The following is a 44386-nucleotide window of genomic DNA, read 5'->3' on the forward strand; positions in this document are numbered from 1 at the left end:
GCCCGGTTACATTCCGAACCCGGAAGCTAAGCCTTACAGCGCCGATGGTACTGCAGGGGGGACCCTGTGGGAGAGTAGGACGCCGCCGAACAAATATTGAGAAAACCCCTGCCGGGAGACCGGCAGGGGTTTTCTGCGTTTTACGGGTTATTTAGGGTCCCCGGCCCCTCCCGGGGGTAATTGGACGGGATTCAGAGGCGTCCCGCTGCTTTCAGCGCCAGATAGGCGTCTGCCAGAGCCGGCGCCAGATTGTCCGGTGTGGCGTCGACGACCGTGACGCCGTGGCGACGAAGTTGATCGGCGGTGCGGTGGCGGTCCGCCTGGGCCTGGGCGGCCGCGGCGGCCTCGTAGACGGCCTCCGTGGTGCCCCGGGAGTTCGCCATGAGGGCGATGCGCGGATCGGCCACCGAGGCCACCAGGACCGTATGGCGCTGGGTGAGGCGGGACAGGACGGGGAGCAGACCCTGTTCGACCGGGGCCGCGTCGAGGGTGGTGAGGAGGACGATCAGGGCTCTGCGGGGTGCCGTACGGAGTGCGGTGGCGGTGAGGCCTCGGGCGTCCGTTTCGACGAGCTCAGGTTCGAGCAGGGCCATGGCGTTGACCAGGGACGGAAGAACGTCACCCGCTGTGCGGCCCTGGACGAGCGCTCGTACTCGGCGGTCGTAGGCCAGCAGGTCCACACGGTCGCCGGCGCGGGAGGCGAGGGCGGCCAGGAGGAGGGCCGCGTCCATGGAGGCGTCGAGCCGGGGCGCGTCGCCCACACGGCCCGCCGAGGTTCGGCCGGTGTCCAGGACAAGGAGGATGTGGCGGTCGCGTTCGGGGCGCCAGGTGCGTACGGCCACGGAGGACTGGCGGGCTGTGGCCCGCCAGTCGATGGAGCGGGTGTCGTCACCGGGGATGTACTCGCGAAGGCTGTCGAACTCTGTGCCCTCGCCTCGGGTCAGGACGCTGGTGCGGCCATCCAGTTCGCGCAGGCGGGCCAGTTTGGACGGCAGGTGCTTGCGGCTGGTGAACGGGGGGAGCACACGTACGGTCCAAGGGGCGCGGTGGCTGCCCTGGCGGGTGAAGAGGCCGAGGGGGCCGTACGAACGGATGGTGACTCTGTCCGCCTGGCGGTCCCCACGGCGGGTGGGGCGCAGGCGGGTGGTGAGGCGACGGCGCTCGCCTGCAGGGATCGTGAGGCGGTGGCGGGAGGCGGCCACTTCGGTGCCGGGGAGCCAGCTGCTGGGGGGCCAGGCGTCGCGAAGGTCGGCGCGCAGGGGGCGGTTGGAGGGGTTGGTGACCGTGAGAGTGACGTCCGCGGCGTCGCCCAGGCGTGCGGAGGTGTCGCCGGAGCGCAGGAGGCCCAGGCGGCGCACGGGTGCGGCGAGGGCGTAATCGCAGGCGCATGCCAGGGCCAGCGGAGCGTTCACGGCGAGGATGCCCGTCCAGCTGGGCTCCCAGATGCCGACGGGGAGGGTGCCGAGGGCCGCGAGGAGTGCGGCGCGTCCGGTGGGGGCCATCAGCGGGGCACGGGGACGTGGGCGAGGATCGCGTTGATGACCGAGTCGGCCGTCACGCCCTCCATTTCCGCCTCGGGGCGGAGCTGGACGCGGTGGCGGAGGGTCGGCAGCGCGAGCGCCTTCACGTCGTCGGGGATGACGTAGTCGCGGCCCGTCAGCCAGGCCCAGGCGCGGGAGGCCGCGAGGAGGGCCGTGGCGCCTCGGGGGGAGACGCCGAGGGTGAGGGACGGGGATTCGCGGGTGGCTCGGCAGATGTCCACCACGTAGGCGGTGATCTCGGGGGAGATCGTCGTCTTGGCGACGGCGGCGCGTGCGGCTTCGAGGTCGGCCGCGTTCGCGACGGGGCGTACGCCGGCGGCGCGCAGGTCGCGTGGGTTGAAGCCCTCGGAGTGACGGGTGAGGACGTCGATCTCGTCCTGCCGGGACGGGAGCGGGACCGTCAGTTTGAGGAGGAACCGGTCCAGTTGGGCTTCGGGGAGGGGGTAGGTGCCCTCGTACTCGACGGGGTTCTGGGTCGCGGCGACCAGGAACGGGTCCGGGAGCGGACGGGGGGTTCCGTCCACCGTGACCTGGCGTTCCTCCATGGCCTCCAGCAGGGAGGACTGGGTCTTCGGCGGGGTGCGGTTGATCTCGTCCGCGAGGAGGAGGTTGGTGAAGACCGGGCCGGGCTGGAAGGAGAACTCGGCGGAGCGGGTGTCGTAGACGAGGGAGCCGGTGACGTCGCTGGGCATCAGGTCAGGAGTGAACTGGACGCGCTTGGTGTCGAGATCGAGCGCGGATGCGAGGGCCCGCACGAGCAACGTTTTGGCCACCCCAGGGACTCCTTCTAGTAGGACGTGTCCGCGGCAGAGGAGGGCGACGACGAGGCCGGTCACGGCGGGGTCCTGGCCGACCACGGCTTTGGCGATCTCGGCGCGCAGGGCCTCCAGGGAGGCGCGGGCGGCGCCCGGGTCCCCGGTGGTCCCGGCGTTGTCAGTGGTCGGGTCCATCATGAACGGCGTACCTCTCTTTCGAGGGCGTCGAGTTGGTCGGTGAGTGCGATGAGGGCCTTGTCGTCGCCGGGCGGCGGGCCGAAGAGGAGGGCGTGCAGGGGCTGTCCGTCGCCGTGGAGGTGGGCGGACAGGGCGGGGAGCAGTGCCTCGGGCGTGTGGGCCCGGGAGACGGGAACACCTACGAGGGGGGCGAGGCGCGTGCGGGTGGTGGAGCGAAGAGCGGCGGCCGCGCGGTCGCGGGCGTTGGCCTTGCGGTAGAGGCGGGCGCGGCCTTCGACGGTCTCGGAGGCGCGGATCGCGACGGGGAGTTTCTCAGGCACCAGGGGGCCGAGTCGGCGTGCCCGCCACAGGGCGGCGAGGGCGCCGGCGACGAAGAGCTGCAGGGTGCCCCAGAACCAGCCCGAGGGGAGCAGGTCGAAGAAGCTGCGGTTGCCCGAGTCGGGGGCCGAGTCGTCGGAGAGCGAGGGGAGGTACCAGACCACATGAGGGCGCGAGCCGAGGAGTTGGAGGGCGAGGGAGGCGTTGCCCTGCTCGTCGAGGCTGCTGTTGAGGAGGATGTCGGGGGCGCCGAGGACGACGGTGTCGCCGTTCCCCTCGGCCGCCGGGACGCGTACCAGGGTGGGCAGGCCGTCCTCTGGGTAGCAGGTGTCGGCCGCGCGGGCGGTGACGTGGTAGCGGAGCCCGCCGGTGTCGGCGCTGCCCGCGCGGCGGGCGGCGGGCAGCTCGCAGCGGGGCGTGAGGGTGGAGTCGAGGCTGAGGGCCACGTCGGTGGTGACTCCGGGGGCGAGGGTGCTCACGGACGGGGGGCCGGGGGCGACGAGGATTGTGCGGCCGCCGGAGGTCTCGGTCGCCTCGTGGAGGCGGCTCTGCTGGGAGTCGGTGAGCAGATCGGGCACGGCGATCAGGAGGGTGGTGTCCGGGCCGGCGGCGGTGCGTGCCTCGTCGAGGGTGGTGACCACCCGGGTCGACACGCCGCGGTCGCCGAGGAGTTCGGCGACGGCGCGGCTGCCGTCGGTGTCGGCGGAGCGCGGGTCGAGGCGGCCGTGTTCGGCGCCGGAGCGGATCACGGCGATCACGGCGGCCGCCGCCAGGAGGATCACCGCCGCGAGTACGACACCGCGCGCGCGGGTCCACACCTGGCGGGCCGTGGGCGATACAGAGGTGGAGGGGAGCGTGGTCTCGGTGGTCATTCGGCGGCTCCCGGACGGGTGTGCCGGGCCGTGCTCGTCGTGCTGGGGGTGCTGCTCGCCAGCGCGGGCTTGGTGCGCTCCAGGTCGGTGTCGAGGGAGGCGAGGCGGCGGTACGTTCCTTCGTCGGCGGTGCGGCCGCCGTACGTGACGTCGTCGAAGTCACGGGCGGCGGTGTGCAGTCGGTCCGCGTGGGTGGGGAGCACCGAGCCTGCTTCGGAGGCCGCCTCGTCGGCGGTGCGGCCGGGACGTACGTCGAGGAGAGCGCGTTCCTCCAGGGAGCGGACGACGGCGCGCATGCGTTCCTGGACGGCCTGGTTCCAGTGGCCCCGGGCGGCCTGTGCCTCGGCGGCCGCGCGGTGTTCCGCAGCGCTGCGGGGGCGGTCGTCGAAGAGCACGGCGGAGGAGGCCGGGGCGCGGCGGGGTGTGCCGAGGCGCCACCACAGCGCGCCGAGGAGGGCGAGGACGGCCAGGACGATGATGACGAGGCCGAGTGTGCCGCCGGGGGTGGCGGTCGAGGCGGCGCCGAACACCTTGTCGAGCCAGTCCCAGAAGGCGTCCTGGGCGCGCTCGTACCAGCTGGGGTCGTTCTCGTGGTACATGCCCTTGGACAGCTCACGCCGGGCCGCCTCCCGCGCGGGATCGCGCGGGAGGGTGATGGGCGGCTCGTCCGCCGAGAGCCACGACGTCGGTACGGCTGTCAGTGCTCCCCCCGAGCGTGTCACCCCGTCAGCTCCCCGGGGTGGCGCCCGGGGCGTCGCCGTAGCCCTGGAGGCCTGCGGCGCGGCCCAGTTCGAGGTCGAGGGCCTCGCGGCGGATCCGCTGGTCGATGTAGAGGAGCACGGTGACACCGGCACTGATCGGGAAGGTGAGCGTGGATCCGATCACCGCGCCGACGCCGCTGATGACGAGGTAGGTCCAGCCCAGTGCGGTTCCGCCGGTGGCGAGGAGGCCGGAGATGCCGTCGCCGTCGAGGGCCGCGCCCGCGAAGGTGAAGGGGATCACGACGATCGACGCGACGACGTAGGCGATGATCGCGGCGAGGAGTTGGATGCCGAGGACCCTCCACCACGAGCCGCGTACGAGCTTGACGGAGCGGCTCAGCGACTTGCGGACTCCCTGCTTCTCCAGCATCAGGGCGGGAGAGGCGAGCGAGAAGCGGATCATCAGCCACACGGTGAGGACGAAGGCGCCGAGTCCGCCGAAGAGGGCGAGGAGTACGCCGCCTCCGGTGGAGCCCCCGGCCGCGAGCAGGATGCCGGGTGTGATGCCCACGCCCATGATCAGGCCGGCGATCAGGAGCAGCAGGACGGTCAGGCCGCCCAGGCGGAGGAGTTGCGGGCGGGCGTCTCGCCAGGCCTCGGCGGTGGTGACCGACTTGCCGAGGACGGCGCGGCTGGTCACGGTCGTGAGCAGGGCCGTCGCGATGATGGTGCCCAGCAGGGAGATCACCATGACGACGGACGTGCTCAGCAGGGTGTCGCCCAGGGCGCGGCCCAGTTCGCCGGGGGTGGCGGTCGGGTCGTTGAGGGCGTCCGTGCTCGCGGCGTCGTTGAGGACGAGGCCCTGGAGCAGGATGACCCCGATCTGGGTGACGACCGCGACGGCCAGCGAGATGCCGAGCACCGTGCGCCAGTGGGTGCGCATGGTGGAGACGGCGCCGTCGAGGATCTCGCCGATGCCGAGCGGGCGCAGCGGGATCACGCCGGGCTTCGCGGCGGGTGGGGGGCCTCCCCAGCCGCCGCCCCAGCCGGGAGTGCCGTAGCCCGGGCCGGGGGCGCCGTGGCCGGGGTGGCCGCCGGGGGCTCCGGGGCCGCCGGGAGGGCCGTAGGCGCCGGGGTGCTGGGGGCCGGGGTGGCCGCCCCAGCCAGGGCCGGGCGGCGGTGGTGGCGAGGTCTGGCCGGGGGCCTGCGGGGTCGGAGCGGACCACTGGGCGGGCGGCGGCTGGTCCTTGGACCACTTGGACGGCGGTTGCGCCTGGTCCGCGCCGGGCTGACCCGTCGGCTGCGGCTGGCCGGCGCCGGTCGGGTCCGTCGGCTGTGCGGCGCCCTGCTGGTCCGGCTGCGGGCCGCCCGAGGGGGCGGATCCGGGCGAGGCCCAGCCCGGAGTGTCCTTCATCGTCGCTCCTTCACGGTGCTCGTCCGCGGTCGCGGCAGCAGGTTGGCGCCCATCGTGCCACGCGGTGTCCGGGAAGTGACCGGGGGCCGTATGTGCTGCGCACCTTCAATTGTCCGACCGATACGGGGCAGACTGACCGCATGGCTGATCAGTACGCGCGATCCGGCGACGACATCCGGCCGACCGGGATACCGGCGATCCGTTGGGACGAGCCCCCCGAAGGCCCCGTTCTGGTCCTGCTCGACCAGACGAGACTGCCGGCCGAGGAGGTCGAGCTGGTGTGCACGGACGCGCCCGCTCTGGTGGAGGCGATCCGTTCGCTCGCCGTGCGCGGGGCGCCGCTGCTGGGGATCGCCGGGGCGTACGGCGTCGCGCTCGCCGCCGCGCGGGGGTTCGACGTGGAGGACGCCGCCGACGCGCTGGAGGGCGCCCGGCCCACCGCGGTGAACCTCGCGGTCGGTGTGCGCCGGGCGCGGGCCGCGCACCGGGCCGAGCTGGGCCGCTCGGGGGACCAGAAGCTGGCCGCGGAGGCGGCGCTCGCCGCGGCGCGGGCGCTGCACCGGGAGGACGCCGAGGCCAGTTCCCGCATGGCCGCGCACGGGCTGGCGCTGCTCGACGAGCTGCTGCCGGGCGGTGGGCACCGGGTGCTCACGCACTGCAACACCGGGTCGCTGGTGTCGGGTGGGGAGGGCACGGCGTTCGCGGTGGCGCTCGCGGCGCACCGGGTGGGACGGCTGCGGCGGCTGTGGGTGGACGAGACACGGCCGTTGCTGCAGGGCGCCCGGCTGACCGCTTATGAGGCGGCGCGCAGCGGAATGGCGTACACCTTGCTCACGGACAATGCCGCGGGCTCGTTGTTCGCCGCGGGTGAGGTGGACGCGGTGCTGGTGGGCGCCGACCGGATCGCCGCCGACGGTTCGGTGGCGAACAAGATCGGGACCTATCCGCTCGCGGTGCTGGCCCGGTACCACCATGTGCCGTTCATCGTGGTGGCGCCGGTGACGACGGTGGATCCGGGCACCCCGGACGGGGCGTCCATCGAGGTGGAGCAGCGCGCGGGTCATGAGGTGACGGAGATCACGGCGCCTCAGGTGCCGGTGGCGGGAGCGGAGGCGGGAGGTGGGATCGCGGTGGCACCCCTGGGGACCCAGGCGTACAACCCGGCCTTCGATGTGACGCCGCCCGAGTTGGTGACGGCGATCGTCACCGAGGAGGGGGTCGTGTCGCCCGTGACCGCTGATGCGCTTGTAGGGCTGTGTGACAGGTCACGCCAGGTAACGATTTAGTTAATGGGATGATGGCATTCATGAAGGGACGAGTCCTTGTCGTCGACGACGACACCGCACTGGCCGAGATGCTCGGCATTGTGTTGCGTGGTGAAGGTTTTGAGCCGTCTTTCGTAGCCGACGGCGACAAGGCGCTGGCCGCGTTCCGTGAGGCCAAACCGGATCTGGTGCTGCTGGATCTGATGCTGCCGGGCCGGGACGGGATCGAGGTGTGCCGTCTGATCAGGGCGGAGTCCGGGGTGCCGATCGTGATGCTCACGGCCAAGAGCGACACCGTCGATGTGGTGGTCGGCCTGGAGTCGGGCGCGGACGACTACATCGTGAAGCCGTTCAAGCCGAAGGAGCTGGTGGCTCGGATCCGGGCGCGGTTGCGGAGGTCGGAGGAGCCGGCGCCGGAGCAGCTCGCCATAGGTGACCTGGTCATCGATGTGGCCGGGCACTCCGTGAAGCGCGAGGGGCAGTCCATCGCGCTGACGCCGCTGGAGTTCGATCTGCTGGTCGCGCTGGCGCGGAAGCCGTGGCAGGTGTTCACTCGTGAGGTCCTGCTGGAGCAGGTCTGGGGGTACCGCCATGCGGCGGATACCCGTCTGGTGAACGTTCATGTGCAGCGGCTGCGTTCCAAGGTCGAGAAGGACCCGGAGCGGCCGGAGATCGTGGTGACCGTCCGTGGTGTCGGATACAAGGCAGGACCCAGCTGACATGTCCGGTGACAGTGCCGCTTCGGCGCCCGGCCAGCCGGGGACCCGCGCGGAGCGGCCTGTCGGCCGGAAGAAGTCGGGTTCTGGCTGGGGGCGTCTCCTCGAGGGCGGGTTGCTGCAGGGCGGGGTCCAGGGCAGCCCGGTCCTGAGGCTGTTCATGCGCTGGGTGCGTCGCCCGCTGCTGCCCGTGATGCGGCTGTGGCGGCGCAACATCCAACTCAGGATCGTGGTGACGACCCTGCTGATGTCGCTCAGCGTCGTGCTGCTGCTGGGCTTCGTCGTCATCGGGCAGGTCCGCAACGGACTGCTGGACGCCAAGGTCAAGGCCTCGCAGAGCCAGGCCACCGGCGGTTTCACCGTCGCCGAGCAGAAGGCGGACAGTGAGGCGAACGCCGCCGGGAACGACAGCACGGACCCGAACGGCGACCGGGTGCAGAACGTAGTCGAGTGGATGACCACCCTGGTCAATTCCCTCTCCAGCGGCGGTCAGGGCGCGTTCGACGTCGTGACGCTCAGCCCCGCCTCCGCCGACGGCGACACCGGGGGGCTCGGGCCGCGTGCCTCCGGTGACGTGCAGTGGGACCTCAGTGTGCCCGTGGAGCTGCGCGAGCGGGTCGACGACGGCACCAGCGCCGTGCAGAGCTATACGCGGATCCACTACGACAATGGCCAGGAGTCCCAGCCGGGGCTGATCATCGGCAAACAGGTCAGCGATCCCAACAGCCACCCGTACCAGCTGTACTACCTCTTCCCGCTCACCCAGGAGGAGAAGTCCCTGAGCCTGGTGAAGGGGACGCTGGCGACGGCCGGGCTGTTCGTCGTCGTGCTGCTCGGGGCCATCGCCTGGCTCGTGGTGCGGCAGGTGGTGACGCCCGTGCGGATGGCGGCGGGGATCGCCGAACGGCTGTCCGCGGGGCGTCTTCAGGAGCGGATGAAGGTCAGCGGTGAGGACGACATCGCGCGGCTCGGCGAGGCCTTCAACAAGATGGCGCAGAACCTTCAGCTGAAGATCCAGCAGCTGGAGGACCTGTCGCGGATGCAGCGGCGGTTCGTCTCCGACGTGTCGCACGAGCTGCGGACGCCGCTGACGACGGTACGGATGGCGGCGGACGTCATCCATGACGCGCGCGTGGACTTCGATCCCGTGACCGCGCGGTCGGCCGAGCTGCTCGCCGACCAGCTGGACCGGTTCGAGTCGCTCCTGGCGGACCTGCTGGAGATCAGCCGGTTCGACGCGGGTGCGGCGTCCCTGGAGGCCGAGCCGATAGATCTGCGTGAGGTCGTGCGGAAGGTCGTCAGCGGGGCCGAGCCGCTCGCCGAGCGCAAGGGGACGCGGATACGGGTGCTGGGGGACCAGCAGCCCGTCGTGGCCGAGGCCGACGCCCGACGGGTGGAGCGGGTGCTGCGCAACCTCGTGGTCAACGCCGTGGAGCACGGCGAGGGCAAGGACGTCGTGGTCAAGCTCGCGGCGGCCGGGGGCGCGGTGGCGGTCGCGGTGAGGGACTACGGAGTGGGACTCAAGCCGGGCGAGGCGACGCGGGTGTTCAGCCGCTTCTGGCGGGCGGATCCGGCACGCGCGCGTACCACCGGCGGTACGGGACTGGGGCTGTCGATCGCCCTGGAGGACGCCCGGCTGCACGGGGGCTGGCTGCAGGCGTGGGGCGAGCCGGGTGGCGGCTCACAGTTCCGGCTCACGCTGCCGAGGACGGCGGACGAGCCGCTGCGGGGATCCCCGATACCGCTGGAACCGAAGGACTCCCGACGTCACCGCGGACTCAACGACGCCGGTCGGCCGCTCGGCGGTGGCGGCAAGCTCGCCACGGTGCCGGTGCAGGCCGGTGAGCACGGTGGCGCGAGGGCGGCCATAGGGCCCCGCCCGGGCGCCGGGCAGGCTCCCACGGCGGACCCGACGGCGCTGCCGGGCAGCGGCGCGCGCGTGGTGCCCCGGCCCGCCACACCGTCCGCGACCCCGTCCCCGGCGGTGCCCGCGCGGCGGACCGAGGACGGCGAGCGACGCGAGGGACCGGCCGAGGAGAGGCCGGCCGGGAGCGACGCGGAGCGGCAGCATGAGCAGGGGGAGGCATTCCGTGGACGCTGACCGCGCGAAACGCGGCCGTGGGCGTCCGGTGCGGGCGACGGTGTACGTCGGCATCGGTGCCGTGCTGCTGGCGGGGTGCGCCTCGATGCCGGACAGCGGGGACATGCGTGATGTCGAGTCCACGCCCAGGCAGGACGCCCAGGTGCGGGTCTTCGCGCTGCCACCGGCGGAGGACGCCGAGCCGCAGGAGATCGTGCAGGGCTTTCTGGAGGCCCTGACCAGCGACGACCTGAACTACGAGACGGCACGCAAGTACCTCACCGGTGACGCGCTGAAGACCTGGAATCCGGGCGCGTCGACCACCGTTCTCGACGAGGCGCCCACCGCGTACACCCGAGTCACGGGGGAGCGGCCGGAGGCCGGCGAGTACGGGTTCGAGCTGTCCGGGAGGAACGTCGCCCGGGTCGACGGGCAGCACGCGTACACGCCCACTGGCGGTCAGTACCGCAAGCCCGTGCACCTCACGCGCGTGAAGCAGACCGGGCAGTGGCGCATCGACAAGCTGCCGCAGGGCGTGGTGCTCGGCAGGTCGGACTTCGAGCGCAACTACAAGTCCATCAACAAGTACTACTTCACCTCGGCCGCGCAGTCCGGTGAGCCGGGGACGGTCGCCGACCCGGTCTATGTGCGCAGCCAGGTCGACCCGGTGACCCAGGTGGTCCGGGATCTGCTGAAGGGCCCCACCAGCTGGCTCAACCCGGTGGCGAGGACGAGTTTCCCGTCCGGTACGACTCTGCTGAAGGGCACGAAGGCGTTGACGCCCGACGACCAGAACAGGCTGGTCGTGCCGCTGAACAAGAAGGCCGACCGCGTCTCGGCCAGCAGATGCAGGGAGATGGCGGCCCAACTCCTCTTCACGCTCCAGGACTACATGCCCACGGGTGTGGACGAGGTGGAGCTGCAGGGGTCCACCGGCGCCCAGCTCTGTGTGCTCAGCGAGACGGAGGCCGACGGCATGATCACCTCGCGCGGCCTCGACAGGAGCGCGGCGTACGAGTACCTCATCGACGGCGACCACAAGCTCGTACGGCTGTCCGAGCGGGACCCGGTGACGACACCGTCGCCCGTCCCCGGGGCGCTCGGGGAGGGTGAGAAGCAGTTGCGGTCCGCCGCGGTGTCGCGTGGCGAGGACCGGGCGGCCGGTGTGTCGGCCGACGGCAGCGAGCTGTATGTGACACCGCTGACGGCGGGCGGCACGCTCGGCGACCCCGCGCTGCGCAGCTCCGGTGCCACCGCGAAGGACCGGCTGACGACTCCCAGTTGGGATGGGCGGGGCGACCTGTGGGTGGCCGACCGTGATTCGGACAAGCCCCGGCTGCTGGTCCTGGCGGACGGCATGGGTGAGCCGCTGGAGGTCCGGACGCCCAACCTCGACGGGCGCATCGAGGCGGTGCGGGTGGCCGCCGACGGTGTGCGGATCGCGCTGATCCTGGAGAGCGAGGGCAAGCGGGCACTGTATATCGGGCGCATCGAGCGGGACGCCGACGCGGAGAGCACCACCGTCTCGATCGTCGAACTGCGGTCCGTGACGCCGGACCTGGAGGATGTCACCGCCATGTCGTGGGCCGGCGACAGCCAACTCGTGGTCGTGGGGCGCGAACCCGGTGGTGTGCAGCAGATGCGGTACGTCAGGGTGGACGGCTCCCCGATACCGGGCTCTGGGCCTTCCGCGCTCACCGGTGTGGAGGAGATCGCCGCGTCCGAGGACGAGAGCCAGCCGCTGGTCGCGCACTCGGCCGACGGGATCGTGCGGCTGTCGCCGGGGCAGCAGTGGCAGACGGTGGTCAAGGAAGGGTCGGCGCCGGTCTATCCGGGATGAGCCACGGGCTGCGGTGGGTGCGGCCTGGGGGCCGCGCGGCTTGGGGTGCCAGCGGGTTGCTCCGCCTCTGCGACGTGGGTGCGTGTGGCTTGGGGCGCGCGGCCTGAGTACGTGTGGCTTGGGGGTGTGGCCTGGGGTTTCTCGGTGTTGGGGCGCCCGGCCTGGGGTGTCTGCGGTTTGCTGTGCCTCTGCCGCCTGGGAGTGTGCGGTGTGGGGCCGGTTTTCTCGTGGGCAGGTTTGGCTGCCGCAGGTTTTTTTCAGGCTCCCGGTCCATTTGTGGTGGCGTTCGGTCTTCTTCGGGCACCCGTCATTCGTGTGGGTGACAACCCCTCTGTTGTTGCGGTGAGTTGTCCACAGGTGGTTTTCCACAGGGGTGGCAGGGGGCCGCATGCGTTGGCACAGTGGTGGGCATGCGGGGGTGGTGGCAGGACCTCTCGGATCTGGTGCTGCCGGCCGAGTGCGGAGGCTGCGGGAGGCCTCGCGCGGTGCTCTGCCCGGAGTGCCGCGCGGCTCTGACCGGGGCCGCGCCGTGTCGGGTGCGACCGGAGCCGGAGCCGTCGGGGCTTCCTGTGGTGCACGCCGCGGCGCCGTACGAGGACGCGGTGCGGGCCACGTTGATCGCGCACAAGGAACGGGGTGCGCTGGCGCTCGCCGGACCGCTCGGCACGGCCTTGGCGGGGGCCGTACGGGCGGGCGGCGGCGAGGGGCCGGTGTTGCTGGTTCCGGTGCCGTCCGCGCGCTGGGCGGTACGGGCGCGGGGGCACGACCCGGCGCGGCGGATCGCGCTCGCGGCGGCGGGGGTGCTGCGGCGCACCGGGACACCGGCCCGGGTGGTCGGGGTGCTGCGGCAGCGGCGTGCCGTGGCCGACCAGTCAGGGCTGGACTTCCGGCAGCGGCTGGACAACCTCGCGGGCGCTCTGGAGGTGGCCGCCGGGGGTGGCCGGCTGCTGGGCGACGGCGCGGTCGTGCTCGTGGACGACCTGATGACGACCGGTGCCTCGCTTGCGGAGGCGGCCCGGGCGGTGCGGGTGGCGAGAGATGGATCGGTGGCGGTGGCGGTGTCGGGGGAGTACGGAGGGGAACGGAGGACAAAGGAGGCGGTGCGAACACGAGGGGTGACGGGAAGGGCGAGCTCGGACGGCATCGACAACGCCGAGCACGGGCTCCGGGCGGCGGTGGTCGCCGCGCCTCCCGACTCTTTCCAAATAAACCGGAACTGACCGCTGACTTGCATCGTTGCAGGTAATGACAGGGTCAATTCACCTGAACGGAGGTACGTCTCGGTAGAGGGTGACGACATCCGTCCGAGCGAGATATGTTCGGTTGTGAGGGAATGGCCCCGGCCGTTCACCACATATCCGAATGCTGCGCTGCGGGTTTTCTGAATCACCCCGCGCCGGTGGGGTGGAGATCTTGCCCACGGGGGAGGAGGAGGTGGAAGTCACCGAGTCCGCGGTTCCGGGAGTCACCGGAACCTGGTGCACAAGGGAGATGCTCCGCCAGTGGAGCGGAGCGATCCGGGAACGGAGTTCTGCGTGGACATCGTCGTCAAGGGCCGCAAGACCGAGGTGCCCGAGCGGTTCCGCAAGCACGTGGCCGAGAAGCTGAAGCTGGAGAAGATCCAGAAGCTCGACGGCAAGGTGATCAGCCTCGACGTCGAGGTGTCCAAGGAGCCCAACCCCCGACAGGCCGACCGCAGTGACCGGGTGGAGATCACGCTCCACTCCCGCGGACCGGTGATTCGGGCGGAGGCAGCGGCCAGCGATCCGTATGCGGCGCTCGACCTGGCGGCGGACAAGCTCGAAGCCCGGCTGCGCAAGCAGCACGACAAGCGTTACACGCGCCGAGGCGCGCGCAGGCTCACGGCCGCGGAGGTCGCCGACCACGTCCCCGGCGTGGCGACCCTCAACGGCAACGGATACGTCGCCGACGAGGAGCAGCCGGACGGCGTGCCCACCAAGAAGATCGGCTCGCTGGAGGTCAAGGGTGAAGGCCCCCTCATCGTCCGCGAGAAGACCCACGTCGCTTCCCCGATGACCCTCGACCAGGCTCTCTACGAGATGGAGCTGGTCGGGCACGACTTCTACCTCTTCGTCGACTCCGAGACCAAGGAACCGAGTGTCGTCTACCGGCGGCACGCCTACGACTACGGCGTCATCCACCTCAGCACGGACCCGATGGTCGCCCAGGCGCATGCGGACGCCCCGGGCGGCGCGCTCGGCGGCTGACCGCGCCGGGTGACAGCTGAGCCGGTGCCCCTGGAGCGCGTGTGCGCCCCCAGGGGCACCGGTGTGCGACCCCTCGTGACCCGCTCTGTCACCGCGGTGACGGCGGGGCATGAAATCATGGCCGAACCGGCCCCAACCGGCGGGCCGTTGCCTTGGGTTGGCGATGGCACAGAAACACAGGCCACGGCCTTCAGGGGGAGGAACGATGGCGGACAGCAGTTTCGGACCGATGCGTGACGAGGATGCCGACGATGGCTCCGTCGGCATGGGATCCGCCGCGGGCTCCCCGCGCAAGGAACCGATCCGTGTCCTCGTGGTGGACGACCACGCGCTTTTCCGCCGCGGTCTGGAGATCGTGCTCGCCGCCGAGGAGGACATCCAGGTCGTCGGCGAGGCCGGTGACGGGGCGGAGGCGGTCGACAAGGCCGCGGATCTGCTGCCCGACATCGTGCTGATGGACGTACGGATGCCGAAGCGCGGCGGTATCGAGGCATGCACCTCCATCAAGGAGGTGGCCCCCAGCGCGAAGATCATCATGCTGACGATCAGCGACGAGGAGGCCGACCTCTACGACGCGATCAAGGCGGGGGCCACCGGCTATCTCCTCAAGGAGATCTCCACGGACGAGGTGGCCACGGCCATTCGCGCGGTGGCCGACGGGCAGTCCCAGATCAGCCCCTCGATGGCGTCGAAGCTGCTCACCGAGTTCAAGTCCATGATCCAGCGGACCGACGAGCGGCGCCTGGTGCCGGCACCGCGGCTGACCGACCGGGAACTGGAAGTGCTCAAGCTCGTGGCCACCGGGATGAACAACCGGGACATCGCCAAGGAGCTGTTCATCTCCGAGAACACCGTGAAGAACCATGTGCGCAACATCCTGGAGAAGCTGCAACTGCACTCCAGGATGGAGGCCGTGGTGTACGCGATGCGGGAGAAGATCCTGGAGATCCGCTAGGCCCTAGGCAAGTGCTCGCTGGAGGGGCTCGCGCAGTTCCGGGGCGTCCACTCGCTCGACCCGTACGTCGGTGCAGTCGACCCAGGTCGCTGCTTCCAGGAGGGCCTGGGCGACCGCCGGGACCGCCTTGGGGCCGTCGAGGGTGACCTGTTTGGCGACCAGGGTCCGGCCGTCACGCGCGGGGTCGACGCGGCCCACCAGGCGGCCGCCGGACAGGACCGGCATCGCGAAGTAGCCATGGATGCGCTTCTGTTTGGGGACGTAGGCCTCCAGGCGGTGGGTGAAGCCGAAGATCCGTTCTGTGCGGGCCCGTTCCCAGACGAGGGAGTCGAACGGGGACAGCAGGGTGGTGCGGTGGCGGCCGCGCGGGGGTGTGGCCAGGGCCGCGGGGTCGGCCCAGGCGGGCTTGGCCCAGCCCTGCACCGTCACCGGGACCAGGCCCGAGTCGGCGATCACCGCGTCGAACTGCTCGCCCTTGAGGCGGTGGTAGTCGGCGATGTCCGCGCGGGTGCCGACGCCGAGGGCCTCGCCCGCCAGGCGGACCAGGCGGCGTACGCACTCCGTGTCGTCCAGCTCGTCGTGGAGGAGGTCGGCGGGGATCGCGCGCTCGGCGAGGTCGTACACCCGCTTCCAGCCGCGGCGTTCCACGCAGACCACCTCGCCGTACATCAGGGCGCGTTCGACGGCGACCTTCTCGCCGGACCAGTCCCACCACTCGCTGGTGCGTTTGGCTCCGCCCAGTTCCGTGGCGGTCAGGGGGCCCTCGGCGCGGAGCTGTTTGACGACGCGGTCGTAGGCGCCGTCCGGGAGTTGGTGGCCCCAATGGGGGCGGGCGCGGTAGGCGCGGCGGCGGAAGGCGAAGTGGGGCCACTCCTCGATGGGGAGGATGCAGGCGGCGTGGGACCAGTACTCGAAGGCGTGTGTGTCCGTCCAGTAGGCCTTGTCGACCGTGGTTCGGCCTACCGCGCCGAGGCGGGCGTACGGGATGAGTTCGTGGGAGCGGGCCAGGACCGAGATGGTGTCGAGTTGGACCGCGCCCAGGTGCCGCAGGACGCCGCGGACGCCGGCTCTGCGGTCCGGGGCGCCGAGGAAGCCCTGTGCCCGCAGGGCGATGCGGCGGGCCTCGTCTGCGGTGAGTTCTGCGGTGGGGCGCGGGAGGGAGGTCATGCTTCGCAGGGTAGGGGAGGGGACTGACAGGCCGGGCTGAGCTGGGGGAACGGGGGGCGGGGCCGGGGGAGTGACGAGCGGGGCCTCGGGGGTGCGGTGCCCGGGAGCGGGGCCGGGCGGGGCTGGGTCCCGCTGCTCGGCGGTTACGAGGTGCCGCCTGCGCCCACCCGTGCCGCCCCAGCGGCACGATTGCCCGCAGGGGGAGGGGGAGGGGGAGAAGGAGGGGGGAGGGGGCGGTGCGAGGGGGCGGCGTGAGCGGGGAGGGGGCGGTGCGAGGGGGCGGCGTGAGCGGGGAGGGGGCGGTGCGAGGGGGCGGCCTGAGGCGGGAACTATGCGGCTTGTGGTCAGGGGCGGGACGGTAGGTAGGGGGCCGTGGACGGGAGGTTCAGGTCTGAGGGGAGTAGGGAGGCTATCCAGCAGTCGCGGCGGACTCCCTTGTTGTCGAGGGCGGAGCGGAGGGTGCCTTCGAGGGTGAAGCCGGTGTTCTCGGCGACCGCGCGGGAGGCGGTGTTGCCCACTTTGGCGCGCCATTCGAGGCGGTCGAGGGCGAGGACCGTGAAGGACCAGTGGGCGGCGGCGCGGGTGGCCTCCGTGATGTAACCGTGGCGCCGGTGTTCCTTGGTGGCCCAGAAGCCGATCTCGCCGGTGCCGAGGGCTCGCATGGTGATGGCGAGCATGCCCGCCAGTTCGCCCGAGGCAAGGAAGAGGCCGAAGGTGAACATCGTGCCGGTGGCCCAGCCCTCGGGGACGGCGTGTTCGACGAAACCCTCCGCGTGCGCACGGGAGTAGGGGGAGGGGATCGTGGTCCAGCGCTGGATGTCCGGGTCCTGCGCAGCCGCGTACACCGAGTCGGTGTCGCGCCGGTCCACGGTGCGCAGCAGCAGGCGCTCGGTGGTCAGGGTGACGGGGTCCATCGGGCGATTCTGCTCGGCGGAGCGGAAGGACGCCATGCCAATTGCGGCTGTTCCGTGGACGCAGGGAGCGGCACGGGGCGTGAAGGGGCGGTCACAATTCACGCATTTCGTGGGTGGAACGCGGCACCATCCGCGACGCCCGCCCGTTGTCCTGGTAGCTGTCACTGCCAGACCTCCCGGCACAGCGGGGTCCTCGCTTACGATGGCCGTTGCTCAAGCTGTGATTGAAAACTGCCAACTGTCATTGAAACCGACCGTCCCAGGCCCGACCGGCAAGGAGACAAGCCCCCGTGTCCGTCCTCTCGAAGATCATGCGTGCAGGCGAAGGCAAAATCCTGCGCAAGCTGCACCGCATCGCGGACCAGGTCAACTCCATCGAAGAGGACTTCGTCGACCTCTCCGACGCCGAGCTGCGCGCCCTCACCGAGGAGTACAAGCAGCGGTACGCCGACGGTGAGACCCTCGACGACCTGCTCCCCGAGGCGTTCGCCACCGTCCGCGAGGGCGCCAAGCGCGCTCTCGGCCAGCGCCACTACGACGTGCAGATCATGGGCGGCGCCGCCCTCCACCTCGGCTATGTCGCCGAGATGAAGACCGGTGAGGGCAAGACCCTCGTCGGCACCCTGCCCGCGTATCTGAACGCGCTGGCCGGCAAGGGCGTGCACCTGATCACGGTCAACGACTACCTGGCCGAGCGCGACTCCGAGATGATGGGCCGCGTCCACAAGTTCCTGGGGCTGAGCGTCGGCTGCATCCTCGCCAACATGACGCCGGCCCAGCGCCGCGAGCAGTACAACTGCGACATCACCTACGGCACGAACAACGAGTTCGGCTTCGACTATCTCCGCGACAACATGGCGTGGTCCAAGGACGAGCTCGTCCAGCGCGGCCACAACTTCGCGATCGTCGACGAGGTCGACTCCATCCTTGTCGACGAGGCCCGTACGCCGCTGATCATCTCCGGCCCGGCCGACCAGGCCACCAAGTGGTACGGCGACTTCGCCAAGCTGGTCACGCGCCTGAAGAAGGGCGAGCCCGGCCAGCCCCTCAAGGGCATCGAGGAGACCGGCGACTACGAGGTCGACGAGAAGAAGCGCACCGTCGCCATCCACGAGTCCGGTGTCTCCAAGGTCGAGGACTGGCTGGGCATCGACAACCTCTACGAGTCGGTGAACACCCCGCTGGTGGGCTACCTGAACAACGCCATCAAGGCCAAGGAGCTCTTCAAGAAGGACAAGGACTACGTCGTCATGGACGGCGAAGTCATGATCGTCGACGAGCACACCGGCCGTATCCTCGCCGGCCGCCGCTACAACGAGGGCATGCACCAGGCGATCGAGGCGAAGGAAGGGGTGGACATCAAGGACGAGAACCAGACGCTCGCCACGATCACCCTGCAGAACTTCTTCCGCCTCTACAAGCGCCACGACCACAGCGGCAAGGAACAGCCCGGCCTCTGCGGCATGACCGGTACGGCGATGACCGAGGCCGCCGAGTTCCACCAGATCTACAAGCTCGGTGTGGTGCCGATCCCGACGAACCGGCCGATGGTCCGCAAGGACCAGTCCGACCTGATCTACCGCACCGAGGTCGCGAAGTTCGAGGCGGTCGTCGACGACATCGTCGAGAAGCACGAGAAGGGCCAGCCGATCCTCGTCGGTACGACGTCGGTCGAGAAGTCCGAGTACCTGTCGCAGCAGCTGAGCAAGCGCGGTGTGCAGCACGAGGTGCTCAACGCCAAGCAGCACGACCGGGAGGCGACGATCGTCGCCCAGGCCGGCCGCAAGGGCGCCGTGACCGTCGCGACGAACATGGCCGGCCGTGGTACGGACATCAAGCTCGGCGGCAACCCCGACGACCTCGCCGAGGCGGAGCTGCGTCAGCGCGGCCTCGACCCCGAGGAGCACATCGAGGAGTGGGCGCACGCCCTGCCCGAGGCCCTCGCGAAGGCCGAGGAAGCGGTCAAGGCGGAGTTCGAGGAGGTCAAGGAGCTCGGCGGGCTCTACGTCCTCGGCACCGAACGGCACGAGTCCCGCCGCATCGACAACCAGCTGCGCGGTCGTTCCGGCCGTCAGGGCGACCCCGGTGAGTCCCGCTTCTACCTGTCGCTCGGCGACGACCTGATGCGTCTGTTCAAGGCCCAGATGGTCGAGCGCGTGATGTCCATGGCGAACGTGCCGGACGACGTGCCGATCGAGAACAAGATGGTCACCCGCGCGATCGCCTCCGCCCAGTCGCAGGTCGAGCAGCAGAACTTCGAGACCCGGAAGAACGTCCTCAAGTACGACGAGGTGCTCAACCGGCAGCGCGAGGTCATCTACGGCGAGCGTCGCCGCGTCCTGGAGGGCGAGGACCTGCAGGAGCAGATCCAGCACTTCATGGACGACACCATCGACGCCTACATCCAGGCCGAGACCGCCGAGGGCTTCGCCGAGGAGTGGGACCTCGACCGGCTGTGGGGCGCCTTCAAGCAGCTCTACCCGGTGAAGGTCACCGTCGAGGAGCTGGAGGAGGCCGCCGGGGACCGGGCCGGGCTGACGGCCGAGTTCATCGCCGAGTCCATCAAGGACGACATCACCGAGCAGTACGAGGCGCGTGAGGCGCAGCTCGGCTCCGAGATCATGCGTGAGCTGGAGCGCCGGGTGGTGCTGTCGGTGCTGGACCGCAAGTGGCGTGAGCACCTCTACGAGATGGACTACCTCCAGGAGGGCATCGGCCTGCGCGCGATGGCGCAGAAGGACCCGCTGGTCGAGTACCAGCGCGAGGGCTTCGACATGTTCACCGCCATGATGGAGGGCATCAAGGAGGAGTCCGTCGGCTATCTGTTCAACCTGGAGGTCCAGGTCGAGCAGCAGGTCGAGGAGGTCCCGGTCGAGGAGGCCAAGCCGTCCCTGGACAAGAGCGACGCGGTGCCGGCGCAGGCGGGTGCCTCGCGGCCGGAGATCCGCGCGAAGGGGCTGGAGGCCCCGCAGCGGCGTGACCGTCTGCACTTCTCCGCGCCCACCGTCGACGGTGAGGGCGGCATCGTCGAGGGCGACCTGCCCGAGGACGAGCCGGTCCGCTCCGAGGCCGACGGCCTCACCCGAGCGGAGCGCCGCAAGCAGCAGGGGAAGACGAGCCGCCGCCGCAAGAAGTGAGGGTTCGCGCTCGCTCCGGGAGGGGCGGGCGCGGGCTGCGCGGGCGTTCCTTGTGGGGCGCGGGGCGCGTGTTGAGCAGCGGGGCGTGAGGCCGTGAGGTCGTGAAGGGCCGGGCATCTTCGGGTGCCTGGCCCTTCGTGTGTATCGGCCTGGGGCTGGGGGCGGTTGGGCGGTTGTGGGGGCCGGGCTCAGTCGTCGTCCGGGTGGGGGAACTTCGGGCCGCCGAGTTCCACCGCTGTGCAGCGCCAGCGGTGGTCGGGTCCGTGTTCCAGGCGGAAGGCCATGGCGCTGATGCGGTCGCCCGCGCCGATACGGGCGAAGACCTCCAGGGCGCCCTGGGCCGCCACGTAGTAGCCGATGTCCCGGATGACGGGGTGGGTGCCGTGGGGACAGCGCAGGGGGCCGCGTTCGGCGAGCCAGGCCAGTTCGTCGTAGGCCCTTCCCGCGGTGTGTCGCAGCATGCTGTGGACCGGGCGGCGGCCGCTGAGTACGGCGAGGAGGAGCTCGGCGAAGCGGTCGGTGGGGCGGGACTGGTGGACGGGCTCGGTGAGGGGCGGGGGCGCTGTGGGCGCCGGGTGCCGGGGTGTGGTGAGGCGGCCGCCCCCTGGGATCGTGCGGGCCGGGGTGCGGCCGGGGCGGCGGGGGTCGTGGCGGACGGGCGGGCGGGTGCCGGGGTGGCGCTTGGTCCTGGTCATGACCTTGTTCATCGGGGATCCCCGTTCGTCGGTGAGGTCGCGAGTACCAGTCGGTAACTTGGCGTTGGGGATCTTGTACGAGGACGGCGGGGGCGCTCGCAAGGGAGCGCGAGGGGTCGGCGAGGGCCGCGAAATGTTCACCTATCAGGGTGGCGGAGAGGGGTGTCGGGCCCGGCGGGGCGGGGTTGGGCCGGGTGAGGTGACGGGCTCGGGGTGGACGCGTGCGGGGGGTTGGGCGGGGGCTCGAAAGGGGACGCCCGCACGTATCCTGAAGGTCCTTTGGAGGCTTCGCGGGGACCGTCGACATGGGCCGAGGTGCTCCGACGTGACCCGAGAACACGACTACGAAAGCGGACTGCCATGCGCGTCTACGTCCCCCTGACCCTTCCCGGGCTCGCCGAGGCGTACAAGACGGGTGAGCTGGGGGAAGGGGCGTTCGTCGCGTACGCCGTCACGCCCGCTCTGCGGGAGTGGTATCTGTCCGACGACATCGAGGAGTTGGAGTACGCGGCGCTGAACCGGGCGGCGCTCGCGTCGTTGCGGCTGGTGGCCGTGGATCCGGGGGCGGCTCGGCGGCGGGTCGTGGTGGCCGTGGATGTGGCCGACCGGGACGCGGTGGCCGATCCCGACCGGGGGCTCGATCCGGTGGCGCTCGGGGAGGTGCGGGTGGCTGGGCCCGTGCCGCTGAGCAAGGCCGCGGCTGTGCATGTCGACTCGGTGGAGGCCGAGGGGGAGGTGGGGGAGGCGGCGGATGCGTTGGGGGCGGCGGATCTGGGGGACGATGATGCGCAGTTCATCGTGGACGGGGCGGATGATCATGAGCTGCTCTGGTATGCGACGCAGGAGATTCCGAACCTGGTGGGGTTGGGGGACTGAGCCCGGTAGGGGTGGGGTGAGCTTCTGGGCGGGGTTGGTGTGCGGTGCCGCTCCGCTGGGGTTGGGCGGGGCTGGGTCCCGCTGCTCGGCGGTTACGAGGTGCCGCCTGCGCCCACCCTCCCCCACTCTCGGCTTCGCTCGAGCGGGAGGTGCCCCCATCGCCCCAGCGGCACGATTGCCCGCAGCCATGACAGCAGCTCATTACGGCCAGCCATGACAGCAGCTCAGCACGGCCACGGTTGTCCAGGACTGGGTTGTCGGTGGTGCGGGGTAGTTTTTCGGTATGGGGATGAACGGAGTCGGGGCGCATATCGTCTGGGATTGGAATGGGACTCTGTTCCATGACAACGAGGCGATCATCGGGGCGACGAACGCGGCGTTCGCGGAGTTGGGGATCGAGCCGATCACGTTGGAGCGGTACCGGGAGCTGTATTGCGTACCCGTGCCGAAGTTCTACGAGCGGCTGATCGGGCGGCTGCCCACGGACGAGGAGTGGGAGGCCATGGACGTGGTCTTCCATCGGTACTACGCCGAGCACCGGGTCGCCTGTGCGCTGACCGCGGGCGTGCCGGGTCTGCTGACGGACTGGGGTGCGGCCGGGCGCAGCCAGTCGATCCTCAGCATGTACGCGCACGAGGAGCTGGTTCCGCTGGTGCGCGGCTTCGGGATCGAGCCGCATTTCGTGCGGGTCGACGGGCGCACCGGGCCCTCCGGCGGCAGCAAGGCCGAGCACATGGTGCGCCATCTGCGCCGGCTCGTGGGGGTGGAGCCGAGACGGACCGTGGTGATCGGGGACGCCGCCGACGACGCGGTCGCCGCCCGGCACGTCGGCGCGCAGGCCGTGCTCTACACCGGGGGGTCCCACAGCCGCGCCAGCCTGGAGTGGGTCGGCGTACCCGTCGTGGACACCCTGGAGGAGGCCGTCGCCGAGGCCGAGCGGCTCGCCGCCTGACCCCACCGACCCGTCCCGCCCGCCTCTACGTCACCGGCGCCTTCGCCCGCAGCACCGTGAGGAACTCCCGCATCCAGGCGGAGTGGTCCGGCCAGGCGCGGGCGGAGACGAGGGTGCCGTCGACGACGGTCTCGGCGTCCTGGAAGGTCGCGCCGGCGGCCTGCATGTCCAGTTCGAGAGCGGGGTACGCGGTGACGCGGCGCCCGGACAGCGCGTCCACGGCCGCGGTGAGCAGCGGGCCGTGGCAGATCTGGGCGACCGGCTTGTCGGTGTCGAAGAACGACTTGAGGATCTTGCGCAGCTCGGGATCGTTGCGGAGGTACTCCGGGGCCCGGCCGCCGGGGACGACGACGGCGACGTACTGACCGGGGTCGACCTCGGAGAAGGCCAGGTCGGCGGGCCAGGTGTAGCCGGGTTTCTCGGTATAGGTGTCGTAGCCCGGTTCGAAGTCGTGGACCACGAAGCGGAGCGTCTTGCGGCTGGGGGCGGCGATGTCGACCTCGTACCCCTCCTCACGGAGGCGCTGGTAGGGGTAGAGGACCTCCAGCGACTCCGCCGCGTCGCCGGTCACGATCAGGATCTTGGCCGTCATGGTGGGGCTCCCCTCAATGCCGCAAGGCTTCCTTCGTCAGGCTATGGCTTCCTGGGCAACGTGCATCCGGGGTGGAGGTTTGCCAAGGGGGTGTGCTGATGCGGGGTGCGGCGAAAGCGCGTATAGGCTCGGTTGCGCGGAGGTAAGCTCAAAAGTGCGCGGTGGGCACTGTGCAGAACGTCAAAGTTCGACCCTCGGTTTTGTACACATACGGCTCATGACGTGCCCCCCGTCCGGAGGGATAGCCTTGTGGCGTGATCAGCGCGATAGCTCGCGGGGACGTCGTCGTCCCTGCCCTGCGCCCGGTGAGCACGGAAGACATCCGTGTCCGGGCGGCGGTCGCTGGTCCTCGCGGGCGGGAGGGAGCCACCAGGGCTCCCGGGACGCCGGGCGCACCCACGGGACGGACGGTGCCGAGAGCAGCGTCACACCCCTGCCGGGTACCGAGAATGGCTGATTACCCCCCGCTCATCTCACCCTGCGGCATAGCGTCGAATCAGACCGGACACCCCGTGTCGTGGTGGCGCTTCGGAGGGGACGAGTTCGTACTTCCTTCTACGTCACGCAACGGCGCGCGACAGGAGCCAGAGGACAATGCAGACCAAGCTGGACGAAGCCAAGGCCGAGCTGCTCGAACGGGCCGCCCGGGTAGCTGAGAACAGCCCGGTCGGGGGGTATCTACCGACTGGGACGACGAGCGAGAGTACGTCCGACATCCCGGACCAGGAGACCGTGCTCGCGTTCCTCCAGCGCTACTACCTGCACACCGCCCCAGAGGACCTGAGCGGCCGCGACCCGGTCGACGTCTTCGGAGCCGCTTACTCCCACTACCGACTGGCCGAGAACCGCCCCCAGGGCACGGCCAACGTGCGGGTCCACACCCCGACGGTCGAGGAGAACGGCTGGACGTGCAGCCACTCCGTCGTCGAGGTCGTCACCGACGACATGCCCTTCCTCGTCGACTCCGTGACCAATGAGCTGTCCCGGCAGGGACGCGGGATCCATGTCGTCATCCACCCCCAGGTCGTCGTCCGGCGGGACGTCACCGGCAAGCTCGTCGAGCTGATCATCGACCCCGCCGCCGTCGCCGCGGCGTCCGCCGCCGTGGCCGCCGGGGAGACGCTGCCGCACGACGCGCACATCGAGTCCTGGATCCACGTCGAGATCGACCGCGAGACCGACCGGGCGGACCTCAAGCAGATCAACAACGATCTGCTGCGCGTCCTGTCCGACGTCCGCGAGGCCGTCGAGGACTGGGAGAAGATGCGGGACGCGGCGGTCCGGATCGCCGACGGGCTGCCCGCCGAGCACACCGCCGACGACCTGCGCGGAGAGGAGGTGGAGGAGGCCCGCGAGCTGCTGCGCTGGCTCGCCGACGACCACTTCACCTTCCTCGGCTACCGCGAGTACGAGCTGCGCGAGGACGACTCCCTCGCCGCCGTCGCCGGCACCGGCCTCGGCATCCTGCGCTCCGACCCGCACCACGCCGGGGAGGACCGGCACCCCGTCAGCTCCTCCTTCGAACGGCTGCCCGCCGACGCCCGAGCCAAGGCCCGTGAGCACAAGATCCTCGTCCTGACGAAGGCCAACAGCCGGGCCACCGTCCACCGGCCGTCCTACCTCGACTACGTGGGCGTGAAGAAGTTCGACGCCGAGGGGAACGTGGTCGGCGAGCGGCGCTTCCTCGGACTGTTCTCCTCCGCCGCCTACACCGAGTCCGTGCGCCGGGTGCCCGTCATCCGCCGCAAGGTCGACGAGGTGCTCGTCGGCGCCGGGTTCTCGCCCAACAGCCACGACGGACGCGACCTGCTCCAGATTTTGGAGACCTACCCGCGCGACGAGCTGTTCCAGACCTCGGCCGACGAACTGCGGTCCATCGTCACCTCCGTGCTCTACCTCCAGGAGCGCCGACGGCTGCGGCTCTACCTGCGCCAGGACGAGTACGGGCGCTACTACTCCGCCCTCGTCTACCTTCCGCGCGACCGCTACACCACCGGCGTACGCCTCAGGATCATCGACATCCTGAAGGAGGAACTGGGCGGTATCAGTGTCGACTTCACCGCCTGGAACACCGAATCGATCCTCTCCCGGCTGCACTTCGTGGTCCGCGTCCAGCCGGGCACCGAACTGCCGCACCTCAGCGACGCCGACAAGGACCGCCTGGAGGCCAAGCTCGTCGAGGCCGCCCGCTCCTGGTCCGACGGGTTCGCCGAGGCGCTCAACGCCGAGGTCGGCGAGGAACGCGCCGCCGAGATGCTGCGCAAGTACGCGAACGCCATCCCCGAGGGGTACAAGGCCGACCACAACCCCCGCTCCGCCGTCGCGGACCTGTGCCGCCTCGAAGCGCTCGACCAGGACGAGGACTTCGAGCTCAGCCTGTACGAGCCGGTGGGTGCCGCGCCCGACGAGCGCCGCTTCAAGATCTACCGCAAGGGCGGCTCGGTCTCGCTCTCCGCGGTGCTGCCCGTCCTCAACCGCATCGGCGTCGAGGTCATCGACGAACGGCCGTACGAGCTGCGCTGCTCGGACCGGACGACCGCGTGGATCTACGACTTCGGGCTGCGCATGCCGAGGCCGCAGGCCGGGAGCGTGGACTACGCCGGGGACGACGCCCGGGAGCGGGTGCAGGAGGCCTTCGCCGCCACCTGGACCGGGCAGGCCGAGAACGACGGGTTCAACGCGCTCGTGCTGAGCGCCGGGCTCACCTGGCGGCAGGCCATGGTGCTGCGCGCGTACGCCAAGTACCTGCGGCAGGCCGGGTCCACCTTCAGCCAGGACTACATGGAGGACACCCTCCGCAACAACGTCCACACCACCCGGTTGCTCGTGTCGCTGTTCGAGGCGCGGATGTCGCCGGACCGGCAGCGGGCCGGGCGGGAGATCGTCGACGCGCTCCTCGAAGAGGTCGACGCCGCGCTCGACCAGGTCGCCAGCCTCGACGAGGACCGGATCCTGCGGTCCTTCCTCACCGTCATCAAGGCGACGCTGCGTACGAACTTCTTCCAGGAGGCCGCCGGCGGCAAGCCGCACGACTACGTCTCCATGAAGTTCGACCCGCAGGCGATCCCGGATCTCCCGGCGCCGCGACCGGCGTTCGAGATCTGGGTGTACTCGCCGCGCGTCGAGGGTGTGCACCTGCGGTTCGGGAAGGTCGCCCGTGGTGGGCTGCGCTGGTCGGACCGGCGGGAGGACTTCCGGACCGAGATCCTGGGCCTGGTCAAGGCGCAGATGGTCAAGAACACCGTCATCGTGCCCGTCGGCGCCAAGGGCGGCTTCGTCGCCAAGCAGCTGCCGGACCCGTCGGTGGACCGGGACGCCTGGCTGGCCGAGGGCATTCGCAGCTACAAGACTTTCATCTCCGCGCTGCTCGACATCACCGACAACATGGTCGCGGGCGAGGTCACGCCCCCGGCCGACGTCGTACGGCACGACGAGGACGACACCTATCTGGTCGTCGCCGCCGACAAGGGCACCGCGACCTTCTCCGACATCGCCAACCAGGTCGCGGAGAGCTACAACTTCTGGCTCGGGGACGCCTTCGCCTCCGGCGGCTCGGCCGGCTACGACCACAAGGGCATGGGCATCACCGCGCGCGGCGCCTGGGAGTCGGTCAAGCGGCACTTCCGGGAGCTGGGCGTGGACACCCAGACCCAGGACTTCACGGTCGTCGGCATCGGTGACATGTCCGGTGACGTGTTCGGCAACGGCATGCTGCTCAGCGAGCACATCCGGCTGGTCGCCGCCTTCGACCACCGGCACATCTTCATCGACCCCAGCCCCGACGCGGCCACCTCCTACGCCGAGCGCCGCCGTGTCTTCGAGCTGCCCCGCTCCAGCTGGGCCGACTACGACACCGATCTGATCTCCACCGGCGGCGGCGTCTTCCCGCGCACTGCCAAGGCGATCCCGATCAACGCCCACATCCGGGACGTCCTCGGCATCGAGGACAAGATCGCCAAGATGACCCCGGCCGACCTGATGAAGGCCATCCTCAAGGCGCCGGTCGACCTGCTGTGGAACGGCGGCATCGGCACGTACGTGAAGGCGTCGACCGAGTCGCACACCGACGTCGGCGACAAGGCCAACGACGCGATCCGGGTCGACGGCGCCGATCTGCGCGTCCAGGTCGTCGGGGAGGGCGGCAACCTCGGGCTGACCCAGCTGGGCCGGATCGAGTTCGCGCAGAAGGGCGGGCGGGTCAACACCGACGCCATCGACAACAGCGCGGGCGTGGACACCTCCGACCACGAGGTGAACATCAAGATCCTGCTCAACGGCCTGGTCACCGACGGCGACATGACCGTCAAGCAGCGCAACAAGTTGCTCGCCGAGATGACCGACGAGGTCGGCCGGCTCGTCCTGCGCAACAACTACGCGCAGAACACGGCGATCGCCAACGCCCTCGCCCAGTCCTCGGACATGCTCCACGCCCAGCAGCGCTTCATGCGCCACCTGGTGCGCGAGGGCCACCTCGACCGGGCGCTCGAATTCCTGCCCACCGACCGGCAGATCCGCGAACGCCTGGGCACCGGGCACGGCCTCACCGGCCCCGAGACGGCCGTCCTCCTCGCCTACACGAAGATCACGGTCGCCGAGGAGTTGCTGCACACCTCCCTGCCGGACGACCCCTACCTGCGCAAGCTGCTGCACGAGTACTTCCCGACGGCGCTGCGCGAGCAGTTCCGCGAGCACATCGACAGCCACCCGCTGAGCCGTGAGATCGTCACGACCCTGCTGGTCAACGACACGGTCAACACGGGCGGTACGAGCTTCCTGCACCGGCTGCGCGAGGAGACCGGGGCCTCGCTGGAGGAGATCGTCCGGGCGCAGACCGCCTCCCGCGCGATCTTCGGTTCGGGCGCGGTGTGGGACGCGGTCGAGGGCCTGGACAACCAGGTCGACGCGGCCGTCCAGACCCGGATCCGGCTGCACTCCCGCCGCCTGGTCGAGCGCGGCACGCGCTGGCTGCTCAACAACCGGCCGCAGCCGCTGGAGCTCAGCGGGACCATCGCGTTCTTCTCCGAGGGCGTGCACCTGGTCTGGGGCGAGCTGCCCAAGCTGCTGCGCGGCGCCGACCTGGAGTGGTACCAGAAGATCTACGACGAGCTGACCGGCGCCGGGGTCCCGGAGGAGCTGGCCACACGCGTCGCGGGCTTCTCCTCGGCCTTCCCGACGCTCGACATCGTCGCGGTCGCCGACCGGGTCGGCCGGACGCCGATGGAGGTCGCCGAGGTGTACTACGACCTCGCCGACCGGCTGCGCATCACCCAGCTCATGGACCGCATCATCGAGCTGCCGCGCGCGGACCGCTGGCAGTCCATGGCCCGCGCGGCGATCCGCGAGGACCTGTACGCGGCCCACGCCTCCCTCACCGCCGAGGTCCTCTCGGCGGGCAACGGCACCTCCACGCCGGAGCAGCGCTTCAAGGTGTGGGAGCAGAAGAACGCGGCGCTGCTGGGCCGGGCGCGGACGACCCTGGAGGAGATCCAGGGCTCCGACGCGTTCGACCTCGCCAACCTGTCGGTGGCGATGCGGACGATGCGCACGCTGCTGCGTTCGCACTCCTAGCGGTACGGCGAAGGGGGCGCCCCAGGCTCTGGGGCGCCCCCTTCCGTATGCGTCGCCGGGGCTACTCGGTGATCTCCCAAAGGGTCAGCTTGCCCTGCACCGTGGGTACTTCAAAGCTGTACTCGCCCGGGGTCAGCCCGGTGATCTCGTACATGGCGAGGTTGCCCTGCTTGGTGACCGTGCAGAGCCTGACGCCCTTGTCGATCTCCGCCTCCTCGCCGAAGTGACCGGAGTCCAGGGTGGAGGGCAGGACGTCCGTCCCCGTGCCCTCGGCGCACTCCTGCGGTGTGGTGCCCGCGCTCTTGCCCATGGTCGTGTCGAAGTACCAGTAGCTGCTGTCGAGGTGCATGTCCATCAGGCCGTCGACCATCTCGTCCTCGGTGTCGACCTCCGGCTTGTCGAAGTCGACTTTGACGTAGGCCGAGCCGGCGGGGGTGCGCAGCGTGAAGGGCTTGCCCTCGAAGACGGCTGTGTACTGGGCGTTCGCGGGGATCGAGGGGGTCGCGCTCGGGTCCGTCCCGTCCCCCGCGCCGCCCTGGTCGCCGGAGCCGGAGTCCGTGCCGGTCCCGGTCGGGGACGAGGTCGGCGTCGAGGCCGCCTGGTCGCCGTCCTTGTCGTCCTTGCCGTCGTTGCTGGCGCTGTCCTTGGGGGAGTCGCTCGCCGAGCTGTTGCTGTCGTCCTTCCCCTTCAACACGTACACGGCCGCGGCCGCGCCGGAGCCGGCCACGAGGACGAGGGCCAGGGCGACCAGGGCCACCTTCAGACCGCGACGGCTCTTCTTGGGCGGGGCGGCGGCCGGTGCCGGAGCCGAGGCGGCGGCCTGGGGGGTGAGGTTGTAGGTGTCGGTGGCCGGGGGCGGATAGCCGTAGCCAGGGGTCGGGGTCTGGCCCTGGGCCGGTGGGCCGAAGCCGGTCGGCGGCTGGGTCGGCGCCTGCTGGGGCACGCCCTGGGTGGTGCCCTGGGCGTACGCGTGGGCCTGGGCCGCCGGGTCGTGGGGCGGGGCGGCGGGCGGCGTCGGGGCGGCGGTGGGTGCGGCGGTCGGGGGCGCGGCCGGCATCCGGGGTGACGTCGGTTGGGGCGGGGCCTGGGCGGACTGCTCGCGGCGGGCGATCTCGGCGGTGAGCGGTTGCGGGAGCCAGCCGGTGAAGTCGCTCAGGCCCCGGTCGGCCGACTCCTGGCAGAGCGCGGCCAGTTCCTCGGTGCCGATGCGCTCGGCCGGGTCGGCGGTCAGGCAGCGCTCCAGCAGGGGGCGCAACCGGTCGTCGTAGCCGTCGAGCCGGGGCGGGCGCTGGGAGGTGTTGGCGATCTGCGCGGCGATGGTGATGGCGCCGCCGTCGCCGTACGGATGGCGTCCGGTGGCGGCGACCGCGGCGATCAGGCCGAGCGAGAAGACGTCGGTGGCCGGGGTGACCTGCTCGCCGAGGGCGTGTTCCGGCGACATGTACTGCGGGGTGCCGATCAGGCCGCCCGACTGGGTCAGATGGGTGGCGTCGGCGGCGCGGGCGATGCCGAAGTCGATGACGTACGGGCCCTGGGAGCCCAGCAGGATGTTGCTGGGCTTGAGGTCGCGGTGGATGACTCCGGCCGCGTGGATGGAGGTGAGGGCGCGGGCCGCGCAGCCGACGAGCTGGAAGACGGCGGGCAGGGGGAGCGGGCCGAAGGCGACCAGGGCGTCGTGCAGGGGGATGCCGGCGATGAACACCGAGGCCAGCCAGGGGAGTTCGCCGGTGGTGTCGTGGTCGACGACCGGGACGATGTGGTAGCCCTGCACGCGGCGGGCGGCCTGGACCTCCTGCTCGAAGCGGCGGCGGAAGTCGGCGTCCTGGCCGTACTCGCGGCGGATGACCTTCAGGGCGACGGGCTGGCCGCCGCGGGTGTGCGACAGGTAGACCGTGCCCATGCCGCCCTCGCCGATGCGGGCCTGCAGGTGGTAGCCGGCCGTCTCTCGTGGGTCCTGCGGTCCCAGAGGGCTCAGGATGTCGCCGGTGCTGGTGCTGATGGGAGCCTCCCCCGGTGCGGTGCCGAACTCCGGTGCCGGTGCGGGCACTTGGAGCGGTCCGAAGCTTATACGGCACTTATGACACTTGGGGTGGGTGTTGCGGTTCCCGGGGAAGTGGGGGGCGCCTCATGGCTCGGGGGTTCGGGTGCGTTGGCGACTGCGGGTGCGTGGGGCTTCTCGCGCAGTTCCCCGCGCCCCTAAAAGACCAGGCCCTGCGGGCCTGAAAAGCATGGGGCGCAGCCCCTGCTTTTCAGGGGCGCGGGGAACTGCGCGAGAAGCCCCACCGGGCCGGCAGCCGACAACGCACCCACCTCTCGAGTCACGGCTCCCGGCGGACCCGGCGCCTCCATTCCTCGTCCCGCACAGTGATCGGCGCCGTCGGTGGGAGGCGGCGGGACGTCGGGGCCTCCGAGATGTGGGGGGTCGGGGCTGTCGGCGCCTCCGTCAGGGACAGCGTGCGGAAGGCCGTCTCGATGATGGTCACCGACGTGGCGACCGGCGCCGGCAGCCACCCCGTGAAGTCGCGGACGTCCCGGCGGGCCGCCCCCGCGCAGTGTTCGGCGACGGCGGCAGCCGACGGGCGGGAGGCCGGGTCGGCGGTGAGGCAGCGCCGGATGACGTCGACGAGAGGGCGGCCGATGCCGTCCAGCGCGGGCGGCGCGACGTCCGTGGCGGCGATGCGCGTGGCGATGGCCAGCGGGTTGCCGCGCCCGTACGGGTGGCTTCCGGTGGCGGCGACCGCCGCGATCAGGCCCAGCGCGAACACGTCGGACGCGGAGGTGACCCGGCGGCCGAGGGCGTGCTCGGGGGACATGTAGCGCGGGGTGCCGATCAGGCGTCCGGCGGTGGTCAGGGTCGCCGCGCCCGCCGCCCGGGCGATGCCGAAGTCGAGCAGCCAGGGCCCGTCGGCGGCCAGCAGCAGGTTGGCGGGCTTGACGTCGCGGTGGACCACCCCGGCGGTGTGCACGGCGTCCAGCGCGTACGCGGCGCAGGCCAGCAGCTGCAGGACCGTGGCCATGGGCAGCGGGCCGTGCGTCTCCAGCGCCTGGTCGAGGGGGACACCCGGAACGTAGTGCGTGGCCAGCCAGGGGCGCTCCGCACCGGCGTCGTGGTCGACGATCGGCACCAGGTGATAGCCGGAGACCCGGCGCCCGGCGGCCACCTCGCGGGCGAACCGCTCACGGAAGGCGGGACTGCCGGCGTACTCCGGGCGGACCAGTTTCAGCGCGACCGGCTGGCCGCCGCGGCTGCGGGAGAGATAGACGGTGCCCATGCCGCCCTCACCGATCCGGGCGTACAGCGGATACCCGGCGATCTCCCGCGGATCCTCCGTCCGCAGCGGCTCAGGTACCACCCCACGCATCGACCGCCCCCTCCGCTCAGCACGTCCCCGGAGCGTATCGCGGCACGGACCGGCAGGAGGCGGGTGAGGCAACCCGCGCACCGCCGGGGGCATCTACCCAAGTGGCCCTCAACCGCACCACGGTCTATAGAGGGTAGAAACAGTGATGAACGGAACGAACCGTACTGATGGGGTGAACGCGGACGTGGACCAGCGACCCGCCGTATCCGTCGTCGTGATCGTCTACAACGACGAGGCCAGGCTGCCCACGGCCGTCCGCTCGGTGCTGGAGCAGACGCTGCGGAGCGTGGAGGTCGTGATCGTCGACGACCACAGCACGGACGGCTCCTACGAGGTGGCCGCCCGGCTCGCCGCCGAGCACCCGGACCGGGTGCGCGCGTACCGGCTGCCTCAGAACAGCGGCGGCTGTGGCGCGCCCCGCAACGCGGGCATCCGGGAGACCCGGGGCGAGTACGTCGTCTTCCTCGACAGCGACGACGTCCTGGAGCGCAACGCCTGCCGGAACTTCCTGGAGGCCGCCGAGAGCACCGGCGCCGACCTCGTCTCCGGTCTGTGCGTCCGCGTCCACGTGGACACCCGCAACCGGAAGGAGGTCCCGTGGTACCCGTGGCTGTACACCCGCACCCGTACCCTCGACTCCGTCTCCGAGCTGCCCGACCTGCTGGTCTACGACACCCTGTCCACCAACAAGTGCTACCGCCGGGACTTCCTCGTCGAGGGCGGGCTGCTGTTCCCGGTCGGCATCCACTACGAGGACCTCTTCTTCTCCGCCCAGGCGTACGCGGCCGCCCGCCGGATCGCCCTGATTCCCAACCGGGTCTACGACTGGAACGTGGTCGAGAGGGCGGAGGCCAAGTCGATCAGCAACCGGCGGGCCGAGATCGCCAACTTCGCGCACCGGATGGAGATCCACCGCCGGGTGGACCGGCTGCTCGCCGGTCAGGGCATGGCGGAGCTGAAGTTCCACAAGGACGTCAAGTTCCTCAAGCACGACCTGGTGCTGCACCTGCGTGACCTGCCCTTCCGGGACGCGGCCTACCGCCGGGAGTTCGCCGAGCTGGCCCGCGCCTATCTGGCGTCGATCGACCCGGCCGCGTACGACGAGGTCGAGCCCATCCACGCCGTCTGCGCGTATCTGCTGCGGAGGGGCGACTGGGACAACCTGCTGCCGGCCGTGGACACGCTCACCAACCGCGACAAGGTCTCCGCGCCCCTCGTCGAGCGCGACGGGCGGATCTACTGGTGCGCCGAGCACCTGGACGCGCCGGGGGAGGAGGGGGAGTTCGCGCGCCGGATCCTGGACGTCACCGAACTCGGCTACCACGCCAGACCGGTCGGGAAGCTCTTCCTGCGCAACGAGCTGACGGAGTACGAGCAGTACGCGGAAGGCGCGGGGGCGGGCAGCGGCGGCCGGGTCCGGCTCGCCGGGCGCGTCACCAACCCCCTCGGGGTGATCCCGGTCGGCGCCCGGCTCTCCGCCGCGCTGGAGTTCTACGCCCGCCGCCCCGGCGTGCGTTTCCAGACCTTCCGGGTGCCGGTCGCCGATGTCCGGCACGAGGGTCCGTACCTCACCTGGCGGGCCGCCGTCGACATCTCCCGGACGCTCCGCCCGCTGGGCATCGTGGACGCCGTGTGGGACGTACGCCTCCACCTCGACGTCGACGGCGAGCGCACCACGAGCCGGCTGACGGCCGCCGAACCGGGGCTGACGGGCGGCGGCGCGCTGCCGGTCCGGCCGCGGCTCACACGGTTGGTCGCCGACCGGGTCGAGCCGCAGATCTCCGTCCGTGGCCACCTCGCGTTCCGCCTGGTCCCCGACAAGAAGGCCAACGTCCTGGTCACCCGGGGACTTCGGGGCACACCCGGCAAACTCGCCAAGTCGGGCTACCGCAAGGCGAAGGCGCTGCGCAAGAAGGCCACCTCCGGAGACGCCAAAATCCGCCTCTATCACGAGGTCTTCCTGCGTATGCCGAGGCAGCGGCGGCTGGTGGTGTTCGAGAGCCACCTCGGTCGGCAGTACAGCGACAGCCCCCGGGCGATCTACGAGGAGATGCGCCGCCAGGGACTCGACTTCGACGCGGTGTGGTCGTACACGGGCCGCCCCGAGGGATTCCCGGCCGACGCGACCCTCGTGCGGCGCTGGTCGCTGCCGTATCTGCGGGCGCTGGCCCGCGCCGAGTTCTGGATCGACAACCAGAGCTTCCCGCTGAAGCTGACCAAGCGCCCCGGCACGACCTACCTCCAGACCTGGCACGGCTCCGCGCTCAAGCGCATGGGTTTCGACGAGCCCGGCTGGAAGCTCAAGACCCGCGCGGAGCAGGCGGAACAGCAGCGCACCCTCGACCGCTTCGACCACTTCCTGATCCGCTCGGAGCACGACGTGCGCACCCTCGCGAAGGCCTTCCGGCTGCGGGAGAAGGTGCTGCTGCGGCTGGGCTACCCGCGCAACGACGCCCTCGCGCGAGCCCGGGAGACGGACCGCACGGATCGGACGGACCGCACGGCCAGGACGGACCAGCGCGCGTCGCTCGCCGCCGAGTTGGGCATCCCGGAGATCTCGGCGATCCCGCCGGACAAGAAGATCCTGCTCTACGCCCCCACCTTCCGCCACCAAGGCCAGCGCCGCTTCACCCTCCCCTTCGACGTGGAACGCTTCGCCGAGACCTTCGGCGACGAGTACGTGCTGCTCGTGCGCGCCCACTACCTCAACCACGTCGTGCTCCCGCCGTCGGTCCGGGGCCGGGTCGTCGACGTGTCCGGCCACCACGACGTCACCCCCGTCCTCGCCCTCGCGGACGCGCTGATCACGGACTACTCGTCGGTGATGTTCGACTACGCGCTGCTGGACCGCCCGATGGTCTTCTTCACCTACGACTACGAGGAGTACGTCCACGAGGGCCGGGGCACCTACTTCGACCTCCTCGAACGCGCGCCGGGCCCGATCGTGCGCACGGAGGACGAGCTGCACGCCGTCCTGCGCGACTCCTCGCTGGAGGAGCAGACGCTCAAGCACGCCGCCGCGCGGGAGCGGTTCACGGCCGACTTCGGCGAGTACGACAAGGGGACGGCGGCCCGCGACGTCGTCGACCAGTTCTTCTCCGAGTGGAGGCGCACGTGACCGGGCGGGGCGAGGCAGAGGGCACCGGGGCGCGGGACGTCTTCCTGGTGTCCAACAGTGTCGACGAGACGGGCGGGGTGACCAGTTGGACCCACCACCTGGCCAGTCTTCTCACCGAGCGGGGCCACCGCGTCCACGTCATCGGGATCACCACCCCCGAGGACCCGCACCCGCTCGGTGAACTCCCTTACCCCACCACCCGGTTGTACGACGGCCAGCCGCCTCCTCCCGGCCGGGCGCGGGACGCGAGCATGCGGGAGCGGGCGACCGTGCTGACCGGCCTGTTCCGGGCCGCGCGCCCCGGCGGGGTCGTCATCGTGACCCAGGTGTGGGCGATGGAGTGGGTGAGGCTCGCCGACACCACTGGTCTGACCGTCATCGGGATGAGCCACGAGTCCTTCGAGACCTCGCGCCGGTCCTCCCGCTTCCGGCGCGTGCTCACGCACTACCGCGACGTCGACCGCATGCTCGTCCTCACCCGCGAGGACGCCGACCTGTGGATCGGGCAGGGCCTCAACAACGCCTCGTACCTGCCCAACGCCGTGCCCTGGCTGCCGGACGAGCCGTCCCCGCGCACCGCGAAGGCCGTCGTCAGCATCGGCCGGCTCAGCGACGAGAAGGGGGTCGACATGCTCCTCGACACCTGGGCCGAGGTGGCGCCCCGGCATCCCGACTGGACGCTGCTGGTCTACGGCTCCGGAGAGGACGAGGAACTCCTCAGGAAGCAGTGCACAGCCCTCGGCCTGGACGACTCGGTGGCCTGGATGGGCCGTACGCACGACGTCCCGGGCGCCCTGCGCGGCGGCTCGGTCTTCGCGCTGTCATCCAGGGGCGAGGGCTTCCCCCTCGCCCTGATGGAGGCCATGGCGATGGGCGTCCCCTGCGTCGCCTTCGACTGCGCGCCCGGCGTCCACGAGATCGTGCGCGACGGCGAGGACGGCCTCCTGGTCCGCCCCGGCAACACGGGTGAACTGGCCCGCAAACTGGACCAGTTGATGACCGACAAGACCCTGAGGGACCGCATGGGCGACAAGGCGAGGCAGAACATCCGCCGCTACGGCACGGAGGAGATCGTGGACAGATGGGAGGCCCTGTTCACCTTCCTGGAGAGGTGAACAGCAGCGTGCTCTGAAGGGGCGCGGGGAACTGCGCGATCAACCACGACGATCGCGCACTCGCCAACCCACAGGCCCTTCCGAGCTCTCAGGCGCAACCTACTTCTTCCCGCCGGTGAACTTCTCGTACTCCTTCAGCACCTCGTCCGTCGCCCCGTCCATGCGGAGCTCCCCCCGCTCCAGCCACAGCACCCGATCGCACGTGTCCCGGATCGACTTGTTGTTGTGGCTGACGAGGAACACCGTGCCCGCGTGCTTCCGCAGCTCACGGATCCGTGCCTCGGACCGCTTCTGGAAGGAGCGGTCCCCGGTCGCCAGCGCCTCGTCGATCAGCAGGACGTCGTGGTCCTTGGCGGCGGCGATGGAGAACCGCAGCCGGGCCGCCATGCCGGAGGAGTACGTGCGCATGGGGAGCGTGATGAAGTCCCCCTTCTCGTTGATGCCCGAGAAGTCGACGATCTCCTCGTACCGCTCCTTGACCTGCTCACGGGACATGCCCATGGCGAGCCCGCCGAGGTGGACGTTCCGCTCGCCCGTGAGGTCGTTCATCAGGGCCGCGTTGACGCCGAGCAGGGACGGCTGGCCGTCGGTGTAGATGTGCCCGTTCTCCACGGGGAGGAGCCCGGCGACGGCCTTGAGCAGGGTCGACTTGCCGGAGCCGTTGGTCCCGATGAGCCCGATGGCCTCGCCCCGGTACGCGGTGAAGGACACGTTCCGCACGGCGTGCACCTTGCGCACGCCGGCCGCCTTCTCGGCCTTCTTCCGCCGCAGGATGCGGTTGAGCGCGGCGGTGGCGGTGCCGCGCCCGGCCCCCGTGCCGTTGACGCGGTAGACGATGTCGACGCCGTCGACGACGACGGTCGGGACGGGCTCGGGGACGGCGGTGCCGGCGGCCTTCTCGGCCTCGCGCCGGGTGCCGGGAACGGTGGTGGGGTTGATGATGGTGTCAGCCACGGCCGTAGGTCTCCTCAGCCTTCCAGAAGTAGATGAACCCGCCGACGCCCGCGAGGAGCGCCCAGCCCGCCGCGATCGCCCAGACGTGCGGCGGCAGTTGGCTTCCGTGGAAGCTGTCGATCAGCGCGAACCGCATCAGGTCGATGTAGACGGCGGCGGGGTTGCACTCCAGCAGCAGATGCACGAACGCCGGGATGTTCCGGTCGGCGAGCATGTGGTCGATGCTGAACATCACGCCCGAGGCGTACATCCAGGTGCGCAGCACGAACGGCATCAGCTGCGCGATGTCGGGGGTCTTGGCGCCGATCCGCGCCATCACCATCGCGACCCCGGCGTTGAACACGAACTGCAGCGTCAGCGCGGGCACGATCAGCAGCCACGACATGGCCACCGGAACGCCGAAGGCCAGCAGGATCACGACCAGCGCGGCCATGGAGAACAGCAGTTGCTGGAGCTGCTGCAGGCAGTACGACAGGGGCAGCGAGGCCCGGGGGAAGTGCAGGGCCCGCACCAGGCCGAGGCTGCCGGATATCGCCCGGGTGCCCGCCATGATCGAGCTCTGGGTGAAGGTCCACACGAACACGCCGGTCACGAGGAACGGGACGTAGTCCGGCACGCCCTTCTTGGTGCCCATGAGCAGGCCGAAGATCAGGTAGTAGACCGCCGCGTTCAGCAGGGGGTTCGCGATCTGCCAGACCTGGCCGAGCTTTGCCTGGCTGTACTGCGCGGTCAGCTTCGCCGTGGCGAACGCGGTGATGAAGTGCCGCCGGGCCCACAGCTGCCGCACGTACGCGCCGAGCGAGGGGCGGGCCCCGCTGACGCTCAGGCCGTACCGCTCGGCGAGCTGGGCCGGGGTCTCGGCGGCACGGGCCGTTCGGGGGGTGTCCGCCGTGGTCGGGGGCGGTGTGTCGAGGACCTGGCTCACATCCGCTGCTTTCGCTAGTGAGGTCGCTGGTGGGGGGCGTCCCGCGTACTCGGCCGCGCTGTCACGGCTTGGCTTCTTACGTCGCCCTTGCCCTGCTCGTACGTCGGGACGGGACCGTATCGTCGCAACGCGAGAGTAAGCCGATTCGACGTCGGAACGCAACCGTTTCGTCGTCACGGCCTATGCTGTGAGCCATGACGACGAACGCCGACCCCGCCGAGGGGCAGCCGCCGCCACGGCCGCGCCGCCGGGCCCCCGCCGGGGCGGCCGTGCTCCGCGAGGACGTGACGGAGGCGATCCGGGCGGCGGTCTTCGAGGAACTGGCGGCCGTCGGCTACGCCCGGATGTCCATCGAGGGCATCGCGCGCCGCGCGGGCGTCGGCAAGACGGCGGTGTACCGCCGCTGGCGCTCCAAGCTGCACCTGGTGCTGGACCTGGTCTCGGCGGTGGCGGTCCAGGGCCTGCCGATGCCGGACACGGGCTCGCTGGAGGGCGACCTCCGGCTGCTGTACGAGGTCACGTCCCGCGCGCTGCGCCACCCGGTCGCCGGCCAGATCATCCCCGACCTCCAGGCCGAGGCCGCCCGCAACCCGGAGATCGCCGAGGCGATGCAGAAGGCGTTGCGGGAGGGGCAGCAGAGCGTCGCCACCGGGATCGTCGCGGCGGCGGTCGCCCGGGGCGAGGTCCGGGCCGGCGTGGACGAGGACCTGGCGCTGGACGTGATCTCCGGCCCGCTGTACTGGCGCTCGGTGGTCGTCCGCGCGCCGAAGCTGCCGAAGGGGTACCTGGAGAGCCTCACGCGGGCCACGGCGGCGGCGTTGCGGGCGCTGTAGGGGCGAGCCGGAGGCCTGCTGTTACGGAGCTGAACGTTCCGCGGGCGGGTGGCGTCCTAGTCACAGTCGCTCAGGAATGGGGTCGCCGTGACTCACTTACCCTCCCGTGCTCGTTCCGTGCTCCTGGCCGCCGCGCTGATCGCGGGGACCGTGGGGACGGTGGGGATGACCGCCGCCTGTGACGGCGGTCCGTCCTCCGAACCGAAGGGCCGGGCCTCGCCCAAGCCCACCACGACACGGAACACCGTCATGTGGCGGGAGCCCGCCTCGTACGTCTACACCCTCACGTCGACCTCGCAAGCCCTGGCGGGGAGGTTCCGGGTGACGGTCCGGGACGGCGAGGTGGCCGAGGCGGTCGGCCTCGACGAGGACAGCCGGCGTGCGGTGAAGCAGGGGCCCGGCGACATCCCCAAGATCGGTGACCTGATGGCCATGGTGGAGAAGGCCTGGCAGGAGCAGGCGGACACGGCGGAGGTGGAGTACGCCACCGGCGGGTATCCCGCGCGGATCACCCTGGACGTGGACGAGAACGCCATCGACGACGAGGCCGAGTACGTCATCAGCGGCTACGAGCCGGGCACGGGCTGAGGCCGACGGTCAGTGCGCGGCTCCGGTCGCCAACTCCGTTGCCAGGTGGATGAGTTCCGGGGCGCGCAGTACCCGTTCCCCGAACCCCGGGAGGGGCACGTGCAGCGGCTCCAGCCAGCGCTCCGGGATCGCGTCGGCGCCGTACACCGCGCCCGCGAGGCCGCCGGTCACCGCCGCGACGGTGTCGGTGTCGCCGCCGAGGTCCACGGCCGCGCGTACGGCGTCCTCGTAGGAGTCGGTCGTGCGTACGGCCCAGACGGCGGAGCCCAGGCAGGGCCAGACCGCGCCGTTGAACTCCGTGGCCTGCTCGGGGTGCCAGTCGGGGGCGAGGACGACCTCGTACCGGGCGCGGTGGTCGGGGTGGAGCGCGGCCAGGGTGTCGGGGACGGCGGCGAGCGGGTCGCCGCCGGCCAGCGCGATCCGGACCAGCTCGTGGAAGGCGGCGGTGCCCTCCCAGGCGGCGGGATCACCGTGGGTGAGCGCGGACAGCCGCCGGGCCGCGTCCATGGTGGTGCCCCGGCCGTCCTTCGCGAAGTACACGGCCGAGGTGGCGGCCCGCATCAGTGCGCCGTTGCCTGCGGCCCGTAGGTTCACCTGGAAGTGGAGGGCGGCGGCGAGGTCCCAGGGGTCGCCGCTGGTCAGCACGTCCTCGGTCTGGATGCCGATGTCCTTGGGGCCGGACACCGCCCAGCGCTGGAACCGCCGGAAGACGTCGGGCAGTTCGAGCCCGCCGTGTTCGACGAGCGACTCCCCGACGAGGACGGCCATCTGTGTGTCGTCGGTCGCCTCACCCGGGTCCCAGCCACCGCCTCCGCACATCTCCCCACCGTGCCCGGCCTTCGGGAACCGCGCGGAGAAGGCCCCCTCGGGCCCGAACTCGAACGGTGCGCCGAGCGCGGCTCCGACGGCGGAGCCGAGGACCGCGCCAAGGGCGCGCTGCGGATCAACGACGGCCAAGGGTGCCTGCCTTGAGGGTGGTGAGGAGGGCGTGGAGGGGGGTGGGGGTGGTGGTGAGGACTGTGGTGGGGTGGTCGCTTTCGCGGAGGCGTATGGAGGTGGGGGTGGGGGCGAGTTCGACGCAGGTGTCACCCGCGTCGGCGCCTGAGAAGGACGACTTCTGCCACCGTGGAGCGTCGGGCACGTCGGCTCCTTTCACAGCTCGTGGGCAACGCGGGCGATGAGATCGCGGGATTCGGCGACAGGGAGAGCCGCCGCTGCCACCCGCTCGTACCGCCGTCGATACTGCAACAAGCGTGCCTCCGCGTCGAAGAACTCGCTGTCGTGGCCCGTATCGATCTGCACAGTGTCCAGTTGGGGGACGGGCCCGTGCAGGTAGAGCATCGAGTAGCCGGTACCGGCGAAGTCGTCCGTGTCGAACGGCAGCACACGAACGGTCACGTTGGCCGCATCCGATCGTTCGAGGAGCCGCTTCAGCTGGGCCCTGGTCGCCTCGCGGCCACCTACGCGGATGCGAAGAGCCGCCTCGTGGACGATGGCTTCGTACGGTGTCCCAGAGGGCTCGTCGAGGACCTGCTGGCGCTGAGTGCGGTACGCCACGAACGTGTCCACGTGGCTTGGGGGCACATTCCGCGACGCGTAGTTGAAAAGCGCCCGCATGTGCTCCTCGGTCTGCAGCAGGCCAGGAATATGCACGACTTGGAAGGTGCGGATGCGAGTGGCGTGATACTCGGACTCCGCCAGGGCGAGCCCCTGCTCAACCACGGTGCCCCGGTATGCCTCCCACCACCCCTTGCCGCGCTCGTTCGCCATGCTGACCAAGGCATCGACGTACGCCACGTCATCGCATGCGCAATGTGCGGCCAGGCGGCGGATCCGTTCCTCGCTGATCCCGCTGCGGCCGGCCTCGTAGGCGCTCTGTTGTATGGGGTTCGTCCCCAGGAGTGCGGCGGCGGCGCGGGCCGTGACTCCCGCCCGCTCGCGGATCTTGCGCAGCTCGGCTCCGAGGCGCTCCTGCCGTGCGGTCGGGGTGCTCCTGGGTGGCATCGGTCCTCTCCCTGGTCGTTCGGCTGACGAGTATGCCGTCAGCCGAGCACGACGGTCACCGAAAGGGGGGGGCAATGTCCGGCATCAGGTTGTGCCGTCACCAGGTTACGCCCTACGGTCTGTGACGTGCCCGGCACGGTGGGTGTGGAACGCTCCCGTGCCTCAACTCGCCCCTGCCCGACGCGCGTTGGAGTTGATGAGCCATGCCCAAGTACGCCCTCGACTGCCCACCCCTGGACACCACTCCCCGTATCGCCCGCGACTTCGTCGCCTCCGTCCTCCGGGCCCTTCGGCTCGACGCGCTCGCCGACGACGCGGTCCTGTGCACCTCGGAGCTGGTCACCAACTCCTGTCGGCACGCGAAGAGTTCCGGCGCCCATTTACTGCTGATCGCCGGCCCGGAGGGCCCCGTACGGGTGACCGTCTACGACGACGACCGCACGCCCCCGTCCCTTCACCAGGGCTATGACGGCGAATCCGGCCGTGGCCTCTGGATCGTGGACACCGTCACGGAGGGCCGCTGGGGGACGGAGGCGCTGGGGGCGTCGGGGAAGGGGGTCTGGTTCGAGGTGGGGAAGGCGTAGGCGCCCGGCGCCATGCCGAGTCCGCGCGCCAGGCCTTGGTGGGCTGCCCGTTCTCGACCCAGCCGCACGGGCGTCACTCCGGATCGAACCCCGGCGCGTACCAGGCGAGGGTCTGCTCGCCGTTCTCGTCCCACTCGAGTTCAGCCAGGGGGTGATGACCGTCCTCGGTCGTGATCCGCTTCGCGGCGAGAGCGCCGTCGGGATGCCATCTGCGGGACTCGCCGATGGGGAATCCCGCGCGCATGGTCCCTTCGGCGCGCAGGGTGCCGTCCTCGTACCACTGTCTGACCGGGCCGTCCACGATCCCGTCCCGGTAGGTCTCCAGGCTGACGAGCGCGCTGCCCTGGTACTCGACGACCTCGCCGGTGAACAGCTCGCCCTGGTAGAAGAGGCGTTCTCCGTCGTCGAAATCCACGTTGGGATCGTCGATGTCGATGCGGGGAAGGGTCATCAGGGAATCCAGTTCTCGGGGCCAGGGGGGTCCTTGAGATAGCGGCCGTGGCTGCTCGGCACCCCTTCCAACATATGGTTGCAGTTACCACAGAACGGCGCGCCTCGCGGGTAGAGCCCGGTCGCCTTGTCGGCCATGTACGGGAACTGGACCGAGGCCCGCATCTCCGCCAGTGCCGCCGGGCCGTCCGGGAGGCCCGCCTCCGTACGCGCCCACAGAAGCTGATTCGCCGCCTTGACCTCCGCGTGGCTGAGGATGGGGGCGTGATGCGGCGGGCTGCCGGCGATCTCGTCGTAGCGAGCCCGCAATGTGGGGTGCAGCCGTGCAAGAGGAATGGATTCGGGCGGCCTGGGACCGTTGATGCCTTCGACGACATGGCCGGTGCGCAGGTCCATCACGGCACCGACGCACGCTCCGGTCTGTGCCCGAGGCCAGGTCTTGGCGTCCTTTGCCTGCAGATACACGTCGGCCCGGTCACGGGACACGTCGTCCAGGTAGTCGGCGACCGGGCGTCCGTTCACCTCGGTGATGAGTCCGCCCTGTCGCGTCACCTGGGAGTCGTCCAGCGTGGCGAGGAGCTTCTCGCCCGCGCCGGGCGGAGGCACCACGCCATCACCACCCGGGAGATCGGTGATGTGGTCGACGGGCGGTGACGCCGGGAGATCCGGCCGGTGGTTTCCGCCGGGCTCCGGGTGTGATCCGTCGACGTTGTCACCCTGGCCCGAAGGAGCACCCTCGCCGTGACCACCCGAAGGAGCACCCTCGCCGTGACCACCCGCAGGTGTCTCTCCACGCCCGCCCGAGGGAGTTTCGTGGTGACCGCCGTTCGATGTCTCGCCGTGCCCGTGGCCGTCCCCGTGGCCGCCGCCGGTCGGGCCGTCGCCTCCCCGTGAGCCGCCGCCGCTCATCGGCGTCTCATGACTCCCGGCAGGCCCCCGGCCCAGGTCATCGGTCCGCCCGCCCGGCAGGTTCTCCGCGCGCCCGCCCGGCAACCCGTCGTCCCCGACCCGCCCCACAGCCCCCGTGCCACCGTCGCCGACGCGGGCGCCCGCGCCCACCAGCTCCGGCTCGGGCCGGGAGACATCGGCGCCGCGCTCGGCCGCCGTCCCCTCGTGCCGGATCCCGTCCAGGGACTCCCGTACCGTCCCGTCGGCGTTGTGGACGACGAGGGTCTTGGTGTCGAGATAGACGACCTCGCCCTTGGGCGTCTCCATGCGGACGCTGTTCTCGGGAGTGAGGCCCGCCGGGAGATCGTCCGTGATGTTGGGTGCGTCGGCGATCTGGTACGTGCCCTCGCCGAGCCTGATGTGCGTGCCGTCGGTGATGCCGCGCAGGCTCGCCATGACGTCGCTGATCTTCACCGCCGTCGCCCCGACGCCCTTGGTGAGGTACGTCATCGGGTCGACGATCTTGCCGGCCTTGCCCGCGAACGAGATCGCCTTGGCGATGGCGCCCGCCTTGCCCGCGCCGGAGACCGCGCCGCCCGCGCCGCCCGTGAAGATGGTGGTCAGCACGTTGAAGGTGACCGCTCCGGCCGCCCGGGAGGGGTTCTTGCCCCACTCGTCGTACGCGATGAGCGCCTTGCCGGTCTCCACGACGGCCGTACGGGAGTCACGCAGCCAGGAGGGCAGTTTGTCGTCCGGGGCCAGCCAGTACGCGGCACCCACC

33 protein-coding genes, 1 rRNA gene and 1 pseudogene are annotated in these 44386 nt (G+C 70.9%); 17 read left to right on the forward strand and 18 right to left on the reverse strand.

Annotation, left to right across the window (positions count from 1 at the left end; all coding sequences use genetic code 11):
- A 5S ribosomal RNA gene (rrf, locus tag PUR53_RS43370) occupies positions 1 to 91 on the forward strand; the annotation flags it as partial.
- Between the two features lie 100 nt (positions 92 to 191).
- Here the strand turns inward: rrf and PUR53_RS43375 are convergent.
- The 5 genes from PUR53_RS43375 to PUR53_RS43395 are packed head-to-tail and all read right to left on the reverse strand — an operon-like array spanning position 192 to position 5799.
- Entirely contained in the window at positions 192 to 1502 is a 1311-nt protein-coding gene (locus PUR53_RS43375; protein WP_329912177.1) for a DUF58 domain-containing protein, read from the reverse strand.
- Complete coding sequence (locus PUR53_RS43380) at positions 1502 to 2491, reverse strand: AAA family ATPase (protein WP_329895361.1); 990 nt, start codon at positions 2489 to 2491, stop codon at positions 1502 to 1504. Before PUR53_RS43380 ends, PUR53_RS43375 begins: the two co-directional genes overlap by 1 nt.
- Positions 2491 to 3684: a DUF4350 domain-containing protein gene (locus PUR53_RS43385; RefSeq protein ID WP_329895358.1), complete on the reverse strand. Its 1194-nt coding sequence runs from the start codon at positions 3682 to 3684 to the stop codon at positions 2491 to 2493. The genes PUR53_RS43380 and PUR53_RS43385 overlap by 1 nt, the downstream gene beginning before the upstream one ends.
- A complete protein-coding gene (locus tag PUR53_RS43390) occupies positions 3681 to 4406 on the reverse strand; it encodes a DUF4129 domain-containing protein (protein ID WP_329912178.1) in 726 nt (241 codons plus the stop codon). The genes PUR53_RS43385 and PUR53_RS43390 overlap by 4 nt, the downstream gene beginning before the upstream one ends.
- A 4-nt stretch (positions 4407 to 4410) precedes the next feature.
- On the reverse strand, positions 4411 to 5799 hold the full coding sequence (locus PUR53_RS43395) for a glycerophosphoryl diester phosphodiesterase membrane domain-containing protein (RefSeq protein ID WP_329912179.1): 1389 nt from the start codon (positions 5797 to 5799) through the stop codon (positions 4411 to 4413).
- Positions 5800 to 5939: 140 nt separating this feature from the next.
- Here PUR53_RS43395 and mtnA point away from each other — a divergent pair, with 140 nt between their 5' ends.
- The 7 genes from mtnA to PUR53_RS43430 all read left to right on the forward strand — a co-directional run bounded on the left by mtnA (position 5940) and on the right by PUR53_RS43430 (position 14883).
- Positions 5940 to 7085 (forward strand): S-methyl-5-thioribose-1-phosphate isomerase, encoded by a 1146-nt coding sequence (mtnA, locus tag PUR53_RS43400; protein WP_329895355.1) that lies wholly within the window; start codon positions 5940 to 5942, stop codon positions 7083 to 7085.
- Between the two features lie 8 nt (positions 7086 to 7093).
- Entirely contained in the window at positions 7094 to 7783 is a 690-nt protein-coding gene (gene mtrA / locus PUR53_RS43405) for a two-component system response regulator MtrA (RefSeq protein ID WP_189823911.1), read from the forward strand.
- 1 nt (position 7784) lies between these two features.
- Positions 7785 to 9881, forward strand: coding sequence for an MtrAB system histidine kinase MtrB (mtrB, locus tag PUR53_RS43410; protein WP_329895354.1), 2097 nt, complete (start codon positions 7785 to 7787; stop codon positions 9879 to 9881).
- Complete coding sequence (locus PUR53_RS43415; RefSeq protein ID WP_443080434.1) at positions 9871 to 11700, forward strand: LpqB family beta-propeller domain-containing protein; 1830 nt, start codon at positions 9871 to 9873, stop codon at positions 11698 to 11700. The genes mtrB and PUR53_RS43415 overlap by 11 nt, the downstream gene beginning before the upstream one ends.
- Positions 11701 to 12110: 410 nt before the next feature.
- Positions 12111 to 12920 (forward strand): ComF family protein, encoded by an 810-nt coding sequence (locus PUR53_RS43420; protein WP_329912180.1) that lies wholly within the window; start codon positions 12111 to 12113, stop codon positions 12918 to 12920.
- Positions 12921 to 13235: 315 nt separating this feature from the next.
- On the forward strand, positions 13236 to 13928 hold the full coding sequence (gene hpf, locus PUR53_RS43425; protein ID WP_391806714.1) for a ribosome hibernation-promoting factor, HPF/YfiA family: 693 nt from the start codon (positions 13236 to 13238) through the stop codon (positions 13926 to 13928).
- A gap of 205 nt (positions 13929 to 14133) precedes the next feature.
- A complete protein-coding gene (locus PUR53_RS43430; RefSeq protein WP_239754909.1) occupies positions 14134 to 14883 on the forward strand; it encodes a response regulator in 750 nt (249 codons plus the stop codon).
- A gap of 3 nt (positions 14884 to 14886) precedes the next feature.
- Here the strand turns inward: PUR53_RS43430 and PUR53_RS43435 are convergent, their stop codons facing one another.
- Together PUR53_RS43435 and PUR53_RS43440 are read right to left on the reverse strand one after the other, a co-directional pair.
- Positions 14887 to 16050, reverse strand: a complete 1164-nt coding sequence (locus tag PUR53_RS43435; RefSeq protein ID WP_329912181.1) for a winged helix-turn-helix domain-containing protein — start codon at positions 16048 to 16050, stop codon at positions 14887 to 14889.
- A 344-nt stretch (positions 16051 to 16394) separates the two neighbouring features.
- A complete protein-coding gene (locus tag PUR53_RS43440) occupies positions 16395 to 16964 on the reverse strand; it encodes a GNAT family N-acetyltransferase (RefSeq protein WP_329912182.1) in 570 nt (189 codons plus the stop codon).
- Between the two features lie 290 nt (positions 16965 to 17254).
- Here PUR53_RS43440 and secA point away from each other — a divergent pair, with 290 nt between their 5' ends.
- Positions 17255 to 20101: a preprotein translocase subunit SecA gene (gene secA, locus PUR53_RS43445; protein ID WP_329894645.1), complete on the forward strand. Its 2847-nt coding sequence runs from the start codon at positions 17255 to 17257 to the stop codon at positions 20099 to 20101.
- A gap of 188 nt (positions 20102 to 20289) precedes the next feature.
- Here secA and PUR53_RS43450 read toward each other — a convergent pair whose 3' ends face one another.
- A complete protein-coding gene (locus PUR53_RS43450) occupies positions 20290 to 20808 on the reverse strand; it encodes an Rv3235 family protein (protein ID WP_329894646.1) in 519 nt (172 codons plus the stop codon).
- A gap of 348 nt (positions 20809 to 21156) precedes the next feature.
- Here PUR53_RS43450 and PUR53_RS43455 point away from each other — a divergent pair, with 348 nt between their 5' ends.
- Both PUR53_RS43455 and PUR53_RS43460 read left to right on the forward strand, forming a co-directional pair.
- On the forward strand, positions 21157 to 21672 hold the full coding sequence (locus PUR53_RS43455; protein WP_239754904.1) for a DUF6912 family protein: 516 nt from the start codon (positions 21157 to 21159) through the stop codon (positions 21670 to 21672).
- Between the two features lie 283 nt (positions 21673 to 21955).
- Complete coding sequence (locus PUR53_RS43460) at positions 21956 to 22624, forward strand: HAD family hydrolase (RefSeq protein ID WP_329894648.1); 669 nt, start codon at positions 21956 to 21958, stop codon at positions 22622 to 22624.
- Positions 22625 to 22649: 25 nt separating this feature from the next.
- Here PUR53_RS43460 and PUR53_RS43465 read toward each other — a convergent pair whose 3' ends face one another.
- On the reverse strand, positions 22650 to 23216 hold the full coding sequence (locus PUR53_RS43465; protein ID WP_239754901.1) for a DJ-1/PfpI family protein: 567 nt from the start codon (positions 23214 to 23216) through the stop codon (positions 22650 to 22652).
- A gap of 594 nt (positions 23217 to 23810) precedes the next feature.
- Here PUR53_RS43465 and PUR53_RS43470 point away from each other — a divergent pair.
- The gene (locus PUR53_RS43470; RefSeq protein WP_329894649.1) at positions 23811 to 28784 is read left to right on the forward strand and encodes an NAD-glutamate dehydrogenase; all 4974 of its coding nucleotides are present in this window, start codon (positions 23811 to 23813) and stop codon (positions 28782 to 28784) included.
- A 61-nt stretch (positions 28785 to 28845) separates the two neighbouring features.
- Here the strand turns inward: PUR53_RS43470 and PUR53_RS43475 are convergent, their stop codons facing one another.
- Together PUR53_RS43475 and PUR53_RS43480 are read right to left on the reverse strand one after the other, a co-directional pair.
- Positions 28846 to 30711 carry a serine/threonine-protein kinase gene (locus PUR53_RS43475; protein ID WP_443078025.1) on the reverse strand — a complete coding sequence of 622 codons (1866 nt, stop codon included), beginning with the start codon at positions 30709 to 30711 and terminating at the stop codon, positions 28846 to 28848.
- Positions 30712 to 31102: 391 nt separating this feature from the next.
- Complete coding sequence (locus tag PUR53_RS43480) at positions 31103 to 32146, reverse strand: serine/threonine-protein kinase (RefSeq protein ID WP_329912183.1); 1044 nt, start codon at positions 32144 to 32146, stop codon at positions 31103 to 31105.
- A gap of 145 nt (positions 32147 to 32291) precedes the next feature.
- Between PUR53_RS43480 and PUR53_RS43485 the strand changes: the two genes are divergently transcribed.
- Both PUR53_RS43485 and PUR53_RS43490 read left to right on the forward strand, forming a co-directional pair.
- Positions 32292 to 35264 carry a bifunctional glycosyltransferase/CDP-glycerol:glycerophosphate glycerophosphotransferase gene (locus PUR53_RS43485; RefSeq protein WP_329912184.1) on the forward strand — a complete coding sequence of 991 codons (2973 nt, stop codon included), beginning with the start codon at positions 32292 to 32294 and terminating at the stop codon, positions 35262 to 35264.
- Positions 35261 to 36379, forward strand: coding sequence for a glycosyltransferase (locus tag PUR53_RS43490; protein ID WP_329912185.1), 1119 nt, complete (start codon positions 35261 to 35263; stop codon positions 36377 to 36379). The genes PUR53_RS43485 and PUR53_RS43490 overlap by 4 nt, the downstream gene beginning before the upstream one ends.
- Positions 36380 to 36478: 99 nt before the next feature.
- Here PUR53_RS43490 and PUR53_RS43495 read toward each other — a convergent pair whose 3' ends face one another.
- Together PUR53_RS43495 and PUR53_RS43500 are read right to left on the reverse strand one after the other, a co-directional pair.
- Positions 36479 to 37333: an ABC transporter ATP-binding protein gene (locus PUR53_RS43495; RefSeq protein ID WP_443078022.1), complete on the reverse strand. Its 855-nt coding sequence runs from the start codon at positions 37331 to 37333 to the stop codon at positions 36479 to 36481.
- Positions 37326 to 38258 (reverse strand): ABC transporter permease, encoded by a 933-nt coding sequence (locus tag PUR53_RS43500; RefSeq protein WP_329912186.1) that lies wholly within the window; start codon positions 38256 to 38258, stop codon positions 37326 to 37328. Before PUR53_RS43500 ends, PUR53_RS43495 begins: the two co-directional genes overlap by 8 nt.
- 194 nt (positions 38259 to 38452) lie before the next feature.
- On the opposite strand from PUR53_RS43500, the gene PUR53_RS43505 reads away from it, so the two are divergent.
- Complete coding sequence (locus PUR53_RS43505; RefSeq protein ID WP_329894655.1) at positions 38453 to 39091, forward strand: TetR/AcrR family transcriptional regulator; 639 nt, start codon at positions 38453 to 38455, stop codon at positions 39089 to 39091.
- 87 nt (positions 39092 to 39178) lie between these two features.
- Complete coding sequence (locus tag PUR53_RS43510; protein ID WP_329912187.1) at positions 39179 to 39679, forward strand: DUF6174 domain-containing protein; 501 nt, start codon at positions 39179 to 39181, stop codon at positions 39677 to 39679.
- Between the two features lie 9 nt (positions 39680 to 39688).
- Here the strand turns inward: PUR53_RS43510 and PUR53_RS43515 are convergent, their stop codons facing one another.
- Genes PUR53_RS43515 through PUR53_RS43525 form a run of 3 tightly spaced genes read right to left on the reverse strand, consistent with a single transcriptional unit; the run spans position 39689 to position 41683 of the window.
- Positions 39689 to 40636 carry an ADP-ribosylglycohydrolase family protein gene (locus PUR53_RS43515; protein ID WP_329912188.1) on the reverse strand — a complete coding sequence of 316 codons (948 nt, stop codon included), beginning with the start codon at positions 40634 to 40636 and terminating at the stop codon, positions 39689 to 39691.
- Complete coding sequence (locus tag PUR53_RS43520; protein WP_329912189.1) at positions 40623 to 40820, reverse strand: DUF397 domain-containing protein; 198 nt, start codon at positions 40818 to 40820, stop codon at positions 40623 to 40625. The genes PUR53_RS43515 and PUR53_RS43520 overlap by 14 nt, the downstream gene beginning before the upstream one ends.
- A gap of 11 nt (positions 40821 to 40831) precedes the next feature.
- Positions 40832 to 41683 (reverse strand): Scr1 family TA system antitoxin-like transcriptional regulator, encoded by an 852-nt coding sequence (locus PUR53_RS43525; RefSeq protein ID WP_329912190.1) that lies wholly within the window; start codon positions 41681 to 41683, stop codon positions 40832 to 40834.
- 203 nt (positions 41684 to 41886) lie between these two features.
- Between PUR53_RS43525 and PUR53_RS43530 the strand changes: the two genes are divergently transcribed.
- A complete protein-coding gene (locus PUR53_RS43530) occupies positions 41887 to 42267 on the forward strand; it encodes an ATP-binding protein (RefSeq protein ID WP_329912191.1) in 381 nt (126 codons plus the stop codon).
- Between the two features lie 73 nt (positions 42268 to 42340).
- On the opposite strand, the gene PUR53_RS43535 is transcribed toward PUR53_RS43530, so the two are convergent.
- Positions 42341 to 42718 (reverse strand): toxin-antitoxin system YwqK family antitoxin, encoded by a 378-nt coding sequence (locus tag PUR53_RS43535; protein ID WP_329894663.1) that lies wholly within the window; start codon positions 42716 to 42718, stop codon positions 42341 to 42343.
- Positions 42718 to 44386 (reverse strand): annotated as a pseudogene (locus PUR53_RS43540) (hypothetical protein); the annotation flags it as partial. The gene PUR53_RS43535 and the pseudogene PUR53_RS43540, both read right to left, overlap by 1 nt.

The sequence above is a fragment of the Streptomyces sp. SP18BB07 genome, assembly GCF_036322545.1.
In the GTDB taxonomy this organism is placed as follows: Bacteria; Actinomycetota; Actinomycetes; order Streptomycetales; family Streptomycetaceae; genus Streptomyces; species Streptomyces deccanensis.

Coding starts and splice junctions, on each gene's coding strand:
- PUR53_RS43455 (WP_239754904.1), top strand. CDS start 21,157: ATGCGCGTCTACGTCCCCCTGACCCTTCCCGGGCTCGCCGAGGCGTAC.
- PUR53_RS43380 (WP_329895361.1), bottom strand. CDS start 2,491: ATGGACCCGACCACTGACAACGCCGGGACCACCGGGGACCCGGGCGCC.
- mtrB (WP_329895354.1), top strand. CDS start 7,785: ATGTCCGGTGACAGTGCCGCTTCGGCGCCCGGCCAGCCGGGGACCCGC.
- mtnA (WP_329895355.1), top strand. CDS start 5,940: ATGGCTGATCAGTACGCGCGATCCGGCGACGACATCCGGCCGACCGGG.
- mtrA (WP_189823911.1), top strand. CDS start 7,094: ATGATGGCATTCATGAAGGGACGAGTCCTTGTCGTCGACGACGACACC.
- PUR53_RS43420 (WP_329912180.1), top strand. CDS start 12,111: ATGCGGGGGTGGTGGCAGGACCTCTCGGATCTGGTGCTGCCGGCCGAG.
- PUR53_RS43395 (WP_329912179.1), bottom strand. CDS start 5,799: ATGAAGGACACTCCGGGCTGGGCCTCGCCCGGATCCGCCCCCTCGGGC.
- PUR53_RS43485 (WP_329912184.1), top strand. CDS start 32,292: ATGAACGGAACGAACCGTACTGATGGGGTGAACGCGGACGTGGACCAG.
- PUR53_RS43450 (WP_329894646.1), bottom strand. CDS start 20,808: ATGAACAAGGTCATGACCAGGACCAAGCGCCACCCCGGCACCCGCCCG.
- PUR53_RS43460 (WP_329894648.1), top strand. CDS start 21,956: ATGGGGATGAACGGAGTCGGGGCGCATATCGTCTGGGATTGGAATGGG.
- PUR53_RS43465 (WP_239754901.1), bottom strand. CDS start 23,216: ATGACGGCCAAGATCCTGATCGTGACCGGCGACGCGGCGGAGTCGCTG.
- PUR53_RS43385 (WP_329895358.1), bottom strand. CDS start 3,684: ATGACCACCGAGACCACGCTCCCCTCCACCTCTGTATCGCCCACGGCC.
- PUR53_RS43525 (WP_329912190.1), bottom strand. CDS start 41,683: ATGCCACCCAGGAGCACCCCGACCGCACGGCAGGAGCGCCTCGGAGCC.
- PUR53_RS43435 (WP_329912181.1), bottom strand. CDS start 16,050: ATGACCTCCCTCCCGCGCCCCACCGCAGAACTCACCGCAGACGAGGCC.
- PUR53_RS43470 (WP_329894649.1), top strand. CDS start 23,811: ATGCAGACCAAGCTGGACGAAGCCAAGGCCGAGCTGCTCGAACGGGCC.
- PUR53_RS43530 (WP_329912191.1), top strand. CDS start 41,887: ATGCCCAAGTACGCCCTCGACTGCCCACCCCTGGACACCACTCCCCGT.
- PUR53_RS43440 (WP_329912182.1), bottom strand. CDS start 16,964: ATGGACCCCGTCACCCTGACCACCGAGCGCCTGCTGCTGCGCACCGTG.
- PUR53_RS43535 (WP_329894663.1), bottom strand. CDS start 42,718: ATGACCCTTCCCCGCATCGACATCGACGATCCCAACGTGGATTTCGAC.
- PUR53_RS43505 (WP_329894655.1), top strand. CDS start 38,453: ATGACGACGAACGCCGACCCCGCCGAGGGGCAGCCGCCGCCACGGCCG.
- PUR53_RS43480 (WP_329912183.1), bottom strand. CDS start 32,146: ATGCGTGGGGTGGTACCTGAGCCGCTGCGGACGGAGGATCCGCGGGAG.
- PUR53_RS43375 (WP_329912177.1), bottom strand. CDS start 1,502: ATGGCCCCCACCGGACGCGCCGCACTCCTCGCGGCCCTCGGCACCCTC.
- PUR53_RS43430 (WP_239754909.1), top strand. CDS start 14,134: ATGGCGGACAGCAGTTTCGGACCGATGCGTGACGAGGATGCCGACGAT.